Annotated in this window: 44 protein-coding genes (1 of these 44 only partly in view); 10 read left to right on the forward strand and 34 right to left on the reverse strand. The window is 34.3% G+C overall.

The annotated features are described in order from the left end of the window. Positions 1–252: 252 nt before the first annotated feature. From BN2390_RS14820 to BN2390_RS14865, 10 genes are all read right to left on the reverse strand, one after another. A complete protein-coding gene (locus BN2390_RS14820) occupies positions 253–531 on the reverse strand; it encodes a hypothetical protein (RefSeq protein ID WP_053985095.1) in 279 nt (92 codons plus the stop codon). A gap of 22 nt (positions 532–553) precedes the next feature. Beyond that, positions 554–1,534, reverse strand: coding sequence for a Gfo/Idh/MocA family protein (locus BN2390_RS14825; protein WP_053985096.1), 981 nt, complete (start codon positions 1,532–1,534; stop codon positions 554–556). Positions 1,535–1,723: 189 nt separating this feature from the next. Then, entirely contained in the window at positions 1,724–3,604 is a 1,881-nt protein-coding gene (locus BN2390_RS14830; RefSeq protein ID WP_053985097.1) for a LysM peptidoglycan-binding domain-containing protein, read from the reverse strand. 222 nt (positions 3,605–3,826) lie between these two features. Then, positions 3,827–4,639 (reverse strand): hypothetical protein, encoded by an 813-nt coding sequence (locus BN2390_RS14835; protein WP_053985098.1) that lies wholly within the window; start codon positions 4,637–4,639, stop codon positions 3,827–3,829. Continuing rightward, positions 4,623–5,468 carry a hypothetical protein gene (locus BN2390_RS14840; RefSeq protein ID WP_053985099.1) on the reverse strand — a complete coding sequence of 282 codons (846 nt, stop codon included), beginning with the start codon at positions 5,466–5,468 and terminating at the stop codon, positions 4,623–4,625. Before BN2390_RS14840 ends, BN2390_RS14835 begins: the two co-directional genes overlap by 17 nt. Positions 5,469–5,539: 71 nt before the next feature. Next, positions 5,540–10,042 (reverse strand): endo-beta-N-acetylglucosaminidase, encoded by a 4,503-nt coding sequence (locus BN2390_RS14845; RefSeq protein WP_053985100.1) that lies wholly within the window; start codon positions 10,040–10,042, stop codon positions 5,540–5,542. Between the two features lie 412 nt (positions 10,043–10,454). Next, positions 10,455–12,488, reverse strand: coding sequence for a sensor domain-containing protein (locus tag BN2390_RS14850; RefSeq protein ID WP_053985101.1), 2,034 nt, complete (start codon positions 12,486–12,488; stop codon positions 10,455–10,457). Between the two features lie 357 nt (positions 12,489–12,845). After that, a complete protein-coding gene (locus BN2390_RS14855; RefSeq protein ID WP_053985102.1) occupies positions 12,846–14,036 on the reverse strand; it encodes a MalY/PatB family protein in 1,191 nt (396 codons plus the stop codon). A gap of 18 nt (positions 14,037–14,054) precedes the next feature. Continuing rightward, positions 14,055–15,533: a Na+/H+ antiporter NhaC gene (gene nhaC / locus BN2390_RS14860; protein ID WP_053985103.1), complete on the reverse strand. Its 1,479-nt coding sequence runs from the start codon at positions 15,531–15,533 to the stop codon at positions 14,055–14,057. 25 nt (positions 15,534–15,558) lie between these two features. Beyond that, a complete protein-coding gene (locus BN2390_RS14865) occupies positions 15,559–15,960 on the reverse strand; it encodes a RidA family protein (RefSeq protein WP_053985104.1) in 402 nt (133 codons plus the stop codon). A 126-nt stretch (positions 15,961–16,086) separates the two neighbouring features. Here BN2390_RS14865 and BN2390_RS14870 point away from each other — a divergent pair, with 126 nt between their 5' ends. Then, positions 16,087–16,761, forward strand: coding sequence for a helix-turn-helix transcriptional regulator (locus tag BN2390_RS14870; protein ID WP_053985105.1), 675 nt, complete (start codon positions 16,087–16,089; stop codon positions 16,759–16,761). Positions 16,762–16,825: 64 nt separating this feature from the next. Here BN2390_RS14870 and BN2390_RS14875 read toward each other — a convergent pair whose 3' ends face one another. From BN2390_RS14875 to BN2390_RS14900, 6 genes are all read right to left on the reverse strand, one after another. Continuing rightward, complete coding sequence (locus BN2390_RS14875) at positions 16,826–17,935, reverse strand: aldo/keto reductase (protein WP_053985106.1); 1,110 nt, start codon at positions 17,933–17,935, stop codon at positions 16,826–16,828. 266 nt (positions 17,936–18,201) lie between these two features. Next, positions 18,202–18,702, reverse strand: coding sequence for a dCTP deaminase domain-containing protein (locus BN2390_RS14880; protein WP_053985107.1), 501 nt, complete (start codon positions 18,700–18,702; stop codon positions 18,202–18,204). 36 nt (positions 18,703–18,738) lie between these two features. Continuing rightward, positions 18,739–19,242: an anaerobic ribonucleoside-triphosphate reductase activating protein gene (nrdG, locus tag BN2390_RS14885; RefSeq protein WP_053985108.1), complete on the reverse strand. Its 504-nt coding sequence runs from the start codon at positions 19,240–19,242 to the stop codon at positions 18,739–18,741. Between the two features lie 86 nt (positions 19,243–19,328). After that, positions 19,329–21,449: an anaerobic ribonucleoside-triphosphate reductase gene (gene nrdD / locus BN2390_RS14890; RefSeq protein ID WP_053985109.1), complete on the reverse strand. Its 2,121-nt coding sequence runs from the start codon at positions 21,447–21,449 to the stop codon at positions 19,329–19,331. 258 nt (positions 21,450–21,707) lie between these two features. After that, the gene (locus BN2390_RS14895) at positions 21,708–22,208 is read right to left on the reverse strand and encodes a methylglyoxal synthase (RefSeq protein ID WP_198524921.1); all 501 of its coding nucleotides are present in this window, start codon (positions 22,206–22,208) and stop codon (positions 21,708–21,710) included. A gap of 58 nt (positions 22,209–22,266) precedes the next feature. Further along, positions 22,267–24,738: a 3'-5' exonuclease gene (locus BN2390_RS14900; protein WP_053985110.1), complete on the reverse strand. Its 2,472-nt coding sequence runs from the start codon at positions 24,736–24,738 to the stop codon at positions 22,267–22,269. A 128-nt stretch (positions 24,739–24,866) separates the two neighbouring features. On the opposite strand from BN2390_RS14900, the gene BN2390_RS14905 reads away from it, so the two are divergent. Then, positions 24,867–26,015 (forward strand): class I SAM-dependent methyltransferase, encoded by a 1,149-nt coding sequence (locus BN2390_RS14905; RefSeq protein ID WP_053985111.1) that lies wholly within the window; start codon positions 24,867–24,869, stop codon positions 26,013–26,015. Positions 26,016–26,035: 20 nt separating this feature from the next. Further along, the gene (locus tag BN2390_RS14910; protein WP_053986339.1) at positions 26,036–26,896 is read left to right on the forward strand and encodes a S66 family peptidase; all 861 of its coding nucleotides are present in this window, start codon (positions 26,036–26,038) and stop codon (positions 26,894–26,896) included. 65 nt (positions 26,897–26,961) lie between these two features. Here the strand turns inward: BN2390_RS14910 and BN2390_RS14915 are convergent, their stop codons facing one another. Together BN2390_RS14915 and BN2390_RS14920 are read right to left on the reverse strand one after the other, a co-directional pair. Beyond that, positions 26,962–28,923: a tetratricopeptide repeat-containing diguanylate cyclase gene (locus BN2390_RS14915; RefSeq protein WP_053985112.1), complete on the reverse strand. Its 1,962-nt coding sequence runs from the start codon at positions 28,921–28,923 to the stop codon at positions 26,962–26,964. A 204-nt stretch (positions 28,924–29,127) separates the two neighbouring features. Next, positions 29,128–29,946, reverse strand: a complete 819-nt coding sequence (locus BN2390_RS14920) for a MerR family transcriptional regulator (protein ID WP_053985113.1) — start codon at positions 29,944–29,946, stop codon at positions 29,128–29,130. A gap of 91 nt (positions 29,947–30,037) precedes the next feature. On the opposite strand from BN2390_RS14920, the gene BN2390_RS14925 reads away from it, so the two are divergent. Both BN2390_RS14925 and BN2390_RS14930 read left to right on the forward strand, forming a co-directional pair. Beyond that, a complete protein-coding gene (locus BN2390_RS14925) occupies positions 30,038–31,486 on the forward strand; it encodes an MATE family efflux transporter (RefSeq protein ID WP_053985114.1) in 1,449 nt (482 codons plus the stop codon). 23 nt (positions 31,487–31,509) lie between these two features. Next, the gene (locus BN2390_RS14930; protein ID WP_053985115.1) at positions 31,510–32,499 is read left to right on the forward strand and encodes an FUSC family protein; all 990 of its coding nucleotides are present in this window, start codon (positions 31,510–31,512) and stop codon (positions 32,497–32,499) included. Between the two features lie 121 nt (positions 32,500–32,620). On the opposite strand, the gene BN2390_RS14935 is transcribed toward BN2390_RS14930, so the two are convergent. The 7 genes from BN2390_RS14935 to BN2390_RS14965 form a co-directional block, all read right to left on the reverse strand. Beyond that, a complete protein-coding gene (locus BN2390_RS14935) occupies positions 32,621–33,193 on the reverse strand; it encodes a hypothetical protein (protein WP_053985116.1) in 573 nt (190 codons plus the stop codon). Between the two features lie 13 nt (positions 33,194–33,206). Then, a complete protein-coding gene (locus BN2390_RS14940; RefSeq protein ID WP_053985117.1) occupies positions 33,207–34,280 on the reverse strand; it encodes an S-layer homology domain-containing protein in 1,074 nt (357 codons plus the stop codon). A gap of 114 nt (positions 34,281–34,394) precedes the next feature. After that, positions 34,395–38,276 carry a glycoside hydrolase domain-containing protein gene (locus BN2390_RS14945; RefSeq protein WP_053985118.1) on the reverse strand — a complete coding sequence of 1,294 codons (3,882 nt, stop codon included), beginning with the start codon at positions 38,274–38,276 and terminating at the stop codon, positions 34,395–34,397. A 246-nt stretch (positions 38,277–38,522) separates the two neighbouring features. Further along, positions 38,523–39,749 carry an alpha-L-fucosidase gene (locus BN2390_RS14950; RefSeq protein WP_053985119.1) on the reverse strand — a complete coding sequence of 409 codons (1,227 nt, stop codon included), beginning with the start codon at positions 39,747–39,749 and terminating at the stop codon, positions 38,523–38,525. 18 nt (positions 39,750–39,767) lie between these two features. Further along, positions 39,768–40,625: a carbohydrate ABC transporter permease gene (locus tag BN2390_RS14955; RefSeq protein WP_198524922.1), complete on the reverse strand. Its 858-nt coding sequence runs from the start codon at positions 40,623–40,625 to the stop codon at positions 39,768–39,770. An 11-nt stretch (positions 40,626–40,636) separates the two neighbouring features. Continuing rightward, on the reverse strand, positions 40,637–41,536 hold the full coding sequence (locus BN2390_RS14960) for a carbohydrate ABC transporter permease (RefSeq protein ID WP_053986341.1): 900 nt from the start codon (positions 41,534–41,536) through the stop codon (positions 40,637–40,639). Between the two features lie 97 nt (positions 41,537–41,633). Further along, the gene (locus tag BN2390_RS14965; protein WP_053985120.1) at positions 41,634–42,968 is read right to left on the reverse strand and encodes an ABC transporter substrate-binding protein; all 1,335 of its coding nucleotides are present in this window, start codon (positions 42,966–42,968) and stop codon (positions 41,634–41,636) included. Positions 42,969–43,166: 198 nt separating this feature from the next. On the opposite strand from BN2390_RS14965, the gene BN2390_RS14970 reads away from it, so the two are divergent. The 4 genes from BN2390_RS14970 (at position 43,167) to BN2390_RS14985 (ending at position 48,340) form a co-directional block, all read left to right on the forward strand. Next, entirely contained in the window at positions 43,167–43,913 is a 747-nt protein-coding gene (locus BN2390_RS14970; protein ID WP_053985121.1) for a DeoR/GlpR family DNA-binding transcription regulator, read from the forward strand. 96 nt (positions 43,914–44,009) lie between these two features. Next, positions 44,010–44,801 (forward strand): SDR family oxidoreductase UcpA, encoded by a 792-nt coding sequence (ucpA, locus tag BN2390_RS14975; RefSeq protein WP_053985122.1) that lies wholly within the window; start codon positions 44,010–44,012, stop codon positions 44,799–44,801. Between the two features lie 258 nt (positions 44,802–45,059). Further along, positions 45,060–45,905, forward strand: coding sequence for an alpha/beta fold hydrolase (locus BN2390_RS14980; protein WP_053985123.1), 846 nt, complete (start codon positions 45,060–45,062; stop codon positions 45,903–45,905). 419 nt (positions 45,906–46,324) lie between these two features. Next, positions 46,325–48,340: a type 2 periplasmic-binding domain-containing protein gene (locus BN2390_RS14985; protein ID WP_053985124.1), complete on the forward strand. Its 2,016-nt coding sequence runs from the start codon at positions 46,325–46,327 to the stop codon at positions 48,338–48,340. A gap of 67 nt (positions 48,341–48,407) precedes the next feature. Here BN2390_RS14985 and BN2390_RS14990 read toward each other — a convergent pair whose 3' ends face one another. The 6 genes from BN2390_RS14990 to BN2390_RS15015 all read right to left on the reverse strand — a co-directional run bounded on the left by BN2390_RS14990 (position 48,408) and on the right by BN2390_RS15015 (position 54,199). After that, positions 48,408–49,442, reverse strand: coding sequence for a patatin-like phospholipase family protein (locus tag BN2390_RS14990; RefSeq protein ID WP_053985125.1), 1,035 nt, complete (start codon positions 49,440–49,442; stop codon positions 48,408–48,410). A gap of 140 nt (positions 49,443–49,582) precedes the next feature. Further along, positions 49,583–50,287, reverse strand: a complete 705-nt coding sequence (locus BN2390_RS14995) for an ABC transporter ATP-binding protein (RefSeq protein WP_053985126.1) — start codon at positions 50,285–50,287, stop codon at positions 49,583–49,585. A gap of 12 nt (positions 50,288–50,299) precedes the next feature. Next, positions 50,300–51,061, reverse strand: a complete 762-nt coding sequence (locus BN2390_RS15000) for an ABC transporter ATP-binding protein (protein WP_053985127.1) — start codon at positions 51,059–51,061, stop codon at positions 50,300–50,302. Between the two features lies 1 nt (position 51,062). Further along, a complete protein-coding gene (locus tag BN2390_RS15005) occupies positions 51,063–52,037 on the reverse strand; it encodes a branched-chain amino acid ABC transporter permease (protein WP_053985128.1) in 975 nt (324 codons plus the stop codon). Between the two features lie 9 nt (positions 52,038–52,046). Further along, positions 52,047–52,949, reverse strand: a complete 903-nt coding sequence (locus tag BN2390_RS15010; RefSeq protein WP_053985129.1) for a branched-chain amino acid ABC transporter permease — start codon at positions 52,947–52,949, stop codon at positions 52,047–52,049. 98 nt (positions 52,950–53,047) lie between these two features. Further along, on the reverse strand, positions 53,048–54,199 hold the full coding sequence (locus BN2390_RS15015; protein ID WP_198524924.1) for an ABC transporter substrate-binding protein: 1,152 nt from the start codon (positions 54,197–54,199) through the stop codon (positions 53,048–53,050). A 276-nt stretch (positions 54,200–54,475) separates the two neighbouring features. Between BN2390_RS15015 and BN2390_RS15020 the strand changes: the two genes are divergently transcribed. After that, positions 54,476–55,498 carry a ribonuclease H-like domain-containing protein gene (locus tag BN2390_RS15020; RefSeq protein ID WP_053985131.1) on the forward strand — a complete coding sequence of 341 codons (1,023 nt, stop codon included), beginning with the start codon at positions 54,476–54,478 and terminating at the stop codon, positions 55,496–55,498. A gap of 67 nt (positions 55,499–55,565) precedes the next feature. On the opposite strand, the gene BN2390_RS15025 is transcribed toward BN2390_RS15020, so the two are convergent. The 3 genes in view from BN2390_RS15025 to cmk are tightly spaced (at most 20 nt apart) and all read right to left on the reverse strand, a layout consistent with a single transcriptional unit that may run on beyond the window. Next, positions 55,566–56,333 (reverse strand): CheR family methyltransferase, encoded by a 768-nt coding sequence (locus BN2390_RS15025; RefSeq protein WP_053985132.1) that lies wholly within the window; start codon positions 56,331–56,333, stop codon positions 55,566–55,568. A gap of 20 nt (positions 56,334–56,353) precedes the next feature. Continuing rightward, a complete protein-coding gene (ispH, locus tag BN2390_RS15030) occupies positions 56,354–57,187 on the reverse strand; it encodes a 4-hydroxy-3-methylbut-2-enyl diphosphate reductase (protein ID WP_053985133.1) in 834 nt (277 codons plus the stop codon). Positions 57,188–57,198: 11 nt separating this feature from the next. After that, positions 57,199–57,671, reverse strand: the 3' end of a protein-coding gene (gene cmk / locus BN2390_RS22350) for a (d)CMP kinase (protein ID WP_082238805.1). The gene runs 550 nt beyond the window's last position; the window shows 473 of its 1,023 coding nt (coding positions 551–1,023); its start codon lies beyond the right edge, outside the window — the gene reads right to left on this strand; the stop codon is at positions 57,199–57,201.

Below are 57,671 nucleotides of genomic sequence, written 5' to 3' on the forward strand. Positions count from 1 at the left end.
ATTTTCTATAGAGATTTGTTATTTCTAGAAAATGGCGGAAACTATATCAAAGCTTCTCTCTATGAGCTTAATTTAATCGTTTCTCAAATTTCATCTTCCGAAAAGCTGACTACATTAGAGCACTTTTTCAACTGTAGAGTTTATGCAATAATTCTATTCATTTTTTATTTTATTCAACCTAATTAATAAAATAAAAAATAGAAAAGAAGGGCTTTCATATATATGAAAGCCCTTCTTTTCTATTTCTATATCCTACCATCTATTAGGGCTAGTTAATTTCACCACGTCTTCACCAAGTTCACCTAGCTCATCTTTATACTTGGCATAACGTTGTCTTGTCATAGATGTTTGTGGCAAATGCTCTATACACAGTTGTAAACAGTCTATTGTTTGTTGGAGATACTGAAAAATCCTATCAGATTCTATAACTTCCTTATCTTCAGTCTTTTTTAATCTCTCTAAATGCTCTAACGTACGTGTTTTGGTATCTTCATAAATCAAATCTAACTTTGACTGTTGTGTATTCTCCATTCTAATACACCTCTTTCTAAATTCAAATTTCTCTTTCATCCATAGGGAACTTAACACCCCATTTACTTCTTAAGCTATCCATTAATTCCATAATACGTAAAATTTCCTTATGTGGCATTGCTTCACATTCAATTTTACCTTGTTTAATAGCTTCAATACAAGCTGCTACTTCAAATTCAAAACCTGTATGTTGATTTGGAATTTGTAAACATTGAATTTCTTTGCCACTTAAATCATATATTTTGATAGTTTGTGTATTAATAATACTATTTGCTACTATATAACCTTTGTCTCCAGCAATCACACCTTGACACTCGCTTTGTGCTAAAACTGTGCTATTAAGCGTTGCTATCTTTCCATCCTCATAGATTAAGATAATGCTATGTTGAAGATCTACACCTTTATCTGATACAACAGCTGCTGACTGAACATCTACTACTTTATCTCCAAAAGCCATACTCGCAAAGTTGATATTATAAACACCAATGTCTAGAAGCGCTCCACCAGCTAAGCTTGGCTCTGCAATTCTTGTAACATCACCTATTACGTACCCTAAATGTGCCGTTAAGTTGCTTACTTTACCTATTATACCACTTTCAATAGTTTCTTTCAGCATTTGACATGAAGGCATATATCTTGTCCATATAGCCTCTGCTAATAACTTATTCTTGTACTTAGCAAGATCTAAAAGCGCCTTAGCTTCTCTTGCATTTGATGTAAAAGCTTTTTCACATAGTACATGTTTATTGTGTTCTAACGCAAGTTTTGCATGCTCATAGTGATGTGAATGAGGTGTTGCCACATAAATCAAATCGATTTCTGAATCTTGCACAAGTTCTTCATAAGAGCCATAGGCTTTAGCAAGTCCAAATTCTTCTCTAAACGCTTCTGCACGTTCTAGATCTCTTGCTCCAATTGCATAGCATTCTACCTGTTCCATTCTATTTAATGTTGTTGCCATTGTTCTTGCAATATTCCCTGCACCTAGTATACCTATTTTCATTTCATTTTCCTCCCAATTTAATCTCATCTTTATTATAACAAAGAAATCAAATTATTCCATGGTCCTTTATATATGATTTTCTTTAAATAATATATTTTAAAATGAATAGCAAGAAGAAAAGATACAAGCTATAAAATAGAAAGCGGCATACCCCAGATTTAGGTATGCCGCTTTCTATTTTATAGTCTATTATTTAGCTTCTAAAAGTGAACCTATTACTTTTGCATCTTGCTCTAATTTGAAAGTTTCTTTGTAAGCTTCTTTAGCAAAGTAGATATTACCTTCTACTGTTACATTTGTAAGTGTAAAGCCCGGTGCTTCTACATAAATATCTCCTACAAATGTTCCTTCTTGAATCTTAAAGTTTTCACTTTTTACAATCATTTTTGGTGATGTAAGTACATAGGTTTCAATTACATTTTTACCACTATCTTGGTTGTAAAGTGCAAGCTTACGATAGATATCATTTTCTGGTTTATTTTTGTTTCTAAATTCACCTTCAACTACAATCTCTTTATCTGTTGTAAAGTCATCTGTTGCACAAATAATCCATGTACCTTCTTGACTTAATGCCATATGTAATTTACTTTCTTCTGTAGCAAATGATGCACCTGTTACTGCATCTATTCCTTCTGTTTTGACAGCTACTTCACCTTTAACTGTACCTTGTGATAAGTCAGCTGTTCTCATATAAGCTTCTTTTGCGAAGTAAACATTACCTTCAACTGTTGTTCTTACAAGTGAAAATCCTGGTGCTTCTACATAGATATCCCCTACAAATGTTCCTTCTTGGATTTTAGCATTTGTACTTTTTACTGTTAATTTTGGTGCTTGAAGTGTATAAGATGCTGTTACTTTTTTATTCTCATCTTGATCGTATAAAGCAAGTTTACGTCCTGCTACTACTTTAGTAGCATCTTTTTTATCTTGTTTTTCAAATCTGCCTGACATTACAATTTCTTTATCTGTTGTAATATCTTCTTTTAAAGTAATAATCCATTTGTTACCTAAAGCTTTTTCAAGAGATGCTTCGTCTGTTGCAAGTGATGCGCCTGATACAGAGTCAACTTCTGTTCCAGTAATGATAGAGCCTGTTACTTTTGCTTCTTTTTGGAGTACAAATGATTTTCTATAAGCTTCTTTTGTAAAATAGATATTCCCTTCTACTTGTGTGTTAACAAGTGTGAAACCTGGTGCATCTACATAGATATCTCCTACAAATGTACCTTCTTGGATTTTGAAGTTTTCGCTTTTTACTATCATTTTTGGTGTTGTAAGTGTATGTGAAGCTGTTACATTTTTATTTTCATCTTGATCATATAAAGCAAGTTTACGAGCAATTTTATCTTCTGGGTTGTTTTTATTTCTAAACTCACCTTCTACAATAATTTCTTTATCTATTGTAAGATCGCCTTTTGCACAAATAATCCATGTACCTTCTGTACTTAAAGCCTTTTCTAACTGAATCATATCATTTGCTACAGATGCACTTGTTACTACATCTACTTCTGGTGCTGGTGTAACAACCTCTGGTTTTACTTCTACTGGTTTTTCAACTGTTGTAGTTGGTTTTGTTTCAGCTGGTTTTGGTGTTGTTTGTGTTGTTTTTACTGGAATAACAATTTTTTGACCTACATAAATTAAATGTGGGTTTTTAATATTATTGTAAGTAGCAATTTCTTGATAAGTCATACCATATTTAACAGCAATTCTTGAAAGCACATCTCCTGCTTTAACCACATAAACTTCACCAGGTTTGTTTACACTTGAAGTTGTTGTTGATGGTTTTGAAGTGCTGGTACTTGGTTTTGCAGTACTTGTACTTGGCTTTGCAGTACTTGTACTTGGTTTTGTAGTACTTGTACTTGGTTTTGCAGTACTTGTACTTGGTTTTGTAGTACTTGTACTTGGTTTTGCAGTACTTGTACTTGGTTTTGCAGTACTTGTACTTGGTTTTGTAGTACTTGTTGTTGTGCTAGATGCCCCCGAAACCGCATCTGCTGCAAAAGTTGTAAAACTTCCTGTTGCAATACTTAGCCCTAACATTACGCTTATAAATTTTTTATTCATTAAAGTCTCCTCCTTGATGCTGTTTACATAATTTTACCATATCGTTATTTGTTTATCAATTAGTATTGGAAAATTTTTCTTATTTGAATATTAATATGTTTATTCAATCTTTATTTTATAATACTTTTAAAAACCCTTAGTTTAAAAGTTTTTATTCCCAAATCACGTATCCTTTGCTTATTAACAAAAAAGGATGCTTTTTAACATCCTTTTTTTATATATCTATTTCATAGCTAAACGTATGGCGATTAAATCAGCCATGTCTATTATACCATCTTGTATCACGTCACATTTCTTAGCTTTATCCCACAAGTCCTGCGTAGAATCTATACTGTAATACTTCATAGCTATAGATAGATCTTCTAAAGTAACTACACCATCTTTATTGATGTCTGGAGTAGGCTCTTCTTCTATTACATAAATGGTAATGACTTCTGGTTGATTGAGTCCTTTTATAAGCTGAGTTTCATCCTTATCATTAATGCTCACTACATCACATTGATTTAACTTAATTTGTATCTCATCGCCATTTTTAAGATTATCTTTAGTCTCAAATTGAAGGCTCATGACTTTTTGAACTTCTTGTAAATCTTGCACTTGCATTGTTCCAAATAGAAGTTTTACTTTTCCGTCGCAAATGTCTTTACTAATCAAAACACCCCCCTCTAAACAAAGCGTTTCTTCTACATATGAAACCCGCTCCTTATCATATTCTAACTCTATCTCAAATAAATTGACCTGGCTTACATTACCTATCTCAATATCTAATTGAATCATGGCTTCAGTAGTTGCTTGGACTGTTTTTTGTAACGTATCAAATTTGACCTCTATACTTTGTGACGTAGTAGCTGGAACAAGCTCACATGCTCCCCCTGTCGTAACAGGCACTTGAACATCTTCTAATACAATAAAAGGCCTTTCATAATTAGTTTGACTATTTTGTGCTAAAACTGGAGGACATCCACCTGCTACCCCCAGTGTCAAGCATATTAAAAAAGCTATACGTTTTATAAAGGCTTTAGAGTTGCTGATCATGTTTATCCTCCTTTGGTAAATTCATTTTCTTTGTTATCCTTCCTATAACAAATGCTAAAGCCGCAATGAGTATCCCACCTAATGTCATCTTTCCGTAAGGAAGAGGAGTCTTAACTTCTACTATTTCCTTTTCAGGCTCTGGAGCTGGATCTACTATACTTTCTACTTCTATAGGCCTACTCACTTCTTCTTTAGGTTGCTCTGGCTCTACTTTTTCTTCTATCTGTATTGTTTCTTCTGGTTCTACTAATGGTTGTTTATCTACTGTAGGCTTTGTTACTGGTTCTTTTTGTTGTGGTCTGTCATTAGGTATTTCTTCTAGTATAACCGTTTCTTCTTTTATAGGTGCTTGTTCCTCCTTAAACGTTACATATACTTGTTGATCTAGACTTTTTTTATCTGTTTCAACATTTTGCTGGTCATCTAAGCGCGTAATGTTTAATGCTTTTAGACTAATCGAAGCTTCTTTTATAGTTTCATCTACTTTTTCAACATCTAAGGTAATTGTATAATTCCCTGAGAATTTATTTTCTCCATCAAAATAGCCAAAATAATACGTACCTGCACTATTTTGTACAGGACCTACATTCATATAATCTTGGTCTATTCCATAATTGATATTTTTAATTTCTAGTCCTTGTGTAAGATCAACACCCATTTCTACTCCTGCATAAAGTTCATCTTCTTTTACATTAAGTTGAACTGAAAAATGTTTTTCTCCTACTGGTATAGTAAGTTGGTTATTTTGTATGCCTATTTCACTAGCATCGATAGAAGTTGTACCCAACATCAGCATAGCTATTAAACATGTCCCTAACTGCCTCTTCATCTTTCCCCCCCCTATAGTCTTTAAATAGAAGCTACTTTAAGAAAATTTAAAGTAGCTTCTAGGATTATGATTTATTTATCTGTTCTTTTAGCTGAAATTGCAATAAGGTCTGATAAGTCAATGATGTTATCTCCATTTACATCACACTTCTTAGCTTTACTCCAATTATCACTTGTGCTATCTATCATATAGTACTTCATTGCAATAGAAAGATCTTCAAGTGTTACTTTTCCATCACCATTAATATCAGTACCTGCTGGTTTGCCTGTTGCTTCATTATCTGATGAAGTACCTATAACAGTATGAAGTTTTGTCTTATCATCCTCATGAATAGATACAACCTTTACAGTTTCAAGCTCAACCTTAACTTTTTCACCCTCTTCAATAGATTTACTTGTTTTAAAGTCAAATGAAATAACTGGTGTAGATTCGATTAAGTCGCGGATATCTATTGTACCAAATGTGATTTTGATTTGACCTGGTTTATTGGTCGTTTGGATTTTAACACCTGTTGGTAAGTCTAATGGTGCATTTGTAATTGTAAGTTGTTTTGGATCATATGTTAATCCTATTTCATACATATTAACATCTTCTAAGTTAGCAAGGTTAACTGTATAGCTTACACGATTTTCTACACCTGCTTGGATTTTACCTTCCATTGTTAAAGTTGCTACTGGTGCAGCAAGACCTTCTTCTTGAACCAAAACATGAATAGATGCTTTAAGCCCTTCTGGGTTAGTTACACTTCTACTTAAGTTAAGTTCACCACTTAATGTATAAGTACCTGCTTTGTTACCATCATAACCTGTAGTATCCCATGCGACTGGAACTTCTACCTCCGTATCATTTTCAAGAACTACAGTTACTTGTTCTGGTAAGTTAAGCGCACTAGCAACTGTACCGTATTCTACAGTTACATCTTGTGGGTTTATAATAGATTTAATATTCATTTCATTTTCTGTTTCTGACTCTACTGTAAGTGTTAATTTTACTTGTTTATCATAATTTTTCACTGTACCTAAGAATTCAAACACACCTACCTCAGTTGTATCTACTACTTTATCCCACATTACAGGCAATTCTTCTATAGATAGGTCAGCCATTGTAGCTGTCACTGTTTCTGGGAGTGTATAAGCTTCAAATTGTTTTACAGTTGCTACTACATCTTCAACTTGTTTTACTTTTACTTCAAGTACAATGTCTTGCTCAATCACTTGGAATGGTTCAGTAATTTCAATGGTGTATTCTTTTGTATCTGGTACATAAGTTTCACCAGGGATATGGTTAAATTTAAGAGTATAAATACCTGGTAGTAAATCTTTGCTTACTCCAACACCTGCATTATCTGTACCAATTGTACCTACTAGTTCACCCTCTTTATAGACATCATAAAGTGCGCTTTGCATTGCGTGACCATTTGTACTTGTTACATTAATTTGAATCTTACCTGTTGTAGCAATTTCTTTCTTATAGTTGTATGCAGCATTGAACCTTGTTGTTCTTAGACCTTCATGTTGTACTTCAAGGTTAATAGAACCTCCATCACGGTTAAATAAAATACGTTCTAATACTGCCGTTGTTGAACCTTCAGCTACAGGTATACTTGATTTTTTCGCTACCATATCATCTTCTGACTCATAGTAGTTAACAATCGTACCTGGTTCTAATCCATGAATTTCAACATTAGCATAGTAATTACCAGATGTTTCTCCTTTAATGATTTCATAGTCTGTAATCTTTAGCTCTGTTGGAATTGCTACTGCATCGCCTACTTCACTATCATAAGCTACACTCATTCTAGCACTTTCACCTTTATCAGTTTCCTGAGTTGTATAGTAAATACGACCTGCATCTACACCTAAATCTAAGTTTTCAAAACGTACAACACCTGTTCCATTCGCTACTGCTTCTGCAATGGCTTCTGCACTATCAATACTACTATAAAGTCGTACTGTATGCCCTTCTTTTACACGGCTAAATATAACAGAATCAATAGCACCTTCTTTATTAATTGCTTTTACAAAGTGCATTGGATGTGGTTGTGATTGTTCTTGACCTGCTTCTTCATAGAGTTCAAATTCATAAATGCGAATTGCTCCCCAAGGTGAACTTCCTGAGTTGCGTATATTTAATCTAAAACGTTGACCTACTACAGGTTCAGCTAAGCTTCTATCTGTTACTGCAGCAGTGTTATTGTTTACAACATCTACATTTTTCCAAGCTCCAGTTACTTCATCATACACTTGTAAATCAAAAGCAACAGTATTCATATTCGAAGCTTCTCCACCTGCTTCAGCATGTTTAACAACCCAACGTTGAATGCTCATTACTTCTCCAAGATTGATTTCTAACCATCCTGTACGTGCATTAGTATCACACCACTTACTGTTATTTTCTACCGTACCATCTACTGCCTTCATAGCTGGTTCACCCGTATTTGCATTACTTGCTTTAACAGGTTTATTAAGGGCTAAGTTAATAGGTTTTTCTGTAATTGGTTTTTCTGTATCACCTACAGCTAATTGCCAATCAATTGCAACTGTTGCTGTTTCTCCTCTATTGTAGTTCTTATCTACTGAAACAACCTCAAAGGTCGAAACTTTTTCTTCACCATCTCTTTCAAATGGTGAAATGTAATAAGCATTATTATGAGACATACCTATATATTCTCTGTCTCCATTTTCATGAACACGATAAACTTCATAAGCATATAAGTCTTCATCTTGTACAGTATTCCAGTAAATACGTGCTTCTGCATTGTATGCATCATGGAACATCACTTCATCTAGAGTTACTTTATCTGTTGCAGCTACTGTATCCACTTTTGTATCTTGCATTGCAAAACGTCCAAGATTTAAAGTATAGTCCTTAACATCGGTTTCAGATGCTATACGAATAGAGATACCTTTAATGATTTGCCCTTCATATTCTTTTAAAGAAACCGTATCCGTATTCCATGTACCTGCTTTACCTGCTTCAAGGTCAATAAACGTGAAATTTTTTTCATCATATGTATCACCAAAACAAAGGCCAAGTTGTACTTTTACATCTGTACTAGATGGTTTGTACGTTACAGCAAAATCAGGTGTACTACTTGTTACTGGTAGATCAGTACTAAAGAGTTTAACATGGTTTGGTGCTGCAGCATCTAAATTACCTGTAAACTTAACAGAGTTACCACCTTCATAAGCATCTTTAAAGTCAAAGTCTGCTGCAAGTTTAGAGCCTGTAGACTCAACCATCCATCTCCATGTTGGTAAGTAGTCTTGGTTAGAACGATTATTCCATTCACGCTCTCTAGATACTTCCCCTTCGATAGAGTAGGTATAGCCATGACCTGTGTTAAAGTTGGTTACAAATGGTGTTTGATTGATGGCAGACTTATCTGCTACATAGTTTGCAAGCCCTACCCAACTTTGTGATGTATCTGTATTTGCTGGATCACCTGTACGACCTACCCAAAAAATTTGGTCATGTTTGTAAAAATCTTCTACGTCTTTAGCCATAGATAATGTAGAGTTTGGACAGTACATTGCAAGTGATGTACGAAGTTTACCATTTTCATCTAATAAGGCACCTACATTAAAGTACTTATTATAAGATTCTTCTTGAACATTTAAACCGGAGAATACATCAAACGGACTTCTACCTAATTTATTTGCAGTGGCAACCGTTACATCCGTTTTTGACTTATTCCAATTATAGTTAAGGAAGAAATCATCCATAACTTTTTTACCATTGTAATCAAAATACATAGAATTGCTATCTGTTAATGAATCATAGTAAGTAACATTACCAGAACTATTCATACAGTCATACCAGCTTAAATAAATATCTGGTTTCTTCTCTCTCATATAAAGCATCATATCTACAAGATTTTGTGCATCTTGTGAATTACATCCATAAGACTCTTGATTGATAAACCAACCATCAAAGCCATAGAATTCCATCATCTCTAGCATTTTATCTGCAACTGGAAAATTTCCATTTTCATCTTTTTGGCAGAAGGCACGAACTTCATCAACATACCCTGCTCCACTTCCCCAAGGGAAACCAACAGTTGCTACAACAGGTACCCCATTTTTATGTGCTGAATCAATAACATCTGGTGAAGGAATTGCAAAAATCCCTTCTTTACGTCCAGCCCAGTAAATATAACTATCTATATATTGCCAATATGAGAAGATATAGTTCATCGCAATGTCACCACCTTGTGTAGGTGCATTGTTACTATCTGCATTTGTTAAAGCACAGTTGGTGATTTTTGCATCTGGATTAGCATTTGGATTAACTACGTCTCCCATAAAACGATCTTGAAGTGGTACAACAGAACGTGCATATCTTGCATCTGGGTCACTTGCAGGTGACCAAGCTAGCATATCTGCTACACTGTAACCATCTGCTAATGGTTGAAGAGATGTACGTTCTTCATACTGGTCATTCGTATAAGGCATGATAATCTGTACATCCTCATTTGGTGTTTGAGCTGATACTAAAATAGGTGAAAATGTCATTGATGTAACACATAATGCTGCTACTATGTAACCTAGTTTTCTTTTAATAAGACGACTCATTTATTTTCCCCTTTCTTAACCCTAAAAATTAATAGGTACATGTAAATAATGCAACAGAAACACTTTTACACTTTTATGGAATTTTTTTCCATTTATATTTTTACTATACCTCTTCTATAGTCATTATGCAATACTTTTTTAATGTTTTTTTATAATTTCATGTTAAATTAGTACATAACCTTATGACTCATATAGCTTTTAACTATTTTTCCTTTAGTTTCATTTTATTTTTATTTTGTATCTATTTGTTTTACATCCTAGTTATATTGTAAACAAAACATCTTTCTTTTTATAAGTATATCGATATAACGTTATATTGATATACTTATAAAAAAGGCACTACTCCCCATATCCTTAATTGATAAGATACAAGAACTAGTGCTTTAAACTTTTCAAAAAAATCATTACATATTTACCTATTAGCTATTTTTTTTGCTTCTACTTCTGATAAAGGTTTAGAGAAAAGATAGCCTTGTATTCCCTCCACATTCATATTCTTTAGAATCTCTAACTGGGCTTCATATTCTACACCTTCAGCAATAACATCTAATTGAAGGTGATGGGCAATATCAATAATTAGCTTTACTAATTTTGCATGCTCATCCTTTGTATGAATATGCTCAACAAAATCCTTATCTATTTTTAGCTCTGATAAAGGAAGTCTAAATAAGTAATTTAAAGATGAATACTCCATCCCAAAATCATCAATAGCAATCTTTATACCCATTTCCTTTAAAATATGAAGTTTTTCCATATTTTTTTCTGTATTCTCTAATAATACTGTTTCTGTAATTTCTATACCTATCATTTCAGGCTTAATCTGCAAATCATACATTAATTCTCTTAATCTATCTACAAATCCTTCTGCCATAATTTGAACACACGAAATATTCATCCAAATTACAAGATTATTCTTCGAATCATGATTAATCACTTTTGCAAATTTCATAGCTTGCTGCATCACGTACTCACCAACCTGAGTAATGATTGTACTAGCTTCTAGTAATTTAATAATTTCTAGTATAGGTATATCTCTATATACGTCATTGTTCCATCTCATTAAGGCTTCAAATCCTATAAGCTTTTTGTCTGTTGTATATTGTGGTTGATAATAGAGTACAATCTCATTTTTTAATAGTGCCTGCTCTAAAGCGTGTTGAATTTGAATATTAAATTGCTGTTTTATCTCTAACTCTGTCGTATAAAACACATATTGTCCCTTTCCACCTTCTTTTGCTTGATAAAGGGCCATATCTCCTCTAGATAAAATATTCTCTAGGGTATCTTTTTTTATATTTCCTGTCACAATTCCAATACTTGCTGATACAACAAATTTTATATCATCTTTTGTAAAAATCGTTCTTATAGCTTCTAAAATTTCATCTGCTTTTAGTTCTAGCCATTTTTCTGAAATACCCCCTTCCCATACAACAACAAATTCATCTCCACCTACTCGTGATACATACGCATCCAAGCACACTTCTTGAAGTTTTTGAGCAATAAGTTGTAAACCTCTATCACCATAATAATGTCCATAAATATCATTGAGTTGCTTAAAGTTATCTAAATCAATAAACATCATGGCTATTTCTTCTTTGTTTCCTTGTATTATCTGCTCAATAAATTGATATAATCCCCTCCTATTCCCTATATCCGTCAAATAATCACAATAAGCCAATTTTTCTATCTGAGACTGTGCTACCCTTTGATCCGTTATGTCTCTTGCTACACCTACTGTCCCTATCACTTCACCATCTTCAGCTTGTACAGGTGCTTTATAAATATTGAAATAGCGTCTACCTTTTCTCCCTGGTATACACTCTTCAAAAACAATACTTTTAAGTTTCTCCATTACTTCTTGATCATAAATTCTACATTGCTTACCTATATTGCCATCCCAAACATAAAAGTCCCCTCTTCCCTCTATTTCATCTTCTGTCTTTCCACAATGCTCAATAAATGCTTGGTTCACCTTAATATAGTTACTATCCTTATCTTTAAACCAAGACATATATGGAATATTATTTAGTAAGGCATTAAAGAGAATATCCTTTTGTTTCCATCTTTTAATTGCACTAATATGTTCTATATAAGTACGTAATACCAAGGACATATGTTGTTTAGCAAAAGCTTTAGGTTGATATCCTGTTACACCCAATACTTCTAATACCTGCTTATACGTCTCCCATCCCTCTTCAACTAATACAACAATAGGTACTGTTAATGGTATACCTCTTTGCCGTATCTGCTCAACATATTCTAATGTTTGTGTGTTATTCTCACCATCTACAACAATCATATCTGCTGTCTCATAGACTTCTAAGCTCCTAATAGGTTTGCTTACTACTGTTATTTTCAATTTAATTTTTTCTATTACATATAGTTCTTCTACTTGCAATGTCTGATCCTTTGTAAAAATCAGAACATGAATACGCACTTGGTACATAAAATTTCACCTACTTTTGACTTCCGAATTAATTTTAGGATTTGTAGGTTTATAAATACTATTCCTTCACATATCAATTTTAGTATAAAATAATACATCTTCCTTTTTATCTATACATTGTAGATAATCATAAATTCTAATTGCATTCATCAATTCTATAAATACAATCATCATACTAAACATACAATTATTAAATATTCTATTGTATTAATCCCTGTTTATTCAGTTAATATCTTGCTTTAATTAAAGTAGTATGCTTCATAACAATCTTCTCGTACATCTATTATTTTTAATAATATGGCAAAAATAAAAGCGTAACCTCCTATCTATTTAAGAGATTACGCTTTTATGGATTCATTATTTATTCAGTAAGTTATGATAAACTTTAGTCATTCTTCCGTAAGCTTCTTCAAGCAAAGCTCTTGGACTAGCAATATTCATTCTAATATATCCTTTTCCTGCTTCACCAAAGTTGGTTCCCATATAGACAGATACATTCGCTTCTTCTAAAAACCATTTTTCAAGTGTTTCACCACTACACCCTACATCCTTATAATCTATCCAAAGTAAATAGGTTCCTTCCCTTGGTAAAATTGTAAATTTAGGCATATGTGCTTTAAAATAGGTTCTTGTAAATGCTTCATTTTCATCAATATACTGAAGCATTTCTTCATACCAGTCATCACATTTCGTATAAGCTACTTCAACTGCTGTCGCTGCAAAAATATTAGGGTTATGCATCCCTAAACGATCAATATAATTTTGTATTTTTTCTCTTAATTCTAAATTTGGAATTATCATATAAGAGATAATCACACCTGGAATATTAAACGTTTTAGTTAAAGAAGTGGCTACAACCAGTCTCTCTAATACTTCACTTGATAAACTAAGAGCGGAAGTAAACTTGTAACCTTTGGCTAAAATATCGCTATGTATTTCATCTACAAATAGTACAAGGTTATGTTGTACACAAAATGCTCCTATTTGTTCTAATTCATCTTTTGTCCATACACGTCCCACAGGATTATGAGGACTACATACGATTAGCATTTGGGTCTTATCTGTCACTTTTTGTTCTAAGGCTTCAAAGTCTATTTTATAACCTTGTTCTGTTAGAATAAGTTGACTTTCTACAGCAATACGTTCATTTTTAATAATTGCTTGATAAAGAGGACTATATGCAGGTGAATGAATCATGACTTCAGATCCTTTATCTGTTAACGCTTCCACACTTATACTTGATGCCACATTAATTCTAGGGCAAAATACAATCCATTCTTTTGGCACCTCTAACTTATATTGTCTATTCATCCATCGTCTAATAGCATTATAAAAGCCCTCATCCAAATCACTATATCCAAATATGCCATGTTCTACAATTTCTTTAAAGTGTTCTCTTATGGGTAAAGGTGACTGAAAGTCCATATCTGCTACACCTAGATGAATCATATTAGCTTTTTGGTATTTTTTATCCATAGTATCCCATCTGGCACAATTGGTGCCTCTACGATTTAAGATAGTTTCAAAGTATGCTCTATTCTCTGTCATTCCATTCACTTCCTCATCTTAGAGATTTTGATTTAAAGATACATAGTCATCATAGTACTCACTGTTTTTATTGATCTTAGCAATTCCAATACCTGTAAATCCATAAATAGTTGCAAAGATAATACCTGTATAGCAAATAATTGCCCATGGTAAATACTCTAAAGTAGGTACGCCTAAAGTGGTTGCCATATAGACACCTGCAGCTGTCCATGGTGTAATTGGCTCAATAACTGTTGCTGCATCTTCTAATGTACGAGATAAGTTCTTAGGTTCTAAACCTCTTTTTACATAAGTATCTTTGAACATTTCACCCGGTACTAAGATAGAAAGCTGACCATTTGATGTTACAAATACCGCTGTAATGCAAGCTGTAATGGTTGAAACAATAAGTCCACCTGTACTCTTTACACCTTTCATGAGACGTTCAAGAACAATATTTAATGAACCTGTTACAGCTAATGTACCTGCAAAACCATATGCACAAAATGCAATCAGTACAGTATTTAACATAGAAGTCATACCACCACGTTGAAGTAGTCTTGGAATATCAGGAATTAAACTATCTGCACTGAAACCAGCTACACTTACCATACTTAAGTCAAAACCACTAATAGCAGCTTGGAAGCTTTGTTGCAAACTAAAGTTTTGGAAGATCACTGCACTCAATACTGCAACAACACTTGATAATAACATTACTGGAATCGTTGGTTTTTTGCGAATTGAACCATACAAAACAATAAGAGGAGGTAAAATCACTAAAGGATTAAAGTTAAAAATACTTTCTAAAGTTGTTAAAATTGTGGTTACTTTTTCTGGTGTACCTACATTGGCTACATCTCCACCCATTGTAAATCCTACAATGGTATAAACAATACAGCAAATAATAAATCCAGGCCCTGTTGTATAAAGCATATGACCAATATGATCATAGAGTTTTGAACCTGCTGCAATTGGAGCTAAGTTTGTTGTATCTGATAAAGGTGACATTTTATCTCCGAAATAAGCACCTGAAACAACTGCACCAGCTACGATTGGTAAGGAAACATCCATGCCGGCTGCAACACCCATAAGTGCCACACCAATTGTACCAGCTGATCCCCAAGATGTACCTGTACAAACAGATACAAAGGCTGTTACTAAGAATGCTGTTACAACAATAAACTGTGGGCTGATAATTTTAAGACCATAGTAGATCATCATTGGAATCGTTCCACCAATCATCCATGTGCCTATCATAAGCCCTACAATAATCAAAATAAAGATAGCTGGCATAGTTTTAGATAACTTTCCTACAATAGAATCCATAATATCATTCCAATTATAACCTAAGTAAATAGCGATGATGCCTGCTACTGCCGCTGATACTAACATTAAAATCTCTGGACTAAGTCCCATTACACCATACCCTACACCAAGTAATAAAATCATTGTAACAATTGGTAAGACTGCTAAGAAAAAAGTAGTTTCCTTTTTAACACGTTTGCGTTCTTGTTTCATAACTTTCATCTCCCTAGATTATCTGTTATTTTTCTCTTACTGCAATGACTTCTACTTCACATAATGCATTTTTAGGTAATGCTTTTACTGCTACACATGATCTTGCTGGTTTACCAATGAAATATTTTTCATAGACTTTATTAAAAGTAGCAAAATCCTCCATGTTTTGCAAAAAACAAGTTGTTTTGACAACATGGCTAAGCGTAGTTCCTGCTTCTCTTAATACAGCTTCAACATTTTTCATAACTTGCTCAGCTTGTCCTTCAATGTCACATTCCACCATTTTCCCTGTTATTGGATCAATTGGAATTTGACCCGAACTAAAAATAAGTTCATTCCAAATCATACCTTGAGAATAAGGTCCTATGGCTTTTGGAGCATGTATTGTATTGACAATTTCCACTATGAACAACCTCCTTTTATTCATACTATTGTTATATTTGTATAATACCAATAAAAAAAAGTTTAGTCAATGAATTTTTTTAATATTTTATACTTGTTTTAATTTAATTAAATAGTATAATAAAAACATACCATTCTAGGAGGAGACAACATGATAAATGAACCATATGTCGTTTTAACAGCAGGAGATCATTCTATTTTAGAATCCTATAAACATATGCTGTCTGGTTTAGGAGAATATTTAGGAATAGGCTATGAAGTCATCTTACACAGCTTAGAGAACTTAGACCACTCAGTTATCAAAATTGTAAATGGCCATTATTCTGGTAGAAAAGAAGGTGCACCCATTACTGACTTTGCCCTTTCCATGCTCAAAAAAATTCAAGAGAACAAAGATTATTCACCTATTATCTATTTAAATAAAGATAAAAAAGGTACCGTTCTCAAATCTACCACTATCCCCATTGTAGGTGAAAAAAAGAAAATCATTGGCCTTGTGTGTATTAATTTTTACACCGACGTTCCCCTTTATAACTTATTGAGTAGCTTTATGACGATCGATAACTATACAAACCCAGAACCTATTTATCAGGAAACCTTCTCTGAAAATATTGATGATGTTATTGTCTCTGCTCTTACTGTAGCCAAAGAAGAAGTTTACAATGATTACAACATCACTTCTCAAAATAAAAACAAGGAAATCATCGTTCTACTTTATGAAAAAGGTATCTTTAATATTAAAGATGCTGTCATTAAAGTAGCTGAACTGCTCAATATTTCTAAAAATACCGTTTATATGCATTTAAGGAATATTAAATCTTCATAGAAAAAAGGCTCTTTAAGACATATGTCCTAAGGAGCCTTTTTTCTATGAAATCTCAGTCTATCTCTTAAAGTACATCCAATTCTTTTACAATCCATTCTAGACGATTTATAATATCTAATTTCTGTGTACATAATTTTTCGCACTTACCACATTTAATACAGTCTTTAGCACCTGGCATATCTGATTTAATCACACCCCAGTTTTTGTTATCTTGGTATTTTGCACGTGCTTCATCTAATCCTTTTAAAATATAGCTATTATAGATCTCCATATAGACAGGAATATTAATACCTTTTGGGCAGTGTTTACAGTATTGACAAGTTGTACAAAAACCGTTCATTTCTTCTCTTAACTGTCCCTTTATAGCATCTATTTGATCCTTCCCAAAGACTTCCACCTTTTGCATGGCTTCAATATTATGCTTCACTTCTTCTTTACTACCCATACCAGAAAGAACAACTGAAATACTCTCATGAGCTGCATTAAATCTAAGCGCTGCTTGAATAGTTGATTCACTTACATCTTGTTTAAGGAAAGAGAAATAATCTTGGTTTTGTGGAATTAATCCTCCCCCTAAAGGATTCATTGTCACTACACCGAGACCATGTTTATAAGCTGCTTCTATCCCTTCTTGACGATAAGGGAAATTAACTGCATTATACCCAAGTGTCACACCTTCAAAAAGTCCATCTTCAACCATCATGCGTATTTCTTCCCCACTAGCATGAGTTGAGAAAACTAAGTGCTCAATAAGTCCTTCTTCTTTTGCCTTTAATGCTCCCCAATAAGGTCCATCCTTTGCTATGACACGTTTATATTGTTCATAAGTTAAAATACACCACATATTATAGAAGTTAATCTTTTCAAGTCCCATACGTTTTAGTGAGGTTTCTAATCGACGTCTTACATCATCAGCTGTAGGATCTGAGCCAATACTACTTTTTGTAGACACATAAAAATCTTTAGGCATCGCTTTAAAGGCTTCACCAAAAATAATTTCACTTCGATCCTGACAATAATTAGGTGCTGTATCAAAATAATTGATACCAAGCTCATTGGCATAACGTACAATTTCAGCACCTTCTTCTATAGAACAATCATCTCTAAAACGCATGCCTCCAAAGCCTATTGCTGATACCATTTTTCCCGTTTTCCCATAAGGTTTATAAATCATATTGAGTCCCCTTCTCTATTCTATAGTTTAAAATATTATATTCTATATTATAAAATACATTTTAATCCTTGTATATGTTTATATCATATTCCTCTCCTATACTCATACATTTAATCCAATCAATTATTATAGGCCTAAAAATAATCTAAAAACATAGTTAATTATTATTTAATCACTTATAAAAAGATATTCTGTAAAAAAATAAAAAAATCGCTACATAATCTAAATTGATAGTAGCGATTTCTATTTTATATTAAGTCTTTATATTATTTACCGGATGAACCTAACATGCCTGTTCCACGTTCAGATTCAAATTTAAGAAGTTCTTCATAGCTAATCTCTTCTGTTCTAAGCTTTGGTACTTCTACTAAAATACATTGGCTCATTCCTTTTTCATAAGGATAGATAATCGCATCTTTAAAGGTTTCTTGATCCCCCTCATACCCTTCTTTAAGGATTACAACGGGTACTGGATTATGGTTAGTGAGTGGTACAAACCATTCTCCTCTATAACCTGAGTCAATAACGCCTGCGCGTTGTCCTATTCCTTTGCTCCCATTAGAACCACGTTCTTTTAAGATAGCTACATAATCTGCTGAAAAAGCTGATGCCAAGCCTGTTGGGATCATTTTTGTTTCATGTGGTTCAATAATCATATAGTCTTCTTCAAAACATGCATAGATATCAAATGCACCATCTTCTTCTCGTTTTGTTGGGATAATAGCTTGTTCTTTCACTTTTGCAAAATAAATAATACGGTTATTCATCTATCTTCTCCACCTGCTTCTTTCTTTTGTGTCTTTCTATTCTATGTCTAAAAGTACCTTTTTTCCTTGTACTAATGAAGCCTTTACATCAATAATTGTCTGATTACTACTTCCTCTAAACTTAAGTTTAATATCCTTCAAGCTTTCAATAAAAGGTCCATCCACAAGTACATCGCACCATTCTAAGAGTCGACGTTTCTTTTCATCCTTTAAAATAGCTTCAAAAGTATAACCTGAATACACCCAAATAGTTTGATTGGTTTCTGTTTTGATACGCTTAAAAAGGTTATATAAATCTTCATCCTGTGTTTGTTCCATAGGCTCACCACCTAAGATTGTTACACCATGAACATTTGCATCTTTTACATAGCTCATAAAAGTGTCTTCTGCTGTTTGATCCCAAATCTTACCATAGTCAAAAGCTTGATAATCTTGGTTAAAGCAATTCGGACATCTATGGGTACAACCTGATACAAACAACGTTGTACGTATTCCTATGCCATTGGCAATATCAAATTTACGCATTTGAGCATAATGCATAACAGACACCTCACTTTATATTTTATGAATGAAAGGCCTAGAAACTCTAGGCCTTTCTCCTATCTTATAAGGTGTGTACTTATCGATTATAAGTGAAGTACACGACTTTTTATTTCTTGCGTTTTACCTTTATTCCAATAATTATCTCCAAGATACCCACAGGTTCTACGAATAACATTCATCTTGTTTTGATCTTTATTGTGACAACTTGGACATTCCCATTCTAAATCATCATTTATTGTAATTTCACCTTCGAAACCACATACATGACAACAGTCTGACTTTGTATTAAATTCAGCATATTGAATGTTATGATAAATATAAGTTACGAGTTGTCTTAAGGCCTCTAAGTTATGATTCATATTAGGGATTTCAATATATGAAATACATCCACCAGTTGAAATAGGTTGGAATTGACTTTCAAACTTTAATTTGCTGAAAGCATCAATATTTTCTCTTACATCCACATGGTAACTATTTGTATAGTAACCTTTATCTGTAATATCTTCAATTTCACCAAATTTTGCTTTATCAATACGTGCAAAACGATAACATAAAGATTCTGCTGGACTTCCGTATAAACCAAATCCAAGTCCTGTCTCATCTTTCCAACGTTTCGTTGTATCATTTAATTTATGCATTACTTCTAGTGCAAAGGCTTCACCTTCTGGCTCAATATGAGAGACACCTTTCATTAGTTTTGTTAGCTCATAAAGACCTATGTAGCCTAAAGAAATGGTTGAATAGCCATCCATTAAAAGTGGGTCAATGACTTCTCCTTGTTCAAGTCGTGCAATGGCACCATGTTGCCAGTGGATTGGAGATGCATCTGATAATGTACCTTTTAAAGCATTGTGTCTACACATAAGTGCTTCAAAACATAAATCTAAGCGATTTTCCAGTAGCTGCCAGAATTTATCCATATCTCCATCTGCAACAATACCAATTTGTGGTAAATTTAAGCTTACAACTCCTTGGTTGAATCTACCTTCAAATTTATATTCTCCTTCACTATCTTTCCATGGTGAAAGGAAGCTTCTACATCCCATACATGAGAAAACATTACCTTCGTAAATCTTACTCATTTCTTTGGCTGAGATATAATCTGGATATAAACGTTTTGCACTACATTTAACAGCTGTCTCTGTTACATAATCATATTTACCACCTTCAAGGTCATTATGCTCATGAAGCACGTAGATTAATTTTGGGAAAGCTGGTGTTGTATAAATACCTTTTTCGTTTTTGATACCTTGTAAACGTTGCTTTAAGATTTCTTCTACAATTAGGGCAACTTCATCTACATAAGGATCTTCTTCTTCAATATTTAAGAATAATGTTACAAATGGACTCTGACCATTTGTGGTCATTAATGTATTGATTTGGTATTGGATAGTTTGAACACCTGATTCAAGCTCTTTTCTTGTTAAGCGCATCACTGCATCTTCAAGCTGTTTTGGGTCTTCAATTGTTCCTTCAAGTAGTCTGTAGTACTTATCTTTACTACGTCTTAGGTATTTACCTAGATGTCTGACATCTACAGATTGTCCACCATATTGACTGCTTGCAACTTGTGCAATAATCTGTGTCATAACAGTACATGCAACTTGGAAGCTTTTTGGACTTTCAATCATACGTTTATTAATCACTGTACCATTATCTAACATATCTTTGATGTTGATTAGACAACAGTTAAAGATTGATTGCATGAAATAGTCCATGTCATGGAAATGGAGAACCCCTTCATCATGAGCTTGTACAATACGTGCTGGTAATTTTTTTCTTCTTGAAATATCTTTTGATACTTCCCCTGCGATAAGGTCACGTTGTGTCGAAGCCATCATGGCATTCTTATTAGAATTTTCATTCATGACTTCTTCATTCGTTAAGTTAATGAGACCCATAATACTTTGGTCTGTTGTATTGGTTTCGCGCTTAAAGGATTGTATTGCACGGTAACTTTCATAAGCTTTTGCAGTTAATTCATGACCATTTTCAATAAGTTTCAAATAAACATACGTTTCTATTTGAAAAATTGTAGGTTTCACTTGTGACTTAGCAAAAAAGCTTTCAATTTCATCGGCAATCTTTTTGGCAATCTTTTCGTCTACAATACCACTTCCATACTTCATCGCTTTCATAATGGCATTGTAAATTTTTGTCTCGTCAAATTGGACTTCTTGTCCGTCTCGCTTAATAACTTGCATAAACCTCTCCCTCACAATCCCTTATAATATATAGGATTTAATATTAAACCCCAGTAAAATTCTAGCGTCTTATATAATGTCATTCTTAATTAATATTTATTCTTATATATGGATGACTGCTTAAAAAATATATCATTTTTGAGACGGTTTGTCTAATCCTTTTCTTTCCAAAATTTCCTAAAAAACTACATTGAAAAAGCCGAAACATTTGCCATTCTTAGGATGTTTCGGCTTAAAAATTTTTTTAATATTTTTGTCTTAAACCATTGGTTGATTATTGTCAAAAGCTTCTGTACGACTATGAATTCTCTTTGTATAATCAATGATTTTACGATTATATTCTTGTTCCATAAGTGGTGATGTTAATAAGAAATCTGCTGTAGATTGGTTTGTTGCTACAGGGATATCATAAAGGGCTGCAATACGAAGTAATGCTTTTACATCCGGATCATGTGGTTGTGATGAAAGTGGATCCCAGAAGAAGATCATAAAATCAATAGCACCTTCTACAATACGTGCTCCAATTTGTTGGTCCCCACCAAGTGGTCCACTATTAAAAGCTGTAATTGGAAGTTCTGTTTCATTTGCTAAAAGTTTAGCTGTTGTACCTGTTCCACATAAGAAATGTTTTGAAAGTTTATCTTTATTTACTTTTACCCACTCGATAATATCTCTTTTACGGCCATCATGTGCCACAAGTGCAATACGTTTTTGTTTGTTCATAGGCACAATGGTAAAGTCATTTGGTTGATTTGACATATATTCCTCCTAAGTCATTTTATTCTTTTTCTGTCTTCACTTGTATTATAAAGCATACCTAATGGTCTTGCCTATACTTTTTGAACTCTTCTTCAATTTCTTCAATTAGAAAACTCATAGGTTTGCTATTATTATAACTTAAATAAAGCTTTTTACGTGCTCTTGTCATCCCTACATAAAACAGTCTTTTTTCTTCTTCTACATAACCTTCTTGTACACTTCTTGAAGATGGGAACACCCCTTCATTACACCCTGCCATAAAGACATAGTCAAACTCTAACCCTTTGGCTTGATGCATAGTCATAACAGGGACCTTGCCTTTAAATAGTGCACTCTGCTCCACTTCACTCGCATGTAAAGCCGAAAAAGCTAATAATTTCATGCGATTATCTTCTACACAGAAATCCTCTTGATAAAGTGCTTCAGACATTTTATAGAAATCGCGTAAGTTTGCTAATGCCTCATCATTATAATGTGTCTTATAGCCACAACTATTCATTAAATACGAAATTGCTTCAAAGGTTTTACGCTTTTTAACTTCACCAATTATATTTTGAATCTGCTTTTTATAATTGGCTACATAAGGATAATAGGCCTCTAATTGACTATAGCGTACCTTCTGTGTTTTGATTAATTTTTCTATAAAGTGTGTTAACACCTCACTGGTTGCTAAAATATCTTGCAATGCATTATGATTTGGCTTTGCCTTTGTCTCAATAAGTTTGGAAAGGGTTTCTAACTTATGATTTGGAAGTTTAGGATACATTTTGTGGGCTAAATCCAGGGTATCGTATACCTCTAAATGTTCAATCACTGGCTGTTTATACCTCGCACACATACTTTCAATAATGGATAAGTCATATTTTACATTATGGCCTACTACAACTTTTCCTTCTACGAATTCTCGAAGGAGTCCTAAAGCGCATTTAATCTCCATTCCCTCTGCATCTAACTGTTCATCACTAAAACCATGAACAAAGAAAGAGTCACCTACTGACTTCGTTGGCTTCACCAACACATCTAGCTGCTCCTTGACACCATCTTTCCCATAGCAAATAGCCGCAATTTGGATAATGTCATCGGTTGTTGTATCAAGTCCCGTACTCTCTACATCTAGTACAACCACTTTATTATTTTCAAAACCTTTAATGAGCGCATAATAAGGATCATTATTCTCCGCTAAAAACCAATCATGTAATGACATATAAGCTGATTTTGTTTTCTTAAGCTCCTTAATGAGCCAGTCCTCCATATGTATCACTTGATGCTTGATGACTTTCTCAAGGGCATAACTATTTCTTTGATTCACTGTATAATTAAATACAGCAAGTAGATCCTTGACCTCTGGTCTGCGCATCAGCCTGATATCTTCAACCTTAATACAAGGAATCCCCCTTTGCTCTAAATAACGGTATACATCTTTAGCAAGTCCATTGGTTCTTGTTAAAATAGCAACTTCTTTTTCTCCGCCTGTATAGTGTTGCTTAAGAGACTGCGTAATAAGTTCCATCTCACGCGTCTTGGTTCGTCCACAAAAGACTTCAATAGGTTCTCCTATCTCCTTCACACTTGGCATAGAAAGGGTTGGATAGAGGTTACTATTGCGAATAAAGCCATTAGCTGCTTTTAAAAGAAGCTGTGTACTGCGATAATTCGTTTCAAGAGATATTTCTATAGGTTTAAAATTATTTTTATAATCTTCAATCATTTTATACGGGGCTGAACCACGCCATTCGTAAATAGTTTGATTAAAATCCCCATACAAAGCCACATGATTCTCTTGTGCTAAAATTTTAATAATATTATACTCGCGAATACTCGTATCTTGCATTTCATCCACTTGAATATAAGGATAACGCTTTTGCCACTTCGTCCGGATATCTGAGTCTTCTAAGAGATACGTCGCTTCTAAAATTAAGTCTGTAAAATCCACACAGTTATTATCTCTTAAATATCGCTCATAATTGCCTAATAGTTTCAAGCCATATTGACGTATAAAAGGATCTCTTGGCTTATGAATAGCAATGTAGTCCTTCACTACATAAGCATCCTCATGACGATGTGCTGGTTCTACCTGTAACCTGTGCTTTTTCACATTTTCAAGAAAAGTGGTCAATGTATTAACTTTTTTCCATTCTTCCGTTGTGAGGGCAAATACGATACGCCTAATGATGTCTTCCGTATCACTTTCATCAATAATGGTACATGGAAAAGCAAATCTAGCATTTTGTTTTTCTTGGTTGATCAAATAGTAGCAGAAGGAATGAAAGGTCTTAATCGTAAGTTGTCTACTACTTGCCTTATCATAAAGTGAAATACGCTGCTCCATTTCTTTTGCTGCTTTATTGGTAAAGGTAAGACACAAAATAGATGAAGGTGCTACACCCTGTTGCAATAAATAGGCTGTACGCATGGCAATGACTTTTGTTTTACCTGTACCAGCAGGTGCCAGTACTAATAAGGCATCTTTTATATTTTGCACAACCTTCTGTTGGGTATCATTAAGTGTTTTCCAATCTGCTTCAAACATGTTTGGCCTCCTTTCTTGTACCCTTATTATAGAGCCATTTTCCTTTAAAGTATAGTCTAGGTAGCGTTGCATCCATGCCTTTTTCATAGTATCATAGGAGTACTTAAACGAAGGAGCGATTTATACAAATGGAAAAAGTGATTCAGTTAATTGAAACGTCCTTACAAGAAGGACACTTTATAGATGCCATCTGGAGTAATCCACGTGTGAAACAAGACCAATATGAAAAAGTTACAGCTAAGTTGATTGAACTTAAAGGTACTATCCTTGTTCAGTGTACCCTTTATAAACAAAATAAAGCCTACCACGAAAATGTAAGCTTTGATCAAATGGGTGATTTTGTTCGTACGAACTGTAACCATTTCAAACAAATTCAACTTTATACAGCGACTGCAGATTATCAAGCCTTAGTGAATAAAAAAGGCGAAGCCAACATGAAGCGTAAAGCACCAACAAAACAGCAAATCGCTACCCTTTCTCATAACCGTCAAAAGCAGTATATCTTAAATACAGATTCCTCTAAAGGATTCTTAATGAAACTGGGTCTAATGAGTGAAGATGGGCAAATTAAACCTTCTAAATACGATAAATATAAACAAATCAATAAGTACTTAGAAACGATTGAAGCCGTAATGCCAAGCCTGGCACAAGACTTTATCCGTATTATTGACTTTGGATGTGGAAAATCTTATTTAACTTTTGCAATGTATCACTATCTTACAGAAATTCAAAATAAACAAGTTGAAATTGTTGGTTTAGACTTAAAAGAAGATGTCATTGCTTTTTGTAACAAACTTGCAGAAGATTTAGGTTATGAACATCTCAAATTCCAAGTAGGTGACATTGGAAAATATACTACAAACCAAGCGATTGATATGGTTGTTTCCCTTCATGCTTGCAATACTGCAACAGATGCTGCCCTTGCAAAAGCTGTTGGTTGGGATGCCAAAGTCATTTTAGCTGTACCTTGTTGTCATCATGAGTGTTATACTCAAATCCATACACCATTACTTGACCCTATCTTAAATCATGGCATCTTAAAAGAAAAAATTGCCTCTTTCATTACAGATGGCATGCGTTCACTTTATTTAGAAGGTATGGGCTACAAAGTTAATGTAATGGAATTTATCGATATGCAACATACACCTAAAAATATCCTCATCAAAGCGATTAAATCTAATACTGCTAACCCTAAAGCACTTGAAACTTATCATGCATTAAGCGAAGGTATGCATCTTGATTTAACCCTCCCACACTTAATTGACAAGAATCATTAATTTTGAAAGGTATGATAAAGATGATAAACATAAATAAAGGCAGTAAAGTCGGTATTGTTTGTTGTTCTAACGGCCAATCTAAGTCCAATAAAGGTAAAATTGCAGTGCTGGAGAAGATTTTAACTGGAGTAGGTCTCATTCCTGTTTTTAGTACATTCATCTACGAAAGAGATGGTGTCTTCAGTGGGTCTGGTATGGAAAGAGCAAAGGCATTGATGGATTTCTATCATGATGATGAAATCAAAGCTATTTTTGATATCTCTGGTGGTGATTTAGCCAATGAAGTACTTCCTTACTTAGACTTTGATTGTATTGCTAAAAGTTCTAAGTACTTTTGGGGCTATAGTGACCTTACTACTATTCTCAATGCTATCTATGCCCAAACAGGTATGCCATCTGTACTCTATCAAGTCAGAAATCTGATCTATGACCATGCCGATACTCAAATTGCTCATTTCTACAGTACACTCTTTGATGGAACCCATGATTTATATGACTTTGACTATACTTTCATTCAAGGTCACACTTTAGAAGGCATCGTATTAGGTGGCAATATCAGATGCTTGCTCAAATTAGCCGGTACACCTTTTTGGCCTGATATGGCAAACAAAGTTTTATTACTTGAAAGCTTTGGTGGGACAGTACCTCAAATGACTACGTACCTTAATCAACTTAAACAAATCGGTGTATTTGATAAAATAAGTGGTATCATACTGGGGACCTTTACTCAAATGGAAGAACAACAATGTGTACCTTCTATTGTAGAACTAGTAAAACACTATACAGGTGAACAATTGCCTATTATTAAAACAAACCAAATAGGACATGGCTCTGACTCAAAAGCTGTGATTATTGGCTCTCAAGTTTATTTTAAAAACTAAAAAGAAGAGGTTACGACATCTACAAACCATGTAGGTTCTTGATATCGTAACCTCTTCTTTTTTCTCTAAATAACGAACTGATTACGTCCTAAGGACTTAGCCTGATACAGCTTCTCATCTGCCTGTTTTAAAATAGTCTCTATTGCATCTACTTTATATAATTCCTCATAATATACACCAGCACTCACCGTTAGATACCTGGCTATTTTAGATGATTTATGTTCAATCCTTAGCTGTGCTAATTTTTCATATAATATTTTTATATTTTGCTCAAATTCATGAATGGGAGCTGCTGAAATAATACAGAACTCTTCACCACCATACCTAAATACGGCATCTTCTATAAAGATCTCTTTTAATACTTGAGCTACTTTCTCCAGTATTTTATCTCCTGCAACATGTCCATAGGTATCATTATATAACTTAAAATAATCAATATCTATTAACATACAGATTAACGCCTGTTCATGATAGTTTTTCACATATTCATACAAGTACTTTTTATTGTAAGTCTTTGTTAAGTAGTCTGTAATACTTTGTTGGTATAGTATGTCATTTAATTTTTTAATTTTTCTATCAGCTAAATGAATGTGTATAGTATTTACTAATATAACCAAAGCAATACTACCTACTATACATACTAAAGCTTTCCATGATAGAATAATCTTTAAACTTTTTTCATTATGTAACTTTTTAATAATCGCTCCTAATTCTGTACCATAATTAAGCGCTTCATTTTTTTCCAGTTCATCTATTTTTTCTTTTCTATAAAGTGTTGTTAATTCACTTTTCCCTAATAAGTCACCAACATAGATAATTCTATCTCTAATTGTATAATATAAATCATCTCGCACACCTCTTGCTTTTATCTTTTCTAATACATCTATATATGCTTCTAATATTAGCCTATCCCCTTCATTTTCGAAAAGTTTCAAATCTAAAACTAATTGCTGTTCCCATAGATCTACATTAGCATACATCTCATCCGGATGAAGATTGTAATATCTTCTTGCTACACCTAATGCTTGCTTTGCAGATTCAATATCTGATTGTAAAATATTAATTTTAGCTCGCAATAAATAAATCCAATTAAGCTCTTTTTGTGCCTCTCGCTCATTTAACCTGCTAGTTAATCCAATAAATTTATCTATCATCTCTTGTGCTAAATCAAATTGATTAATCATAGCATAACAATCGGCCAAATAAGAGAGATAGGTGAGTTCATTTAAAAGACTTACTTCATAATTGCCTTTTAAAAGTTCCTCATAAATAGAAATAGCCTGATTATATTTTCTTTCAACATAGTAAATATCCCCTAGGCTTTTAACACTTGCACCTTTTAATAACTCTAATTCATTTTTTTCACAAATATTTAATGCCATAATAGATTCTTGAATTGCACTTGCATAATCATTTGTTACTAAATAGATAAGTGATAAATAAAGATGATTATAGGCAGTTGTATCTGCAGAGCAATCAATCTTAAACGCTTCTTGCATGAGTTGGATTGCTGCATCCATTTCATTGTTATAGATTACTCTATTTCTCGCATAAGCTTGATACACCTTGGCAACCATATCATTATTAAGCTTTCGGGCAACTTCTATGGCCTCTTCAAATACTTCCTGTGCTCTTTCCTTCTCACCTACCTGCAAGTAACTTTTTATTTGTGAAGTTAACATTAAGACTTGGATAATAGGGTCACTATTTTCTCCTAATTGCCCTGCTACCTTTAGATAAGATTTGCTCTCTTCTAAATTTCCTAAAAGATTTTCTATATATCCTAAGAAAAAATACTGACTTTGTAATATATCAGTACTACTTTTATCAAACTCCAAAGACTGTATATCAACCTTAAACTGTAATAATTCTTCTTGTGTAAGATCATATTCTTGGTTATTTAAAACCAGTTGAGTAAATTCATCTATTGTATTGGTAATGGGGGTATTTCCCTTTTGTATACATATTAATCCACCTAAAAAAATAATAACACCTAAGATGATCATCCTTTTCCAGCTAAATGTCATCGTTACCTCCATTTCTTTATTTATAAATTTTCTATAACATAATTCAATATCCTAGTTAAGAATAATAACAATTTTGATCTCAATAATATATTTACATATTATTACTACTATAGTCTAAAAAAACTCTTTTTGCTTTTTATTGTAATGAAATGATCTTTATATGTTCTGAAATATCTTTCAATATAATAAATCATTAGTTTCAATTTATTTTTTAATCAATTGAATAGGTAAATAAATATTTCTCATTAATTTTCCTTGATTAAAAATATTAAAAAAGCTATGTTCTATAATATATACCTTTTTTTCAAAAACATATTGTTTTTCATAGTTTTGTTGTGCACTACAAATAATACTCGGAATCTTATCTAATGGTTCTAGCGTGTTCATGAGTAAGGCTTGTGGCAGGACCACCTCACATCCACCCTCTTTTTCATCACATAAATGTCCTACTACCATATCTGAAGTATCCTCTCTATTACTATAGATCCACTTTTCACCTACAATTTTCAGCTGAGTGATTCTTCCTACACCTCTATTCGTTTTCTTACTTGGTACCATTTCTTCTATATCATCCATTTTATAATCAAAGGTTGCTTCATTAAATCTAAAAACAATTTGTTCTACATATTTTATGGTATTAGGATTTTTCTTATATTCTTCTAACATCTCCTGAAAATAACAGAGTAATTTTTTAGCATATGTCCAATAATTAATCTTCTGTGTGATTTCCTTAATCTGTTTACCAATAAGACCACTATAATCATCTATATCATTGCATTCAATGAATTTAGGAATGTCTTGAATAGGTACATCTATGGAACGTAAAAATAAAATCACATTAAGTATCTCTATATCTGCAATGGCATAATACTTATATTTATTTTTCTTGTTTTCTTTTGGGCTAAGTATTCCACAACTTTCATAGTGTCTTAAAGTGTCCTTCCCTATACCCATTACTTTACAAACTTGTCCTCTTGTATATCTTGGTTCAAAAAAATATTCTTCTCTATTTAATTCTATCATACACTCACCTTCTCATTTCAAAACACCATCTTGACTATGGGCTAACCCCATAGTTTACATTATACTATAAAGTCACAAGGGAGGTATATGTATGACTAATAAATGTTCAAAAGAAACTTTAATGCGTGACTATCCTGTAAAAAGTACCTTATTAAAACTTGCGGTTCCTTCTATGATTGGTATGCTTGCTTCGGCACTTTATAACTTGGTAGATACAATATTCGTTGGGATGCTTAATAGTACCAATTCTATGGCCGCAGTTTCGGTTTCATTTCCGTTTTTTGTTATTTTAATGGCTATCGGAACAATGATTGGTGTAGGTGCGGCTTCTTGTGTTGGACGCCTATTAGGCGCTAATAAAAAAGCTTTGGCAGACCGTGCAAGTGGATTGGCACTTTTGCTCTGTATTGCTTTCTCCGTAGGTATTATGATTATTGGATTTTTATTTATGAATCAAATTATGACCCTAATGGGTGCTTCACAAGAAGTACTACCTTATGCCAAATCCTATTCTAATTGGTTACTTATTGGAGCCATTTTTACCATCTCCAATTTAGTTTTCAATAGTTTGTTACGTACTGAGGGCGCTTCTAAGATGTCCATGTTTACAATTATCATAGGTGCTGTTGCAAATATTATTTTAGATCCTATTTTTATGTGGAGCTTTGGTCTTGGTCTCGCTGGTGCAGCCATTGCTACTGTCATTAGTCAAGCTATCTCTACAGTATTGATGCTTAGCTTTTATCTTAGAAAAAAATCGCTTATTGTGATTAACCTCAATACATTACTCACGCGTACTCCTGAGGATTTTTCTATTGTAAAGCAAATCTTCTCCATAGGTTTTCCTGTTTTTATGACACAGTTCTTGGCGGCTATTGCTTTTACTGTACTCAATGCAACTGCTGCTGTATTTGGTGCGCCTGCACTAGCTGCAATGGGCATTGTCAATAAAATCTATACCATTATTACACAAATGGTAGGCGGTTATACCAATGCCTTCTTACCTTTTGCTTCCTATAACATAGGTGCTAAGCTTTATCTTCGTGTGAAAGAGTCCATTTTCTTCTCACTTGGCATTACCTTTTTATATAGCATAGGTATTATTGGCATCATTAATCTCGTTCCTGAATTCTTTATTCAACTTTTCACAAAGGATCCAGAAGTGATTCAGCTAGGTGTAAACTGCCTTAAAATGCAAACTTATTTATTAGTAGGCTATTCTTTTATTTTTGTCATGACCGCTGTTTTCCAAGCTATGGGCGAATCTAAAAAACCTACTTTTATCTCTATTGCACGTCAGGGCTTGCTCCTTATTCCTTTTACACTTATTTTACCTCGTATTTTCCAACAGGGTGTACCACCCCTCATTGAAAAGTTAGGTAGTTACCCTATGGAATCTGGACTTTATGGCCTAATGCTTGCTCAGCCTCTAGCTGACCTGATTACTTTGTGTGTCTGTATCATCTTTTGCGTTGCAACACTTAAGAAGCTCAATGGACTTTCTCATTCAAAAAACGATGCTGAATCATTAAACTTATAAACATTTTATATTTATATTAAGGAGTGATTATTATTACTAAGCAAAAACTTATTTTCAATCTCATTATTCTCGTTCCCATTATGCTCATTGTAGGACTTTATTCCTCTTTCTTTGGCAATGATAATAAATTAGTCAGTATTATATGTATTGCTCAGTCTATGATGTTTCTTAAAAAGAATCTTTGCTATGATAAGAAAACTTCTGCTAAGATTGTTTTGTTTCTCTACTTCATCATCAGTATTTCAACCATTGTGAGCCAATACAGCTTAGTATTAGGTATCTTATTTAACTTTATAACTATTGCTACTGTTATGTACTTTACAACTGAAGATATTCCTAGTGGACTTTATTCACTCTTCCTTCTGTTTTATGTCTTTATGGAAGGTACACCTATTGTAGATGGTACAGTTTTCTTAAGAGTTGCAAGTATTCTTGTATGCGGTATTCTTGCTAGCTTGATTATTTATAAATGTACGCCAGCTGACTATACCAACCCAACTCGTCCAACACAATTAAAAGCACTTATTCACCACTTAAAAGAGAAAGAACCAACAAGGTATTTCTTTATTATTAGAATGACACTTGCACTCACTATTGGAATGGCTCTTGGCAATATTATAGGCCTTGAAAAAGGGATGTGGATTAATGTAACCATTCTCTCTCTTACACAACTCTCTTACAAAGAAACAAAAGAACGTATGCCAAAACGTATTACTGGAACACTTATAGGCATCCTACTCTTTGTCATCGTTTTTAATCTCATTCTCCCCCCTTCACTCACTTTAATGGGTGTTATTATAGGAGGTTATTGCTCAAGTGTCGTATCAAGCTATATCCCTAAAGTGAGTTTCAACACTATGCTCGCTTTAGCTTCTGCCATGGGTGCTATAGGTTCTCTTTCTGCTATATCTATCCGTTTTGGGTATATGATTCTAGGGTTATTCATTACCATTTTACTTACCTTATGCTTCTATAAAAGAGAACAACATTTGCAGAACGAAATCTGTTCTTAAATGTAACTAAATCTCTAAAATAGAAAAGTCCAAGTATTTCTATCTATTTGTTAGAAATACTTGGACTTTTACTCTACTCATAAACTCACTAACATTCATTTTTTATAGGCAGCGTTCTCTTCTATTCAATATATATAAGGCCTATTATACAAGATAAATCTACAATATCTATTTTCCCATCATTATTCATATCGAACCACAAAGCCTGTTTCCACATTTCTTCGTCCTCTTGCTCACCATAATAATATGCTGCAAGAGCTAATTGCCCAATATCTGTCTGTCTACTGGATTTAAAAATAACAATAGCATTATGTAACACAACTACTATTTCTAGTCCTGCTTCTTCTGTTTGTATATGTATACGTGCCTCTTTTGCCTCTCTACATACTGTATTCAATTTTTCTTTATCTTCTATTTTATAAGCCCCCGGAGTCGTTCCTATGGGTGCTTCCTGTACAAGCCAATCAGCATGTTGAATAAGTTTATCTAGTAAGATAATGGCTGCTGGAGTAGTCTGCTCATCCTCCGGCTTTATACCTAGTTGTCCTTCTGTAGTTGCTGCCATTTCTACTTGTTTTTTTATAACTACAGTAGACTGTGGCTGTATAGCATAAGTCACTGTTACCTGGGCTGGTAGAATCATTGTAAGTACATATACCCAAATCACAAGAGTTATCAATCTTTTTTTTATCATTTATTTTTCTCCCTTATCCATGATTTTCTAATCCTAGATATCTACAAAGAATAGCAGCGATTTCTGCTCTTGTAATGTTTCCTTGCATATTAAGTTTTGCCTTTTCATCCCCTCTAATAAGGCCTTTTTCAATAGCCCATGCTACATCCACTTCTACCCACGCTGGTACTTGATCTGCATCTTTATAAGGTGCTAATATCTTTTCATACCCTCTAAGTTCTTCATACGTTCCATTCTCTTTTTCTATTCTCGCTAGAATAGCTAATGTCTCTGCTCTTGTAATAGATTGTTGTGGTTTGAAAGTACCCTCTTCATATCCTTTTAAAAGACCTCTATCTGCCATTTTGAAAATACTTTCTGCATACCACTCATCTCCATTAATATCTTCAAAAGTACTAACTTTCTTATTTTCCACTATGTTACTTACTATGTTATATTCTTCAAGAATATTATTAAGAATCATGGCCATTTCTGCACGGGTTAATTTGTCATTTGGCTTAAATAATATTTCTGTTTTTCCTATCATGTATGCTTCATCTACAACTTGACTTATACAGCTTTCAGCCCAATGCCCTTTAATATCTTCTAAATTTTGACCTTTATCGATCACTTTAATAGGAATAGTTTGCTCTACTTTAAAGTCTTTTGCATTACCTTTAGAGTCTACTACTTTTACTGATTCTAATTTTATAGTATATATGCCAGGTTCTTTCGCTTTAAACTTAAATTCAGCTAAATCAATTGCCCCATTGTCACCAGCTTTTTTACCCATTTTAGTAAAACCAAAATAGACCTTATCATCGGTAGCTTTAGTCGGCCCTGCCAAAAAACCTTCAGCAAATTTCACCTGTGGTTTCCCTACTATTTCTAACTGACTTTCATCAAAGCTTAGCACCACTTCAAACCCATATAAATCTGTAATATATTCTCCTTTAACATTAAGGCTAAAAGGCATATTGCTTTTCGTTTTTACTTTTTGTTCATCACACTTAAATGTTGTTGTCGCCCCCCAAACAGGCTGTGCTGGTACTAAGCATAGCATGATTATACTCATAGTAATGATTGTTATCCATATGTTTTTTTTCATCTACTTTCCTCCCTCATTCATTTGAGTAAGCATCTTTTAAAAAAGAGATGGCTATATGATATAGTGTGGCATCTCCTTGTTATAGCCATCTCTTTATAACCCCTATAGATTACTTTACTTATTCTTAATTTTCATTGCTACTTCTACTAAATCTTTAATATCAATAATTCCATCCTTATTGATATCTACATGTTTAATTGCATTCCAGTTAGGATCTGAGTTTACTTTTCTGTAGTAGTATGCTATAAGAGCAAGGTCGGCTACATCTATTGTGCTATCCTTATTAACATCTAAAATATCTCCTGGTTGTAGATCATTTTCAATGATAATTGTATGTTCTTTTGCTTCTAGCGTTTCTGCATTACTTCCTACTACATCCCCTTCTTTGATAACACCTACACATCCTGCCACTTGCATCTTTGTACTTTTCTTACTCTCTTCTTTTACCTTAAAATTAAGATTCATAAGTAATTTATCCGATGACACACCACCATCTGGCGTCACAGTAAAGATGTGTAGTAATCCTTCTGTTGTCTCATCATCTATTAGCACCTCTACGGTATCATTTAACATTTCATACCCTACATATTCTACAAGTCCCTTGTCATAGGTGACATAGATTTCTTGAGCATAGATTGCCTTATCCTTTGCATCAATCCCAATACCTAATTGGTAGTCCTCACCTGCATATACCTTTTCTTCGCCAACTGTATAAAATACTGGTGCTTCACTTATAATCACAAGAGACTCTTTTGCTCTAGTTAAAGTTGCAAATGCATCAGCTACTTCTCCCTGCGTCGCATAAATATTTTGCATGCATATTTTTGCTTCTTGAAGTGCCTTATTCAACACTTCTACACTGGGTTTAGTGTATATAGAAGTATCCATTCCTTCGACTTCCTCTATAAGTGCTAGCAATGCAGTCTTATCTACTTCTTCTGGAATAATTTGTGGAGCACTCATCACTTCAAACTCATGTAATAAAATAGCTGTATGTCCAGCACTTGCATTCTTTGGCATCCAAATGCGTACATATTTTGCATCTACCTCATCAAATACAAACTCTGATTTGCCATTTACATGATTGGTTTGTGTTGCAACAGTTTGGAAACTTTCTTCCTCTCCTGTTGTAGATACTTGGATTTCATAAGTATTAGGTACATAGGTCGTGCCCCATCCATTCCAATATAAATTCACTGTATCAATACGTGTCACCTTATCTAATTCTACTTGAATCCATAAGTTACTTTCTCTGTAATTATTTACATTCGCATCATTTGACCATGCTAATTTTGATGTTGTATCTGTATTTCCATTAACTACATATTCTGTAAGGTAGCCATTAGCTGTATCCGTACTACTTGCTACTACATTTTTGCCTAATGCTACATTAGTAGCTGGTATTGTTTCACCAGGTATTTTTTCAAATACAGCTGCTACAATAATATCTTTATCAATGGCTTCTATGATATAGGTATTATTTGTGACCGGGTACTGCATACCATTAATATTTAATGCTTTACAATAATAACCTGTTTCTGGCACTGCTGTAATAGTTACTTCTTTACCTCTTTTTACACTGTCGCCACTTTCGATGATTATACCCTCACTACTTGCTACTAATACGCCCTGATCACTAGCAAGTAAATCCACCTTAGCAATGGCACTTGAACCATCTTCTTGAAGGGTGTGTACCATAAAAGCATCTAGTAACATTTGTGTTTTAGAATCACCATTTACAGTACGAATATTTGTCATACGTATACGGTAGTCCCCATATTCTAATCCTGTTTTCTTATATGGAAAATAGAATGGTTTTGTGCTTTGGGATAGACAGCTCACTACTGTACGTTCTATCTCTTGTGTTGTTCCATCTTCTAGTATTTGATAAAGCTCTACTAATATATCACCTTTATTGCCTCTTTGTTCACTCATAATTTCAATACCAGTTCCCGTGAAATCTAGCTCAGCCGATCCCCCATAGCTTCCCACTGGTCCAGAATAGTTTTGGAAATGCACAGATTTACGGTAAGATTCTGTTTCACTAGAATGTGCATACTTTTCCATATCCGTATACTTAATTGCTGGGTCAAGATTATCTACATAATAGGCTCCAAGTGGTGGTTGTGGTGCCACTACAGTGCCTGGTACTCCTACATTAGGTACCTCTATGTCAGCATTTCCACTTGCTAAATGTAGCATTGCATGACGTAATGCACGATAATCCTCTATATCTTGTAGATAGGTTCCATTTGGATGAGAAACAGCTCTATCTAAAATTTCTTGTGTTTTCACATCATCTGTTTGCTTGGCTAATTGGAATAGTTCCCAATCCTCTATCCCATCTCTTTGTCCTTCATAACGAATACTACTTAAAATATCATTCTTCTCCACATCTGGATAAACCATATAACAATCGCCATCATCTGCATATCCTATATTCCACACATTAAATGCCCAGTGCAAATAGCCCGTCGCATTGACCTGTGCTTCATACCAAAAGAGCATGGGATAAGTTGTATCAGGTTGCCCCACAAAACGATTTAACCACGGCTTAGTTGGCGATACACATACATACACCCAGAAATCTTGCCCTTGATCTTGAAGGTTCTGATAAATACCTTCGTTGCCTGGAATAAATTTTAGTTGTGGCACTTGTATATCTGTATAATCTGTATAAGGTTTATTACGTGTAGCTCCCGTCATATCTGCATCAAATATCTTTACATTTTTAATTGCTTCCCCTGTTTCATTTCTAACAACTAAGTATTCTCTTGTAAGCTGTGCATAATATACCCATAAATTAGTTGCTGTTGGCTCATCATAAAGTTGTTGTGACCAAATATCAAACAAGGTTTCTTTATCTGTACCAGCAAACTGAGGATACTTTGTAATATCATAGGATTCAATGTGTTGGGCTAAGGCTGGTAGGTATTGTTTATACCAATTATCTTTTTCTTTATCTAATCCATTACCCATAGAGTATCTATCCCAGGTAAATACAGCATTTCCATTCCCATCGTCTTTCAACATAACATCTTTTTCATGATAGCCATAGTGAATATTCGCAATGCTCGTCATGCCATTACTTAGCCATAAATCAATATACTTATCAAATAAAGTCCAGTCAAAAGTATAAGTGCCCTTTTCATCTATTGTTGTATCCGCTGCATCTAGCATAGCTACAGTATGTATCAGTACAGAATTTTGACGATGCTCAATCATACTCTGAGCCCAATTATTAACAATTTCATAGAAGTCTGTACTAAAATCTAGTCCTTCTGGTGTTCTTATAACATCCTCTACTTCATAATAAGTTTTAAATACATTCCATTCTGTATAGTACCCCTGCACAATATCGCTCATCCAATTGTAGTAGGTAAATCCTGCATCCTTTATCTTCGGAACCGTTGCACTAAATACTTCAACTTCTATTGGTACTTCAATATCTCCTAATGTTGTTTCAACCACAGCCATTCCCGTATATGTTCCTGGCATTATTCCTTCTGGAATATAGGCTTTAATATAAATGGGTTGATTTTTTCCTTTTGTTACTTCTATATCCTTAGCATTTGATAGAGGATCTGGTATGCCACTATACGGATAGAGTGGTTTACCATGTTGTCCCCATTGTCCCGCTGTATTGGTTAACATATCAAATTGATAAAGTGCAAAATTATAGCTTAAATTTGAACTTTCAATTGTTTGTACGCCATTTGTTAAATCGGATAACCGTACATTGTTAATGGTAAAACCTTGTGTCTCTGATTTTAAAACAATTTGCCCTGTTTCCCATTCGTTACGTGCTGCTTGCAACTTAATCTCTCTATTAGGAGTTACCGGAGCCGCTTGTGTATCATAATACCTGGTTAATCCATCTCCTATCCAATAAGTAAGATCAACTGTATCCGCATAGACAACTCCCCCTAGACTTGTGCATGTCATAAACGCTGCTACTGTTGCTGCTACTATTTTTTGCTTCATTCTTTTTACCATTTTACATCCCCTTCCTTTTTACCTTCAATTTGTACAGTAACCTCTAAAATAAGTGCTCATATGTTTTATGGAGTACTATTCTTCCTAATTTTACCAATTATTTACTTTTCATACCATATTTTGAATCTTACTTGATATCTCTTCTCCTTCATGGCTACTTTCTTTTCAGTTGCGTTCAGTTTTGTTCATTTATATTAGGAGCACACTAAAGCCCCCAAACTTTAAGTTTGAGGGCTTTTATAATGCTTATTTATTCTCTTTATTAAATACAGCTACACGAATAACCCAACTTTCTCCATATTGGAAAGGTGTAGGTTCTATAACTAACAACCCTTTTTCTCTATCTTGTGCAAATGCTACAGATGCTTCATTATCTAGCCATTTACCTTCTTTAAGTTCATGCTGTACATTGGTAAAAGTACTATATTGACGTTCGGTGAGCTTAATCACATTTTGATCTCCCCATGTAGGAATATCATGTAAGAACAAATAGACCTTATCTTTTGTTTCTAAAGCAAAATCTTTGCCATAACCTTTGATCGCACATACCTGTCCTTCAAAAAATGCATCTTCGTTCTTTTGCACCCATTTGCCTATTGCTTCTAAATAACCTTCATGCAATAAAGGCTGACTGCCATCTAACTTTGTAAAAATCCCAAGAAGGAAGTTTCCACCTACTCTTCTACAAGCAACCATGGCTTCTAAAATCTGCTTCATAGACTTGACATTGATATCTGTTGCAATGCCCCAATGTTCACATATCGGGTAACACATCTCACCCATATACTCTTTTTCCATCTCACTACAGTCTAGTTTTTGTGGATGACCTTGCTCAAAGGTTACACAATCTATTTCTTCATGTCCAAATACCCCTTGGGCTTCTAATCCCGTATTATTAATAATGATTGCATGAGGTTGATATTTACGTATAATTCCATAAAGTACATCAAGCTCCCATGCACCTGCAGGCTTACTCCAGTTACCATCTAACCAAAATCCACCAATTTCTCCGTAGTGACAACAAAGAATTTCTATAGAATCTCTTAAATACTGTAAGTATGCTGGAAAATCTCTATCAAAATCAGGATGATGCCAATCTACCGTTGTATGATATAAAAATGGCATAATATCCGCTTCATGACATGCATCTACAAATTCTTTTACAATATCTTTTCCATTTGGTGTATGCATCACATCATAATCTGTCAATCCACGGGTATCATATAATGAAAAACCGTCATGATGCCTGGTTGTAAATGTGATATACTTTGCACCTGAAATTTTAGCAGCATGGATTACTTTCTTTGCATCAAAACTACTATAATCTAGTTCCAATGCCTTTTTTTCATAGTTTTCTGGGTCATGTTGTCTTAAATTCATTACCCATTCACCATTCTCATATTGTACATAAGCACCATAATGTACAAATAGGCCAAATCCACGCTTTTGAAATTGTTTAATTCTTTCTTCCATTTTTTCCTCCTATTTTATCTAGCCTTTTACTCCGCCACCTGTTACACCTGCTATAATCTTATCTGATAAGAATAAATAGAGAATAAAAGTTGGCAAAAATACAATAACTACTGCTGCAAACATAGCTGCCCAATCTCCTGAGTACTTCATAGATTGCACCATAGAGTACAACCCTACTGCTACTGGCTTTAGCTTAACATCGTCAATCAATATGTATGAAATAAAATACTCATTCCAGATAGTAATAAAGTTAAATACAAGCAAAGTGATTACACCTGGCTGTGCTAATGGAAACATAATACTCCAAAATGTTTTAATAGGTCCACATCCATCTATAGCTGCCGCTTCTTCAAAATCTCCTGGCAATGATTGAAAAAAGCTATAAAGGAAAAATACTGTAAAAGGAACCGTCATACAGATGTATAAGAAAATAATTGTTATTCTATTATTCGTTACACCCAGTTTAGAAAGTGTTGAGTAAAGAGGTAAGATGATCATAATAACCGGAATACTCATACCTACTACAAACATATTAAGACATAAGCTTCTTCCTTTAAAACGTGCTCTCGCTAATGCATAAGAGGCTGGTGCACCTACCAAAATGACCCCAATACTTGCTACACATGTATAAATGACTGAGTTCATAAAGTACTTTGCAACATTATGTGAAAAGAGTGCATTCTTATAGTTTACAAAGTTTATCCCACTTTCAAATTTCAACATAGTTCCATTGAATATTTCTTTTGTTGTGGAGAAGGAAGCTAAAACAACCCAACCTATCATGATAAAAATAAAAACGGTCCATACTATGAGCAGGAGATAAGCTGGAGCCAATGCAAGTTGTTTTTTTTCTTTCATTTTTATTAAGTTTTTCATGTGCTTCCCCCCTAGAATTCAATTTCTGAATCTTTTAATACAAAGTTTACAATACTAAACACAATCACAATAATAATTGATAAAACAACGCCAATGGCTGCACCTGCTCCAACATTGATCTCCGTTGTTCCCCGACTTCCACCAAATACTAATTGATACATATAGACCATTGGTGTAATCGTTCCTTCTGATAAGTCAAATGGCGTAAATACTTGTGTCCAAATAAAGAAACCAACTACAATAACTGTCCATAGCGTAATAACTGATTTAATAACATCTTTTAACAAGGGTAAGCTAATAGAGAAAAATCTACGCCATACACCAGCACCTTCTATCATGGCTGCTTCATAGTAGGTATCCGGTATACGTTCAATACCTGCTATGAAAATTAACATAAAGTACCCTACAATCCCAAAGGAAAAAGCAACTACCATACACATAAAGATATTTTGAGGTGATGTCCATTGTGCATTAACCATCTTTTCAATTCCCAATAACTTACCTATTGATTTGAGTAACCCAAACTTTGCACTATATACGTATTGCACCCACATGGTCCCTAATGCAACTGCTGATACAACATTAGGTAAATAAATAATCGCACGCCAAAACCCCTTAAGTTTCACACCAGATGTCAATATAATGGCAAATAGCATAGCAAATAGCAAAGATAAAACACCACCAATACTCCAGATCCCTGCAATATTTCGAAGAGAAATTCTAAACATACGTGATGCAAAAAGGGTTTTATAATTATGAATCCCTATCCATTTCCAACTAGAAATGGGGTCTGCAATATTATTTACCTGACTAAAGCTCATACCTGTTGTTACAATGATGGGATATAAAAACATAATGATAAAGCATATTAAAGCTGGAGCTAAAAATATACAGAGTGTCTTTTTATCCATTTTCATTTTAATCACTCTCCATTTTACCCTTTTCAAAGAGAAACGTATCAAATGATACGTCTCTTTGAAAAAGTCATTTATTCTATTTAGTCTTGGTTTACATACCAACCATACGATCTACAAATTGTTGTGGTGTGATTTTCCCACTAATTAACTCTGTAAATGCTGCACTAATTGTTGCTGCTAAATCCCCATTATCTTCCATACCACCACTCCATGGTAGCCATTCTTCTGTTCCTATAAATACTTCTTTTGCATCTACTAACTGTGCTGGCCACACACTATTGATACCTGATGGAATACCATAAGTTGCTTCTGCAATTTTCCCATCCCATTCTCCTGTTGTTAAGTAAGCAATGAAGTCAAACGCTGTATCTTGATTTCCACTGTTTTTATTAATATAGAATGCTTGAGAAGCATAGTTAGCTGCTTTAGGATTTCCTTCTCCATTTGGTACACTTGGGAATTGGAATTGCCCCCATGGGAAGTCTGGACCTGTAACAGGCATTAATTCATTAACTAACCAAGTTGCATTAAGATACATAGATGCTGCATTATTTGCTAAGTCTTGTTGACCTGCTGGGAAGATATTAGAACTTACATTTGGATGGAAGTAACCTTTTTGAGCTAGTTCAGCATAAGCTTCTGCCATTTGTAAAACAGCTGGATCTTTCCACATTTCATCATTATTTTCTGTTACTAATTGAGATACCCAATCTCCACCTTTAGCTCTTGCTAAGTAGTATCCTGGTAATGCTAACATATAAGCATCATCTACAGTAAGCGGTGCATAACCTGCTGCCTTTAATTTCTCACAAGCTCCTAAGAACTCCTCCCAAGTAGCTGGTAAGGCAGTGATTCCTGCTTTTTCAAAATGATCTTTGTTGTAGAACATACATTGTACATAAGGTTGATAAGGAATTCCATTTAACTCACCTTCTTTTGAATATACTTTTGCAGTGTCTACAGTTGCTTTTAAAACAACCTCTTCATAAGCTTTTCCATCTGTAGATGGATAACTTTGCTTAAAGTAGTCTGTTACATCTAATACATGGTCGATAGTTGCTGGCAATACCACATTAAGAGGACCATCATAAATGTCTATTTTTTCACCAGCATTTAATTTTGCTGGAATGATTTTGTTAATCTCTCTCCCTTGCCAGTTGATGTTAATTGTTACATTTTCATTTTCTTCCATATATTGCTTAGCTGCTTGACCAATCACTTGTCCCTGAGGCTCTGCTTCATTCCACATAGACCAATAAGTTAGTTCAATTTTATCTGTTGGTGTTGTTGTATCTACTTTCTCTGTAGTAGTGGTCGTTGTTTTTTCTGTTTCCGTCGTAGTGGCTGGTTTTGGTTCTGTTGTACTACATCCCACTGCTCCTGCTGATATACAAACTGCCATTCCTAATGCAAAAAACTTTCTCATTACTATTCCCCCTCTGAATTTGTGTTTTTACCTAGTTAATTTGTACTTATACAGCTCTTTTTTGGTAATTATGTATGTGTTGAAATTATACCAATATCGTTCTATTTTTGATATACTTTGCATACAATTTGACTATTTGCTACTTATAATTGTATAATTAGTTCAGAATCATTCATTTTTGTTCAGGAGGTATATTACATGCAACGTAGTGAAAAGATTTTAGACTTACTAGCAATACATAGAACCATGTCCATTCATCAACTTAAGGAAGAACTTTTTTGCAGTACTTCTTCTTTACGTCGTGATTTAATTGACTTAGAGGCAACAGGTTCTATTCGACGTATTAGGGGAGGCGCTACCTTAGTAAGTGGGACAAATTTCGACTACTCATCTCAATTTAGAAATAATCTTCAAGTTAAAGAAAAAGAACATATTGCAGATATTGCACGTGATTTTGTAACCAATGGCATGTCTTTATTCTTAGACTCTAGCAGCACCGTTATAAAACTTTGTCCTTATTTAGACGAATTACGCAATATAACAGTTGCCACTAACGGCCTACATACCTCTTTACTTTTAGGTAACTCTACTCATATTAATACCTTTATTACTGGTGGGCAGCTACTTAATCGCTCTGCTACCCTATTAGGAGAAGAAGCAACTGATTGGATTACTCATATGAAAGCAGATCTTGCCTTTATTTCTTGTAGAGGCGTAGATGCTGATGGTATTTATGATGCAGATATTCGACAAGCCAAAATTAAACAAGCTATGTTAATGAATGCTAAAAAAACAATTCTACTCGTTGACCATACAAAAATAGGCACCCACTTTTTTCATCGAATCTGTACCTTCTCTCAGCTACATGCAATTGTTACAGATCAAGAACCTTCGGAAACACTCAAGCTGGCAATAGAAAACCAAGGCTGCCTACTGCTTTATTAATGCAATTTATGACATCTATACAAGTAAAGGTAGCTTGCTAATCCACTCAATTATTGTTAGACTATTCTATATAATATATCAAAAGAGGTGTATGTGATGGGTAAATTAAGCGGAAAAGTAGCTTTTATTACAGGTGCATCAAATGGTATCGGAAAAGGTATTGCTGAAGTCTATGCTAAGCATGGTGCTAAGCTTATTTTAGTGGATATTTCTGATAAAATTCTTGATGTAGCTAACACTTTAACTCAATCAGGCTTTGAAGCAACAGGAATTATAGCCGACGTTACTAAACTTCAAGATCTTATAATCGCAGTTGATAAAGCGAAACAAATCTATGGTACTATTCATGTGTTGGTTGCCAATGCTGGTGTCTGTAGACTTGGTAACTTCTTAGAAATGAGTGATAAGGATAGAGATTTTCATATTGATATCAACATCAAAGGGACTTGGAATACAGTTAAGGCAGTGTTACCTGAACTTTGTACCCATCCAAGTGCAAGTATTGTCATCACTTCTTCTGTAACAGGTGATATGGTAGCGGATCCTGGTGAAACCGCTTATGCACTAAGTAAAGCTGCTCTTATTGGCTTTACTAAATCCCTTGCTGTAGAGTTTGCTCCACAAGGTATTCGTGTTAATGCTATTTGTCCAGGCTATGTGCGAACACCTATGGCAGAATCCATCGCCCAACAATCAAATCCTTCTGATCCCGAATCTGTTCTTACTGAAATGGCAAAGGCTATCCCACTAAGGCGTCTCGCCACTCCACAAGAAGTTGGTGAATTAGCTGCTTTCTTAGGTAGTGACGAGTCAAGTTATTTAACAGGTACTCAAAATGTTATTGATGGTGGAAGCACCTTACCCGAATCTGTAAGCGTTGGCATCTAAGTATATATTAAGATTTTTATTTTATATGTAATTGCACTCCTTTTGTTTGTAGAATGATTACAACGTAGCAGTTTGTTAAGTAAACTTTATTTGAGCTTATATAGAATCTATGTATTTTAGATTCTATATAAGCTTTCTTTTTATAATCTCCCCTACCTATTCAATCTAGTTTTTTTTTACTATGCTATACTAGAAACACAATGTTTTAATTACCTACTCTATACTTACGATTCTCAATTCTCAAAGGAGGAAATTACTTTGAAAGAACAATATATCACTACTTCCTATGGTAGGATTCATCTCTATAGTAGAGGTAATGGTCCAAAGGCACTTGTACTCCTTCATGGAGCTGGCTGTGACAGTGCCATGCTTTCTTGGCGTGAAATCATGGAAGCCTTTCCTAATGACTATACCATTTATGCACCTGATCATCTTGGCTATGGACTTAGTGACAAACCAACAAATCTCATTGGTACAGCTTTTTATTCTACTCATATTGGTTGTCTAAAGGAAATTGTAGACGCTCTAGGATTAGATCAATTTGCTCTAGTTGGACTCTCTATGGGTGGTGCCATTGCTATTGGCTTTGCCTTACAATATCCAAGAAGGGTCAAATATCTAATTCCTGTCGCTTCATGGGGACTTTCACCTAGGTTTCCCTTCCAAAAAGTCGCTAACTGGTATATTTACAAAACTAATGGTACACTTTATCAATATAACTGGCTTGTTAAGCGTAAACACCTAGCTAAATATTTTATTGGTTACTCCCTTATAGGAAACAGAAAAAATATTACAGCACCACTTATTGACGAAGTCTTACAAGCTTGTGCTCGTGATGGTGCCGGTAAATCCATGCAAGATTTTCAACGTAGCTCTTGTAGTAAAACAGGTACTCTCCCCTTTTATAGTGATGAACTCAAAAGATTAAGGATGCCTGTTATTTTCTTTGCCGGCGAAAAAGATCCTCTTGTTCCTTTAAAAGATATTAAGGCTGCACTCAAAAAGGTTCCCAATGGCAAACTCTATATTTTTCCCAAATGCAAACATTGGGCTATCAAAGAAAACCCTCATGCTTTCGTAGAAATCATTCAAAAGTATTACTAACCTCAAATAGCCCACACCATTCAACATCTTTGTCGAAATGTGTGGGCTATTCTCTATCCAATGCTTTTTAATAAATACAACTTTTAAATAGTTGCCTTCTCCGTTAAAAACACCAAAAGCTCTTGTTGCATCATCTTGGTAAAGTTATTTTCTAAGTGCTAGCGCTTTTTAAAATTTTTCTTTATAAGAAATCACCCAATTATAACCTTTATTTGTTACTTAACTTTTTTATACCTCTTTCACTTCAAAAACATATTGCACAAATTTTTAAATAATATATTTACTTTTTTATTAACTTTGTGTTAATATATTTTTATTAAATTATAAATTTAATATTATTTAATAAATTAGTATAAATTAATATTAATTTTTAGTTTAATTTAACTGCATTTCAATTTTTAAATTTAGGGGGAAGCAACGTGTTTAAAAAAATGAGACGTATTATGGGGTTAACTTTAGCATCAGCTGTATTGGTAACAGGCTGTAGTACCAAACAAGCCGTTGAGACAACTACACCAAAAGCTGAATCAAACAAACAGACAGAATCGGCAAATAAATCTGAATCACCTATAGTCATTACCTACGCTTGTACCAACAGGGATCAAAAAGATCCTTATTACAAAGACCCTGTTACTGGTGAATACTACATGAAAGAAAATGAACGCCAAGTCTACATCCAAATCTTAGAAGAAATTAAAGAAGAACTTAATGTAGACCTTCAGTTTGTAGCCATCCCTGGTTTAATCTGGGAAGTACTTCTTCAAAGTGTATTAGCCGGTGATCCTCTCGCTGATCTTGTAGATTTAGAAATCAACTCACAAGGTAGAATCTTAGCTCAAAACGTTATCCAACCTTTAGATGACTATCTTGACTTATTAGGTGATAATCCATCTCCTAAAATCTATGGCAAACACTTCTTCTTAGAGTCAGCAGCAAGTGGCATGGCATGGACACTTTCACCTCTTGTTTACAATATTGATTATATTGAAGCTGTTGAAGCACTCAAAGTGAACGGTGAGACCGTGTATCCAACAGACCTTTTCAATGATGGCAACTGGACATGGAGTGTATTTACCGATTACCTTGCTACAATCGATGCACACTATGCCAATAGTCAAGCACCTGAAAGGCCTGAATATCGCATTGATGCTTTTAGGACAGATTACACAGAGACCCTTATTGAAGCAATCCACGCAAATGGTGGTGCACTTTATGGAGATGAAGGTCTTCAAATTGATACCCCTGAAGTTAAACAAGCTGTTGCTTACGTAGAAGAGTTAATTAACAAAGGCTTACTTAAAGCTAATATTATAGAAGGAACAAGTAACACACCTTGGGCCTCTCAAGCAACCAACTTCAACCTGGGCGAAACAGTTTTTACTGAAATTGAAGACTGGCGTTTAGGTGAAGCTGCTAGTAAAGCTGCTGATCGTGGTCAATCTATAGGATTTATCCCATTCCCAAGACCAGATCATATGGCAGCAGATGATCCTAACTACCAACCTTCTGTAACAAAAGGTAGTAGTACAATCATTCCAAAAGGTATATCTGAAGAAAAAATTCCAATTGCCATCGCTACCTATAACCTTTTTACTGAAAAAGTTACCAAGGCAAAAGCAGAACTTAAAGCTGCTTTAGGGGAAGACGATACAAAAACCTTAAAAGGTACTGATATTTTCCATGAAAAAATTGGTGCCGATACTGCAGAAATCTACAATAACTGGTGTGCTCCTGTAAACGAATATAGTATCATGGTTGGTGTGTACTGGAACTTCATGGAGATTGCAGGTGATTCTCTATGGGGAGCTAATGGTTCTCCAAGATTCGATGTGGCTTGGGAATCTAATAAAAACAAGATTACAGATAAACTGTCTACCATTGAAGCCCTTTTAAATACAGAAGAAATCAAAGATAACATCTCTCCACAAGTTGACAAAACAGCAGAAGGAGTATTCTCTATTCCTGTAGGTACAAATCCGAGTACACTCACTTGGACTGATAAGTTCAGTGCAACAGATAATTTAGATGGTCCACTTGATATTACCACTGCTACCTTTGACACAAGCCTTACCGATTTCAATACAGTAGGTATGTACAAAGACGGCATTGTTGTAACAATCAATGACGCCTCAGAAAATACAGGCAAAGCTAAAGCTAATATCTTTGTTTACGACCCAGCCAACAAAGAAGCACCTGTCCTTACACTCAAAGAAGAATACAGAAGTATCAGCCTTGATGAAGACACTTCTAAAATCAACTGGAACGACTTTGTAGAATCTGCTGTTGATGCAGACGGTCTCAATGTTCTATCAACAATCACTGCAGATCTCAGCACTTTAGATCCAACTACTAAAGGTGACTATACCATTGGGCTTACTGTAACAGACTTCGCTAATAATAGTACAAGTACAGAATTAGTACTCTCTGTAAAATAAATATTCAAAGATAGAAAAGGCTGTTGTTACAATTCACCTATTGGTTTGATTGTAACAACAGCTTTTTCTATCTTTGAATACTCAATCTTGACCTATTACTTTCTTTAACCCATCTGGCTGCTATCTTTCTTAATTCCTTTTCATTTTCTTTCACCAACTGTTCTCCAATGGCTTTTAGATTTTGCATATTCTTCTCATCTACATTATCCATCTGTGCTAATTCTTTTTCTGATTTGCTTAGATAAGTTTGGACACGCAAATAATCTTTAACATTTCCTCCTGCTTCATACATAACTTTTATTTGATAATCAACTGTCTCTGCTACCCCTCCTAAGAGAATAGAAAATAAAGGTCTAGCCCATCCTGCTCCTCCCCAGTTTTTAGCTTCAGAATAAGGGTAAGGTTGTAAAATGGCTCCTGTTCCAAGTGAAAAAATAGAATAGTTATCTCCTCTATCCCTAGAAAGTTTGCTAGCTTCTGCATAGGCACAAAGTGTGGGGTTATTGGCAAATACACCACCATCTATTAAAGAATAGTTCTCTCCTTTAGAATCTCGGATAAGAGCTGGCTGAAAATACGTAGGTGCTGCACTCGTTGCTTGTATAACATCTTTTACAAAGAAATCACCTTCATCACTGCGATAAGGGTCTAATTGATTAAATAGAACAGCCTGCCTCCTCTCAATATCATAAGAACAAATGAGACAAGGACGAATAAGCTCACTTAGTTTGATCTCTCCTAAAATACTATTTAACAGCTCTAAGTAACCTTTATTGTTATATCTTGCATTAGCAAGACCAAATACTGCATAGAGACTATGCCAAAAGCTCTTCTTAAAAATAGTTTGACCATGTTGAAGATAAAAATCCAAAACCTCTTGTGCACTAAACCTAGATTTGGTTGGATTTTTTAAATCTGGGCAAGTATATAGTGCAGTCAAAATCCCACCTGTACTTGTTCCTGCTATTAAGTCTACATAGTCTGCAACACGTGTTTCACTATTTCCACTATACTCTTTTAGATAACTTTCAAAAGCTACTAATATTGTTGCAGGAATAATACCTCTTATACCGCCTCCATCTATTGATAGAATTCGAATCATCGTTATCCCTCCCCTGTATTCAGTATATGAAATTAATTAAAAAAAGCTGCCACAAAATTTGTGACAGCCTCTATTTATCTCTATTACATTCCTTCTAAATGTCTTTATAATAGTTATAGACAAAGTTTCTACTTTGAGCATTATGCCCCTAAATAAGCTTTTTTAACTTGAGCATTGTTGAGCAATTCTTTACCTACTCCTGAAAGAACGACTTCCCCAGTTTCTAGCACATAAGCACGATGCGCTATTTGAAGGGCCATATTCGCATTTTGTTCAACAAGTAATACAGTTGTGCCTGTAGTATTAATTTCCTTAATAATATCAAAAATTTCTTGAACAAGAATAGGTGCAAGTCCCATAGAGGGTTCATCCATTAAAACAATTTCTGGACGAGACATAAGTGCACGTGCCATAGCAAGCATTTGCTGTTCCCCACCACTCATGGTCCCTGCTAACTGTTTACGTCTTTCTTTAAGACGTGGGAAACGTGCATACATCTTTTCAATATCTTCACTTATTTGTTTTTTATTGTTGAGAATATAAGCACCTAACTCTAAGTTTTCTTCTACTGTCATTTGAGCAAATACGCGTCTGCCTTCAGGTACATGTGCCATTCCAAGAGGAACCAACTTATGTGCTTCAATATGTGAAATGTCCTGTTCTTTTAAAGTAATCTTGCCCCCACTTGGTTTAAGCATCCCACTTACAGCTTGCAAGGTAGAGGTTTTCCCTGCACCGTTAGCACCGATCAACGTTACAATCTCACCTTTTGTCACTTCAAAAGAGATATTTTTCAAGGCATGGATATTGCCATAATGTACATTTAGATTTTCTACTTTTAACATAGTTACCTCCTTTTAAGCCTGGCCTAAATAAGCTCCAATAACTTTTTCATTATTTTGTACTTCTTCTGGTGTTCCACGTGCAATCACATTCCCATAATCAATAACAACTAAACGTTCACAAATAGACATGACAAGGTGCATATCATGCTCAATAAGCAAAATAGCAATCCCAAATTCATCTCGAATCATTTTAATTGTATGCATTAGCTCGTTGGTTTCATTTGGATTCATCCCCGCTGCTGGCTCATCAAGCAAAAGAAGCTTTGGCTTCCCTGCTAATGCCCTTGCAATTTCTAACTTACGTTGTTTACCATAAGGTAAATTCATACTCAGCTCATTGGCATAACCGTCTAGTTCAAAAATCCTAAGCAATTTCATAGCCTCTTCCTGTAACCATTCTTCTTGCTTTTTGTAACGTGGTAATCTTAAAATCCCTTCTACCGTGTTATAACTTAAGCGGTTATTAAAAGCTACTTTAACATTATCAATAACGGTCATCTGTTTGAAAAGACGGATATTTTGGAATGTACGTGTAATACCTTTCTTTACGATTTGATGGGTTTTAAGTCGATCAATACGTTCACCATCAAATGTAATAGAGCCTTCTGTAGGTGTATAAACACCAGTAAGGAGGTTGAATACTGTAGTCTTGCCTGCGCCATTTGGACCAATAAGTCCTATGAGTTCCCCTTGCTCTATATGTAGGTCTAATTCAGAAACAGGTTTAATCCCTCCAAAGTTGACACTCATTTTATTGACTTCTAATAGTGACATACTATTCCTCCTTTCCTAAGCTTACTGTTTTTTTGAATTTACCTTCTAATCCCACTTTCCCTAAGATACTTTTAAAAGTAATTCCTTTTGCTTTACAAATCATCATTACAACAAGTACTACTGAATAAATAAGCATACGGTATTCTGAAAAAGCACGTAGCATTTCATTTAATATGCCTAAAACAATGGCTGCAATAATGGTACCACTTAAACTGCCCATTCCTCCAAGTACAACGATAATTAAGTACTCAATCGAATTTAAGAATCCAAAGCTACTTGGCGTAAGCCCCTGTAAGTAATGGGCATACAATCCACCACCAATACCTGCAAAAAAGGCGGCAATAGCAAAAGCAAAAGTTTTGTAATAGAACGTTGAAATTCCAATACAATCTGTTGCAATCTCATTTTCACGAATAGCAATAATAGCACGGCCATGTCTGGATTTAATAAGTAAGAATAAAGTTGCTACAATTGCAGCTGTAATAACAAATGTGATTGAAAAATTACTATAACTAGAAATACCTGAAAGACCTTTTGCCCCATTAGTAATTTTAAGGTTATTAAGGACAATACGAATGATTTCACCAAAACCAAGTGTAATAATACCTAAATAATCTCCACGTAGTCTAAGTGCTGGAATCCCTATTAAAACCCCTATAAAAGCAGCAAATACTCCCCCCACAATAAGTCCTATTGGAAACTCAATAAACATAGGCAAATCTAAGTTCATTGTAATAAGTGCAGAAGTATACGCACCAATTGCCATAAACCCTGCATGCCCGAGTACAAGTTCCCCTAAGTAACCTGTTACAAGTGCTAATGAAGTTGCCATAATCACATTAATTAAAATAGAAATAAGTACACCTGTATAGTAGTAATTAATAATGCCTACGCTCATACCAAGCATCAAAAGTGCATAAATCAAGATAGTTCCTATTAAAAAGGTAAGTGTTTTGTTCGTTTTAAGTTTTTCCATTTTTTTCACCTACACTTTCTCTCGTATATTCTTACCTAAAATACCTGATGGTTTAAGTAAGAGTACTAAAATTAAGATTAAGAATAAAATGGCATCTGCCCAAGATGAAGCTTCTGCCCAAAATACAGAGAAAAATCCTTTTGCCAAACTTTCAATAATCCCAAGTAAGAAACCGCCAAGCATGGCACCTGGTATGACACCAATACCACCAAGTACAGCTGCAATAAAGGCTTTAAGTCCAGGCATAACCCCCATTAGAGGTTTAATTTGTGGGTAGGCCATGGCAAAGAGAATCCCTCCCATTGCTCCAAGAGCTGAACCAATTGCAAAAGCAATAGAAATGGTTTTATTAACTGAAATTCCCATAAGTGATGCTGCTTGTGCATCTTCTGATGCTGCACGCATGGCTTTCCCAAGTTTTGTCTTTTTGATGAAAAGTTCTAAAGCAACCATTAATAAAAGAGATAAACCTAAAGAAATCAACATAATCTTACTAATTTGTAGCTGGCCAATTTGAATAGGTTCTAAAGAAATGGTTGGGAAGGGTTTAGAGCTTGCTCCAAATAAAATATTGAATAACGTTTCTAAGAAAAAGCTTACACCAATGGCCGTAATAAGCGCCCACATTCTTGGTGCATTACGAAGAGGCTTATAAGCAATCCTCTCAATCCCCATCCCAATCACTGCACAAGACATCATAGAAATAATAATAGCAACTGGAAGCGGCAAGCCAAATACGGCAATCATGACAAAAGCAATATATGCCCCCACCATCATAATATCTCCGTGTGCAAAGTTTATAAGTTTTACAATCCCATATACCATCGTATATCCTAATGCAATCAACGCATAAATACTACCGATATGTAGACCATTTAATATTTGCTGAATAAAAAGTGTACCATAGTCCATACAAAGTCCCCTCTCCTCTTGATTTTACATAACTCGTGCTAAACTTTTAAAATGTGGGGCTGTTGCACTTATACAACAACCCCTCATCAATCTACTTTCTATTTAACTGCATCTAACTTTTTGTAAAGTTTGTTTTCGCCATTTTCAATGCGAATAACAGATACAGATTTTACTGGGTTTCTGTTTTCATCGAATGTAACATCTCCTGTTACACAAGCTAAAGATGTATTTTGCATAGCTGCTACCACCGCATCCGCTTCTGTTGAACCTGCTGTTTTAATCGCTTCAAGCATAATGCGTGCTGCATCATAACCAAGTGCTGCGAAAGCATTAGGTTCTTCATTGTATTTCCCTTTGTAACTTGTAATGAAGTTTTGTACGATATCAGATGTATCTTCTACCGTATAGTGGTTAACAAAATAGCTGCCTTCTACAACTTCTGGGTTGTTTACAGTTTTTTCTGTTACACCATCCCATCCATCACCACCAATAAGTGTTGCTGTAATACCAATTTCTCTTGCTTGTGTTGCAATATTCGCAATGGTTTCATAGTAATCTGGAATAACAATAACTTCTGGGTTGGCATTTTTGATATTTGTTAAGATAGGTTTAAAGTCTACATCATTACTTCCATATTTTTCAGTTCTAACAATCTCACCACCATTTGCTACAAAAAGCTCTTCGAATGCTTCTGCAATACCTGATGAATAATCAGACTCTGAGTTTACAAGCATTGCAACCTTTGTTGCACTTAGATCTTCTGTTGCAAACTTAGCAAGAAGTTCACCTTGTGCTGGATCTATGTAACATGCTCTAAAAATATTGTTACCAATTGCGGTAATCCCTTCCTTGGTACCTGTTGGTGTAATCATTGGAATGTTTTTTTCTGCTGCTAAGTGAGCAATGGTTTCTGTTGTACTACTAATATCAGAACCAATGAATGCCACGACTTTATCATTTTCTACTAATTTTTTGAAAGCATTGGTTGCATCTTGTTGATTTGCCTTATTATCTTCTAAGATAAAATCAATTTGTTTGCCTAGTATACTACCTGCTGCATTGTACTCTTCAATAGCAAGTTTTGCCCCATTACTTGCTGCAATACCGTATTGTGCACAAGAACCTGTTAAGTCGAAGCTTGCACCAATTCTAATGGTATCTCCATTTCCTCCTGATTGTTGACATCCTACAAAACTCATCGAACTCATCATCATTGCTAATCCCATAGCAAATAATCTTTTTGTTTTCATAATATCCCTCCGTCAATCTTTATATTTATATTTGAAATTATACTTAATATATATTTCAATTTCAAGACAAATTTATAATAAATTTTATATATTTATTCGATTTATGTTAGATATAATTATTTTTAATGAATTAAAAAATATAAAATGCTTCATTTTACAGATAATTCATTTCACCTATATCATTTTTACGTAAACCTTATATTTTTTCTTAATACCTCTTGAAAGCCTTATAAAGTCTTTGTAAAATAAAAATATACAAGAAAGGATGATTCTTTGATGATTTACATAAAAAAGTCTTTACCTGTGACGGATTCTTTCATTTCTAAAGACACTTGCTTTTTAGATTTTGAAACAACAGGTTTATCAAAACAGAATGATCACATTATGTGCATCGGTCTTGCTTCATTAAATGAAGGAGATTTTCTCCTTGAACAGTGGCTCATTGAAAACACTGAAGAAGAAATCAAACTTCTTTATACACTTATGGAAACATTACACAAATTCAATCGTATTTACACTTATGGCGGTAAACATTTTGAATGGCCTTTTCTAACTTTTAAATTAGAAGCTTATGATTTGGATGCTTCTTTTTTAACTGCTTGTCATCTCGTAGATCTTAAGCCATCTAAGGCTAAACGTACCACCTTAGAGTCTCAAGCAGGATTTAAGCGTTTACAAACAAGTACAGGTAAAGAACTAGCAAAACTTGCAAAACTCTCCTTACAAACACCAAGCGAGGCCTATCAAACACTTATCTTAGAACACAACCGAGAAGAACTTTTAAGTTTACAAGCTCTTTTTAACTACTTACAGTTTCTTAAACACTTAAGTAGCAATGACTTAAAAGAAACAGTTCTAAAAGAACAGTCTTTAGTTTTTCGCCTCTCCCCTACACTTACTTACTCAAAATCTTTTGATTTAACGTGTAAGCATGTAGTATGCCACTATGATACAGAACAAAACATTTTTCAGATTCAACTAGAAGCACATCTTCTCACTCTTAAAACTTATTTACCAGCTAAAGACTATTATCTTATTGAAGGTGAACTGATGCACAAATCCCTAGCTAAACTTCTTCCAGCTTCCATGCGCCAAAAGGTTGCAAAAGATCAATGCTATTTAGAACAAGAAGGTTATTATCTCCCTTATACCTTAGAAGAATCTGAACGCTCCTGGCAAGATTGTAACAAGGTATGCTATACTCCATATGATCCAAATACATTTGCACCTCATATTCCTTCCCTTCTTAGACAAATTCTAAAGAGCCTATCTAAACTTACTAGTGATTCACCCCAATAACCAAAAGCCCTACCTTACTCGCGATCGTATGCCAGTAAGATAGGGCTTTTATATTAAAATACTATTTTTATTGTTTTTCATAAAAGAAAATACGATAAGGATTTAGATTAAATTTTTGTGAACCAATGATTTGTTCTGTACTTCCAACAAATAAAATACCTTCTTTATTTAGAGAACGACTAAATTTTGTATAAATATCATTTTTAGCCTCTTCTGTAAAATAAATCAGTACATTACGACATACAATAAGATCTATACGTTCCGGATAAGGATCTTTTAAAAGATCGTGCTGTTGAAATTGAATACATTTTTTGATTTCAGGAGAAATCACGTATTTATCCCCTTCTTGGATGATAAAACGGTCTCGTAAATCTTTAGGTACATTGGTTAAATGTTTATCTATGTACTCGCCAGCTTTAGCTTTGGCAAGTATTTCTTGATCTATGTCTGTAGCAATAATCTTAATTTGATGAAGGGGCATAAACTTGGATAACAACATAGCTAATGAATAAGGCTCATCACCTGTTGAGCATGCTGCACTCCATATCTTAATGCTCCCCTTCTTTTTAAGCAACATGGGAATAATCTCTGTTTCTAATGTGACCCACTGATTGGGATTACGGAAGAACTCTGATACGTTAATCGTAATATAGCTTAAAAATTCATCATAAAGGGTTCTATTCGTTTTAAGTAATGCTAGGTAGTCCTCATATTCTTTACATCCATGCTTACGTATATTAGCATCAATACGTCTTTTCATTTGATTTTCTTTGTAAGCATTTAAATCCACACCGGTAAGCCTTAATATACCTGTCTTAAATTCTGTATAGTTCATGCTCTTCTCCCATGCATCTATTAGATTTGTTCTAGTTTTGTGAGGACTTCATTAATCACATCACTAGGTGTAGAAGCACCTGCTGTTACACCAACTTCTTCTACTCCATCAAACCATTCTTTTTCTAACATAGAAGCATCATCAATACAATGTGTATTCGGACATATGGATTGACAAATTTCATAAAGTTTTTGCGTATTAGAACTCAAACGACTTCCTATTACAACCATAGCATCTACTTGACCAGCTATTTCACGTGCTTCGTCTTGTCTTTCTGATGTTGCGCTACAAATTGTATTGGTAAATTTGATGTCATAACCTGCTTGTTCTAAGGTGTTCACAATTTCGTCTACTACTGCTTTCTTATAAGTCGTTTGTGAAACAACAAAATAGCGTTCTTCTTTACTTAACTTACTTAAGTCTAGTTCATCAATATTTTTTAATATGATACAACCTTCTTTTGTCCATCCATTAATCCCAATAATCTCTGGATGTTTTGCATCACCAATCAAGATAATTTTGTATCCATCCCTTTCATGTCTATTGACAAGCTTATGAATTTTAGTTACATAAGGACATGTGGCATCAACAACATGAATGGCTTTATCGTTCGCTTCTTTATACACATCTTCTGGTACACCATGGGCACGAATAATCACCTGATCCATTGGAATATTGTCTAATTCTTCTACTGAATGAATTCCTTTGTTATGAAGCTTATTAATTACTGCTTCATTATGAATAATATGTCCTAGTGTATAAGTTGTTTTAGTAGCATCTGTATCAAATGCCATATCTACTGCACGTTTTACACCAAAACAAAATCCTGCACTTTTTGCAAGTAAAACTTTCATCTTATCAGCTCCTATTGCTTTTGTTTAAGTAATCCTATGATGTGTTCAACAATTTGCTCTACTGTAAGACTTGTTGTATCTACTTCTACTGCATCTTCTGCCTTTTTAAGTGGTGAAACACTACGATTCATATCTTGATAGTCACGTGCTTCAATTTCTTCTAATAATGTTTCAAAACTTACCTCCATACCTTTTGCTTGGTACTCCATTAACCTTCTTTTTGCACGCTCACTACTAGATGCTGTTAAGAAGATTTTTAATGTAGCATTAGGTAGTACAACTGTACCAATATCGCGTCCATCCATAACAACAGACTTCGTTTGTGCTAATTTTCTTTGCATCTCAACTAAGGCGATACGTACTTTTTCGTAAGTTGCTACTTTAGATGCAGAAGCTGCTACTTCTTGTGTTCTTATGGCTTCACTTACGTCTTCACCGTTTAAGTAAATACGTTGATTCGCATTTTCATAGGTTAAATCAATGT

It is taken from the genome of Niameybacter massiliensis (assembly GCF_001282685.1).
Classification (GTDB): domain Bacteria; phylum Bacillota; class Clostridia; order Lachnospirales; family Cellulosilyticaceae; genus Holtiella; species Holtiella tumoricola.

Bases quoted from the DNA above. Each gene is read 5' to 3' on its own strand.
- BN2390_RS14910 (WP_053986339.1), top strand. From the start codon at position 26,036: ATGATAAACATAAATAAAGGCAGTAAAGTCGGTATTGTTTGTTGTTCT.
- BN2390_RS14870 (WP_053985105.1), top strand. From the start codon at position 16,087: ATGATAAATGAACCATATGTCGTTTTAACAGCAGGAGATCATTCTATT.
- BN2390_RS15025 (WP_053985132.1), bottom strand. From the start codon at position 56,333: ATGAACTATACAGAATTTAAGACAGGTATATTAAGGCTTACCGGTGTG.
- BN2390_RS14945 (WP_053985118.1), bottom strand. From the start codon at position 38,276: ATGGTAAAAAGAATGAAGCAAAAAATAGTAGCAGCAACAGTAGCAGCG.
- BN2390_RS15000 (WP_053985127.1), bottom strand. From the start codon at position 51,061: ATGTCACTATTAGAAGTCAATAAAATGAGTGTCAACTTTGGAGGGATT.
- BN2390_RS15015 (WP_198524924.1), bottom strand. From the start codon at position 54,199: ATGAAAACAAAAAGATTATTTGCTATGGGATTAGCAATGATGATGAGT.
- BN2390_RS14835 (WP_053985098.1), bottom strand. From the start codon at position 4,639: ATGATCAGCAACTCTAAAGCCTTTATAAAACGTATAGCTTTTTTAATA.
- BN2390_RS14820 (WP_053985095.1), bottom strand. From the start codon at position 531: ATGGAGAATACACAACAGTCAAAGTTAGATTTGATTTATGAAGATACC.
- BN2390_RS14955 (WP_198524922.1), bottom strand. From the start codon at position 40,625: ATGAAAAACTTAATAAAAATGAAAGAAAAAAAACAACTTGCATTGGCT.
- BN2390_RS14940 (WP_053985117.1), bottom strand. From the start codon at position 34,280: ATGAAAAAAAACATATGGATAACAATCATTACTATGAGTATAATCATG.
- BN2390_RS14840 (WP_053985099.1), bottom strand. From the start codon at position 5,468: ATGAAGAGGCAGTTAGGGACATGTTTAATAGCTATGCTGATGTTGGGT.
- BN2390_RS14895 (WP_198524921.1), bottom strand. From the start codon at position 22,208: ATGTCAAATCAACCAAATGACTTTACCATTGTGCCTATGAACAAACAA.
- BN2390_RS14850 (WP_053985101.1), bottom strand. From the start codon at position 12,488: ATGTACCAAGTGCGTATTCATGTTCTGATTTTTACAAAGGATCAGACA.
- BN2390_RS14960 (WP_053986341.1), bottom strand. From the start codon at position 41,536: ATGGATAAAAAGACACTCTGTATATTTTTAGCTCCAGCTTTAATATGC.
- BN2390_RS14965 (WP_053985120.1), bottom strand. From the start codon at position 42,968: ATGAGAAAGTTTTTTGCATTAGGAATGGCAGTTTGTATATCAGCAGGA.
- nrdD (WP_053985109.1), bottom strand. From the start codon at position 21,449: ATGCAAGTTATTAAGCGAGACGGACAAGAAGTCCAATTTGACGAGACA.
- BN2390_RS14905 (WP_053985111.1), top strand. From the start codon at position 24,867: ATGGAAAAAGTGATTCAGTTAATTGAAACGTCCTTACAAGAAGGACAC.
- BN2390_RS14950 (WP_053985119.1), bottom strand. From the start codon at position 39,749: ATGGAAGAAAGAATTAAACAATTTCAAAAGCGTGGATTTGGCCTATTT.
- BN2390_RS14900 (WP_053985110.1), bottom strand. From the start codon at position 24,738: ATGTTTGAAGCAGATTGGAAAACACTTAATGATACCCAACAGAAGGTT.
- nhaC (WP_053985103.1), bottom strand. From the start codon at position 15,533: ATGAAACAAGAACGCAAACGTGTTAAAAAGGAAACTACTTTTTTCTTA.
- ucpA (WP_053985122.1), top strand. From the start codon at position 44,010: ATGGGTAAATTAAGCGGAAAAGTAGCTTTTATTACAGGTGCATCAAAT.
- BN2390_RS14865 (WP_053985104.1), bottom strand. From the start codon at position 15,960: ATGAATAAAAGGAGGTTGTTCATAGTGGAAATTGTCAATACAATACAT.
- BN2390_RS15020 (WP_053985131.1), top strand. From the start codon at position 54,476: ATGATTTACATAAAAAAGTCTTTACCTGTGACGGATTCTTTCATTTCT.
- BN2390_RS14920 (WP_053985113.1), bottom strand. From the start codon at position 29,946: ATGATAGAATTAAATAGAGAAGAATATTTTTTTGAACCAAGATATACA.
- BN2390_RS14935 (WP_053985116.1), bottom strand. From the start codon at position 33,193: ATGATAAAAAAAAGATTGATAACTCTTGTGATTTGGGTATATGTACTT.
- BN2390_RS14915 (WP_053985112.1), bottom strand. From the start codon at position 28,923: ATGACATTTAGCTGGAAAAGGATGATCATCTTAGGTGTTATTATTTTT.
- BN2390_RS14925 (WP_053985114.1), top strand. From the start codon at position 30,038: ATGACTAATAAATGTTCAAAAGAAACTTTAATGCGTGACTATCCTGTA.
- nrdG (WP_053985108.1), bottom strand. From the start codon at position 19,242: ATGCATTATGCTCAAATGCGTAAATTTGATATTGCCAATGGCATAGGA.
- BN2390_RS14995 (WP_053985126.1), bottom strand. From the start codon at position 50,287: ATGTTAAAAGTAGAAAATCTAAATGTACATTATGGCAATATCCATGCC.
- ispH (WP_053985133.1), bottom strand. From the start codon at position 57,187: ATGAAAGTTTTACTTGCAAAAAGTGCAGGATTTTGTTTTGGTGTAAAA.
- BN2390_RS15010 (WP_053985129.1), bottom strand. From the start codon at position 52,949: ATGGACTATGGTACACTTTTTATTCAGCAAATATTAAATGGTCTACAT.
- BN2390_RS14825 (WP_053985096.1), bottom strand. From the start codon at position 1,534: ATGAAAATAGGTATACTAGGTGCAGGGAATATTGCAAGAACAATGGCA.
- BN2390_RS14880 (WP_053985107.1), bottom strand. From the start codon at position 18,702: ATGAATAACCGTATTATTTATTTTGCAAAAGTGAAAGAACAAGCTATT.
- BN2390_RS15005 (WP_053985128.1), bottom strand. From the start codon at position 52,037: ATGGAAAAACTTAAAACGAACAAAACACTTACCTTTTTAATAGGAACT.
- BN2390_RS14990 (WP_053985125.1), bottom strand. From the start codon at position 49,442: ATGATTCGAATTCTATCAATAGATGGAGGCGGTATAAGAGGTATTATT.
- BN2390_RS14970 (WP_053985121.1), top strand. From the start codon at position 43,167: ATGCAACGTAGTGAAAAGATTTTAGACTTACTAGCAATACATAGAACC.
- BN2390_RS14875 (WP_053985106.1), bottom strand. From the start codon at position 17,935: ATGATTTATAAACCTTATGGGAAAACGGGAAAAATGGTATCAGCAATA.
- BN2390_RS14855 (WP_053985102.1), bottom strand. From the start codon at position 14,036: ATGACAGAGAATAGAGCATACTTTGAAACTATCTTAAATCGTAGAGGC.
- BN2390_RS14830 (WP_053985097.1), bottom strand. From the start codon at position 3,604: ATGAATAAAAAATTTATAAGCGTAATGTTAGGGCTAAGTATTGCAACA.
- BN2390_RS14845 (WP_053985100.1), bottom strand. From the start codon at position 10,042: ATGAGTCGTCTTATTAAAAGAAAACTAGGTTACATAGTAGCAGCATTA.